The 54,793-nt window shown below is 68.9% G+C and carries 60 protein-coding genes (1 of these 60 cut by a window edge); 42 read left to right on the forward strand and 18 right to left on the reverse strand.

Annotation, left to right across the window (positions count from 1 at the left end; genetic code table 11):
* The 8 genes from cysD to AC1DYN_RS08785 form a co-directional block, all read left to right on the forward strand.
* Positions 1–910: sulfate adenylyltransferase subunit CysD (gene cysD / locus AC1DYN_RS08750; protein WP_477958733.1), on the forward strand; the 910-nt coding region annotated here is incomplete at its 5' end.
* On the forward strand, positions 910–2,202 hold the full coding sequence (locus AC1DYN_RS08755; protein ID WP_477958734.1) for a sulfate adenylyltransferase subunit 1: 1,293 nt from the start codon (positions 910–912) through the stop codon (positions 2,200–2,202). The genes cysD and AC1DYN_RS08755, both read left to right, overlap by 1 nt.
* Positions 2,203–2,218: 16 nt before the next feature.
* Positions 2,219–2,875: an adenylyl-sulfate kinase gene (gene cysC, locus AC1DYN_RS08760; protein WP_477958735.1), complete on the forward strand. Its 657-nt coding sequence runs from the start codon at positions 2,219–2,221 to the stop codon at positions 2,873–2,875.
* Positions 2,872–3,885, forward strand: a complete 1,014-nt coding sequence (locus AC1DYN_RS08765; RefSeq protein WP_477958736.1) for a hypothetical protein — start codon at positions 2,872–2,874, stop codon at positions 3,883–3,885. The genes cysC and AC1DYN_RS08765 overlap by 4 nt, the downstream gene beginning before the upstream one ends.
* The gene (locus AC1DYN_RS08770) at positions 3,882–4,973 is read left to right on the forward strand and encodes a sulfotransferase family protein (protein WP_477958737.1); all 1,092 of its coding nucleotides are present in this window, start codon (positions 3,882–3,884) and stop codon (positions 4,971–4,973) included. The genes AC1DYN_RS08765 and AC1DYN_RS08770 overlap by 4 nt, the downstream gene beginning before the upstream one ends.
* A 392-nt stretch (positions 4,974–5,365) precedes the next feature.
* Complete coding sequence (locus tag AC1DYN_RS08775) at positions 5,366–8,326, forward strand: di-heme oxidoredictase family protein (RefSeq protein ID WP_477958738.1); 2,961 nt, start codon at positions 5,366–5,368, stop codon at positions 8,324–8,326.
* A gap of 191 nt (positions 8,327–8,517) precedes the next feature.
* Complete coding sequence (locus AC1DYN_RS08780) at positions 8,518–9,735, forward strand: PAAR-like domain-containing protein (RefSeq protein WP_477958739.1); 1,218 nt, start codon at positions 8,518–8,520, stop codon at positions 9,733–9,735.
* Positions 9,736–9,756: 21 nt separating this feature from the next.
* Positions 9,757–10,650 (forward strand): Kelch repeat-containing protein, encoded by an 894-nt coding sequence (locus AC1DYN_RS08785; protein WP_477958740.1) that lies wholly within the window; start codon positions 9,757–9,759, stop codon positions 10,648–10,650.
* 205 nt (positions 10,651–10,855) lie between these two features.
* On the opposite strand, the gene AC1DYN_RS08790 is transcribed toward AC1DYN_RS08785, so the two are convergent.
* Positions 10,856–13,168 (reverse strand): TonB-dependent receptor, encoded by a 2,313-nt coding sequence (locus tag AC1DYN_RS08790; protein ID WP_477958741.1) that lies wholly within the window; start codon positions 13,166–13,168, stop codon positions 10,856–10,858.
* A 411-nt stretch (positions 13,169–13,579) separates the two neighbouring features.
* Between AC1DYN_RS08790 and AC1DYN_RS08795 the strand changes: the two genes are divergently transcribed.
* The 6 genes from AC1DYN_RS08795 to AC1DYN_RS08820 all read left to right on the forward strand — a co-directional run bounded on the left by AC1DYN_RS08795 (position 13,580) and on the right by AC1DYN_RS08820 (position 17,344).
* Complete coding sequence (locus tag AC1DYN_RS08795) at positions 13,580–14,572, forward strand: transglutaminase family protein (protein WP_477958742.1); 993 nt, start codon at positions 13,580–13,582, stop codon at positions 14,570–14,572.
* A gap of 25 nt (positions 14,573–14,597) precedes the next feature.
* Positions 14,598–15,176 carry a tlde1 domain-containing protein gene (locus AC1DYN_RS08800; protein ID WP_477958743.1) on the forward strand — a complete coding sequence of 193 codons (579 nt, stop codon included), beginning with the start codon at positions 14,598–14,600 and terminating at the stop codon, positions 15,174–15,176.
* Between the two features lie 2 nt (positions 15,177–15,178).
* A complete protein-coding gene (locus AC1DYN_RS08805; protein WP_477958744.1) occupies positions 15,179–15,691 on the forward strand; it encodes a hypothetical protein in 513 nt (170 codons plus the stop codon).
* Positions 15,692–16,132: 441 nt separating this feature from the next.
* Positions 16,133–16,555 carry a hypothetical protein gene (locus tag AC1DYN_RS08810; protein WP_477958745.1) on the forward strand — a complete coding sequence of 141 codons (423 nt, stop codon included), beginning with the start codon at positions 16,133–16,135 and terminating at the stop codon, positions 16,553–16,555.
* A 21-nt stretch (positions 16,556–16,576) separates the two neighbouring features.
* Entirely contained in the window at positions 16,577–17,035 is a 459-nt protein-coding gene (locus tag AC1DYN_RS08815; RefSeq protein WP_477958746.1) for an ankyrin repeat domain-containing protein, read from the forward strand.
* 3 nt (positions 17,036–17,038) lie between these two features.
* Entirely contained in the window at positions 17,039–17,344 is a 306-nt protein-coding gene (locus tag AC1DYN_RS08820; RefSeq protein WP_477958747.1) for a hypothetical protein, read from the forward strand.
* Here the strand turns inward: AC1DYN_RS08820 and AC1DYN_RS08825 are convergent.
* Genes AC1DYN_RS08825 through AC1DYN_RS08855 form a run of 7 tightly spaced genes read right to left on the reverse strand, consistent with a single transcriptional unit; the run spans position 17,325 to position 23,620 of the window.
* Positions 17,325–17,966, reverse strand: coding sequence for a response regulator (locus AC1DYN_RS08825; RefSeq protein WP_477958748.1), 642 nt, complete (start codon positions 17,964–17,966; stop codon positions 17,325–17,327). The two genes, AC1DYN_RS08820 and AC1DYN_RS08825, sit on opposite strands and share 20 nt — an antisense overlap.
* Positions 17,963–18,934, reverse strand: a complete 972-nt coding sequence (locus AC1DYN_RS08830) for a sensor histidine kinase (RefSeq protein ID WP_477958749.1) — start codon at positions 18,932–18,934, stop codon at positions 17,963–17,965. The genes AC1DYN_RS08825 and AC1DYN_RS08830 overlap by 4 nt, the downstream gene beginning before the upstream one ends.
* The gene (locus AC1DYN_RS08835; protein WP_477958750.1) at positions 18,921–19,889 is read right to left on the reverse strand and encodes a Bug family tripartite tricarboxylate transporter substrate binding protein; all 969 of its coding nucleotides are present in this window, start codon (positions 19,887–19,889) and stop codon (positions 18,921–18,923) included. The genes AC1DYN_RS08830 and AC1DYN_RS08835 overlap by 14 nt, the downstream gene beginning before the upstream one ends.
* On the reverse strand, positions 19,886–20,749 hold the full coding sequence (locus AC1DYN_RS08840; protein ID WP_477958751.1) for an ABC transporter permease: 864 nt from the start codon (positions 20,747–20,749) through the stop codon (positions 19,886–19,888). Before AC1DYN_RS08840 ends, AC1DYN_RS08835 begins: the two co-directional genes overlap by 4 nt.
* A 5-nt stretch (positions 20,750–20,754) precedes the next feature.
* Positions 20,755–21,918: an ABC transporter substrate-binding protein gene (locus AC1DYN_RS08845; RefSeq protein WP_477958752.1), complete on the reverse strand. Its 1,164-nt coding sequence runs from the start codon at positions 21,916–21,918 to the stop codon at positions 20,755–20,757.
* The gene (locus tag AC1DYN_RS08850; protein ID WP_477958753.1) at positions 21,915–22,880 is read right to left on the reverse strand and encodes a PQQ-dependent catabolism-associated beta-propeller protein; all 966 of its coding nucleotides are present in this window, start codon (positions 22,878–22,880) and stop codon (positions 21,915–21,917) included. The genes AC1DYN_RS08845 and AC1DYN_RS08850 overlap by 4 nt, the downstream gene beginning before the upstream one ends.
* A gap of 26 nt (positions 22,881–22,906) precedes the next feature.
* The gene (locus AC1DYN_RS08855; protein ID WP_477958809.1) at positions 22,907–23,620 is read right to left on the reverse strand and encodes an ABC transporter ATP-binding protein; all 714 of its coding nucleotides are present in this window, start codon (positions 23,618–23,620) and stop codon (positions 22,907–22,909) included.
* Positions 23,621–23,645: 25 nt separating this feature from the next.
* On the opposite strand from AC1DYN_RS08855, the gene AC1DYN_RS08860 reads away from it, so the two are divergent.
* From AC1DYN_RS08860 to AC1DYN_RS08895, 8 genes are all read left to right on the forward strand, one after another.
* Positions 23,646–23,948, forward strand: coding sequence for a hypothetical protein (locus AC1DYN_RS08860; RefSeq protein WP_477958754.1), 303 nt, complete (start codon positions 23,646–23,648; stop codon positions 23,946–23,948).
* Between the two features lie 109 nt (positions 23,949–24,057).
* On the forward strand, positions 24,058–25,830 hold the full coding sequence (xoxF, locus tag AC1DYN_RS08865) for a PQQ-dependent ethylene glycol dehydrogenase XoxF (RefSeq protein ID WP_477958755.1): 1,773 nt from the start codon (positions 24,058–24,060) through the stop codon (positions 25,828–25,830).
* A 104-nt stretch (positions 25,831–25,934) separates the two neighbouring features.
* Positions 25,935–26,318: a c-type cytochrome gene (locus tag AC1DYN_RS08870; protein WP_477958756.1), complete on the forward strand. Its 384-nt coding sequence runs from the start codon at positions 25,935–25,937 to the stop codon at positions 26,316–26,318.
* Positions 26,315–27,202, forward strand: coding sequence for a substrate-binding domain-containing protein (locus AC1DYN_RS08875; protein WP_477958757.1), 888 nt, complete (start codon positions 26,315–26,317; stop codon positions 27,200–27,202). The genes AC1DYN_RS08870 and AC1DYN_RS08875 overlap by 4 nt, the downstream gene beginning before the upstream one ends.
* Before the next feature lies 1 nt (position 27,203).
* A complete protein-coding gene (locus AC1DYN_RS08880) occupies positions 27,204–27,890 on the forward strand; it encodes a hypothetical protein (protein ID WP_477958758.1) in 687 nt (228 codons plus the stop codon).
* 10 nt (positions 27,891–27,900) lie between these two features.
* Positions 27,901–28,263, forward strand: a complete 363-nt coding sequence (locus AC1DYN_RS08885; protein WP_477958759.1) for a hypothetical protein — start codon at positions 27,901–27,903, stop codon at positions 28,261–28,263.
* Complete coding sequence (locus AC1DYN_RS08890; protein WP_477958760.1) at positions 28,239–29,225, forward strand: YncE family protein; 987 nt, start codon at positions 28,239–28,241, stop codon at positions 29,223–29,225. Before AC1DYN_RS08885 ends, AC1DYN_RS08890 begins: the two co-directional genes overlap by 25 nt.
* A 22-nt stretch (positions 29,226–29,247) precedes the next feature.
* Entirely contained in the window at positions 29,248–29,790 is a 543-nt protein-coding gene (locus AC1DYN_RS08895) for an SRPBCC family protein (protein WP_477958761.1), read from the forward strand.
* Here AC1DYN_RS08895 and pqqE read toward each other — a convergent pair.
* From pqqE to pqqA, 5 genes are all read right to left on the reverse strand, one after another.
* Entirely contained in the window at positions 29,765–30,901 is a 1,137-nt protein-coding gene (pqqE, locus tag AC1DYN_RS08900; protein WP_477958762.1) for a pyrroloquinoline quinone biosynthesis protein PqqE, read from the reverse strand. The two genes, AC1DYN_RS08895 and pqqE, sit on opposite strands and share 26 nt — an antisense overlap.
* A 3-nt stretch (positions 30,902–30,904) precedes the next feature.
* Positions 30,905–31,180, reverse strand: coding sequence for a pyrroloquinoline quinone biosynthesis peptide chaperone PqqD (gene pqqD / locus AC1DYN_RS08905; protein ID WP_477958763.1), 276 nt, complete (start codon positions 31,178–31,180; stop codon positions 30,905–30,907).
* Positions 31,177–31,935 (reverse strand): pyrroloquinoline-quinone synthase PqqC, encoded by a 759-nt coding sequence (gene pqqC, locus AC1DYN_RS08910; RefSeq protein ID WP_477958764.1) that lies wholly within the window; start codon positions 31,933–31,935, stop codon positions 31,177–31,179. The genes pqqD and pqqC overlap by 4 nt, the downstream gene beginning before the upstream one ends.
* Positions 31,936–31,937: 2 nt before the next feature.
* A complete protein-coding gene (gene pqqB, locus AC1DYN_RS08915) occupies positions 31,938–32,858 on the reverse strand; it encodes a pyrroloquinoline quinone biosynthesis protein PqqB (RefSeq protein ID WP_477958765.1) in 921 nt (306 codons plus the stop codon).
* 64 nt (positions 32,859–32,922) lie between these two features.
* Positions 32,923–32,997, reverse strand: coding sequence for a pyrroloquinoline quinone precursor peptide PqqA (gene pqqA / locus AC1DYN_RS08920; RefSeq protein WP_082000890.1), 75 nt, complete (start codon positions 32,995–32,997; stop codon positions 32,923–32,925).
* Between the two features lie 280 nt (positions 32,998–33,277).
* Between pqqA and AC1DYN_RS08925 the strand changes: the two genes are divergently transcribed.
* From AC1DYN_RS08925 to AC1DYN_RS08950, 6 genes are all read left to right on the forward strand, one after another.
* On the forward strand, positions 33,278–34,300 hold the full coding sequence (locus AC1DYN_RS08925; RefSeq protein ID WP_477958766.1) for an AAA family ATPase: 1,023 nt from the start codon (positions 33,278–33,280) through the stop codon (positions 34,298–34,300).
* Positions 34,301–34,507: 207 nt separating this feature from the next.
* Positions 34,508–35,362, forward strand: a complete 855-nt coding sequence (locus tag AC1DYN_RS08930; protein ID WP_477958767.1) for a DUF58 domain-containing protein — start codon at positions 34,508–34,510, stop codon at positions 35,360–35,362.
* Positions 35,355–36,254, forward strand: coding sequence for a hypothetical protein (locus AC1DYN_RS08935; RefSeq protein ID WP_477958768.1), 900 nt, complete (start codon positions 35,355–35,357; stop codon positions 36,252–36,254). Before AC1DYN_RS08930 ends, AC1DYN_RS08935 begins: the two co-directional genes overlap by 8 nt.
* The gene (locus AC1DYN_RS08940; RefSeq protein WP_477958769.1) at positions 36,251–37,303 is read left to right on the forward strand and encodes a vWA domain-containing protein; all 1,053 of its coding nucleotides are present in this window, start codon (positions 36,251–36,253) and stop codon (positions 37,301–37,303) included. The genes AC1DYN_RS08935 and AC1DYN_RS08940 overlap by 4 nt, the downstream gene beginning before the upstream one ends.
* The gene (locus AC1DYN_RS08945; protein ID WP_477958770.1) at positions 37,294–37,839 is read left to right on the forward strand and encodes an MxaK protein; all 546 of its coding nucleotides are present in this window, start codon (positions 37,294–37,296) and stop codon (positions 37,837–37,839) included. Before AC1DYN_RS08940 ends, AC1DYN_RS08945 begins: the two co-directional genes overlap by 10 nt.
* Positions 37,836–38,858 carry a vWA domain-containing protein gene (locus tag AC1DYN_RS08950; RefSeq protein WP_477958771.1) on the forward strand — a complete coding sequence of 341 codons (1,023 nt, stop codon included), beginning with the start codon at positions 37,836–37,838 and terminating at the stop codon, positions 38,856–38,858. The genes AC1DYN_RS08945 and AC1DYN_RS08950 overlap by 4 nt, the downstream gene beginning before the upstream one ends.
* Here AC1DYN_RS08950 and AC1DYN_RS08955 read toward each other — a convergent pair.
* The 3 genes from AC1DYN_RS08955 to AC1DYN_RS08965 all read right to left on the reverse strand — a co-directional run bounded on the left by AC1DYN_RS08955 (position 38,807) and on the right by AC1DYN_RS08965 (position 41,001).
* Positions 38,807–39,364, reverse strand: coding sequence for a flavodoxin family protein (locus AC1DYN_RS08955; protein WP_477958810.1), 558 nt, complete (start codon positions 39,362–39,364; stop codon positions 38,807–38,809). The two genes, AC1DYN_RS08950 and AC1DYN_RS08955, sit on opposite strands and share 52 nt — an antisense overlap.
* A 19-nt stretch (positions 39,365–39,383) precedes the next feature.
* On the reverse strand, positions 39,384–40,352 hold the full coding sequence (locus AC1DYN_RS08960) for a hypothetical protein (RefSeq protein ID WP_477958772.1): 969 nt from the start codon (positions 40,350–40,352) through the stop codon (positions 39,384–39,386).
* 148 nt (positions 40,353–40,500) lie between these two features.
* Positions 40,501–41,001 (reverse strand): DUF6932 family protein, encoded by a 501-nt coding sequence (locus AC1DYN_RS08965; RefSeq protein WP_477958773.1) that lies wholly within the window; start codon positions 40,999–41,001, stop codon positions 40,501–40,503.
* Between the two features lie 34 nt (positions 41,002–41,035).
* Here AC1DYN_RS08965 and AC1DYN_RS08970 point away from each other — a divergent pair, with 34 nt between their 5' ends.
* Positions 41,036–41,329, forward strand: coding sequence for a hypothetical protein (locus AC1DYN_RS08970; protein ID WP_477958774.1), 294 nt, complete (start codon positions 41,036–41,038; stop codon positions 41,327–41,329).
* Here AC1DYN_RS08970 and AC1DYN_RS08975 read toward each other — a convergent pair whose 3' ends face one another.
* Positions 41,330–42,070, reverse strand: coding sequence for a pentapeptide repeat-containing protein (locus AC1DYN_RS08975; RefSeq protein WP_477958775.1), 741 nt, complete (start codon positions 42,068–42,070; stop codon positions 41,330–41,332).
* 81 nt (positions 42,071–42,151) lie between these two features.
* Between AC1DYN_RS08975 and AC1DYN_RS08980 the strand changes: the two genes are divergently transcribed.
* The 8 genes from AC1DYN_RS08980 to fae all read left to right on the forward strand — a co-directional run bounded on the left by AC1DYN_RS08980 (position 42,152) and on the right by fae (position 49,189).
* A complete protein-coding gene (locus tag AC1DYN_RS08980) occupies positions 42,152–42,541 on the forward strand; it encodes a 4a-hydroxytetrahydrobiopterin dehydratase (protein WP_477958776.1) in 390 nt (129 codons plus the stop codon).
* 190 nt (positions 42,542–42,731) lie between these two features.
* Positions 42,732–43,730, forward strand: a complete 999-nt coding sequence (locus tag AC1DYN_RS08985) for a beta-ribofuranosylaminobenzene 5'-phosphate synthase family protein (protein WP_477958777.1) — start codon at positions 42,732–42,734, stop codon at positions 43,728–43,730.
* Positions 43,731–43,740: 10 nt separating this feature from the next.
* Entirely contained in the window at positions 43,741–44,664 is a 924-nt protein-coding gene (locus tag AC1DYN_RS08990; protein WP_477958778.1) for an NAD(P)-dependent methylenetetrahydromethanopterin dehydrogenase, read from the forward strand.
* On the forward strand, positions 44,661–45,812 hold the full coding sequence (locus AC1DYN_RS08995; protein WP_477958779.1) for an ATP-grasp domain-containing protein: 1,152 nt from the start codon (positions 44,661–44,663) through the stop codon (positions 45,810–45,812). The genes AC1DYN_RS08990 and AC1DYN_RS08995 overlap by 4 nt, the downstream gene beginning before the upstream one ends.
* On the forward strand, positions 45,809–46,792 hold the full coding sequence (gene mch, locus AC1DYN_RS09000; RefSeq protein WP_477958780.1) for a methenyltetrahydromethanopterin cyclohydrolase: 984 nt from the start codon (positions 45,809–45,811) through the stop codon (positions 46,790–46,792). The genes AC1DYN_RS08995 and mch overlap by 4 nt, the downstream gene beginning before the upstream one ends.
* Complete coding sequence (locus AC1DYN_RS09005) at positions 46,792–47,718, forward strand: ATP-grasp domain-containing protein (protein WP_477958781.1); 927 nt, start codon at positions 46,792–46,794, stop codon at positions 47,716–47,718. Before mch ends, AC1DYN_RS09005 begins: the two co-directional genes overlap by 1 nt.
* Positions 47,703–48,578: a triphosphoribosyl-dephospho-CoA synthase gene (locus AC1DYN_RS09010; RefSeq protein WP_477958782.1), complete on the forward strand. Its 876-nt coding sequence runs from the start codon at positions 47,703–47,705 to the stop codon at positions 48,576–48,578. Before AC1DYN_RS09005 ends, AC1DYN_RS09010 begins: the two co-directional genes overlap by 16 nt.
* Before the next feature lie 101 nt (positions 48,579–48,679).
* Complete coding sequence (fae, locus tag AC1DYN_RS09015) at positions 48,680–49,189, forward strand: formaldehyde-activating enzyme (RefSeq protein WP_477958783.1); 510 nt, start codon at positions 48,680–48,682, stop codon at positions 49,187–49,189.
* 27 nt (positions 49,190–49,216) lie between these two features.
* Here fae and AC1DYN_RS09020 read toward each other — a convergent pair whose 3' ends face one another.
* The gene (locus AC1DYN_RS09020) at positions 49,217–49,708 is read right to left on the reverse strand and encodes a dihydroneopterin aldolase (RefSeq protein ID WP_477958784.1); all 492 of its coding nucleotides are present in this window, start codon (positions 49,706–49,708) and stop codon (positions 49,217–49,219) included.
* 129 nt (positions 49,709–49,837) lie between these two features.
* On the opposite strand from AC1DYN_RS09020, the gene AC1DYN_RS09025 reads away from it, so the two are divergent.
* The 5 genes in view from AC1DYN_RS09025 to AC1DYN_RS09045 are tightly spaced (each overlapping or abutting the next) and all read left to right on the forward strand, a layout consistent with a single transcriptional unit that may run on beyond the window.
* The gene (locus AC1DYN_RS09025) at positions 49,838–51,892 is read left to right on the forward strand and encodes a sigma-54-dependent Fis family transcriptional regulator (RefSeq protein WP_477958785.1); all 2,055 of its coding nucleotides are present in this window, start codon (positions 49,838–49,840) and stop codon (positions 51,890–51,892) included.
* Positions 51,870–52,499, forward strand: a complete 630-nt coding sequence (locus tag AC1DYN_RS09030; protein ID WP_477958786.1) for a flavoprotein — start codon at positions 51,870–51,872, stop codon at positions 52,497–52,499. Before AC1DYN_RS09025 ends, AC1DYN_RS09030 begins: the two co-directional genes overlap by 23 nt.
* Complete coding sequence (locus AC1DYN_RS09035; protein WP_477958787.1) at positions 52,478–53,902, forward strand: DUF6513 domain-containing protein; 1,425 nt, start codon at positions 52,478–52,480, stop codon at positions 53,900–53,902. Before AC1DYN_RS09030 ends, AC1DYN_RS09035 begins: the two co-directional genes overlap by 22 nt.
* Positions 53,899–54,477 (forward strand): DUF447 domain-containing protein, encoded by a 579-nt coding sequence (locus AC1DYN_RS09040; RefSeq protein ID WP_477958788.1) that lies wholly within the window; start codon positions 53,899–53,901, stop codon positions 54,475–54,477. The genes AC1DYN_RS09035 and AC1DYN_RS09040 overlap by 4 nt, the downstream gene beginning before the upstream one ends.
* A protein-coding gene (locus AC1DYN_RS09045; protein ID WP_477958789.1) for a (5-formylfuran-3-yl)methyl phosphate synthase crosses the window boundary here: on the forward strand, positions 54,477–54,793 show its beginning. Its footprint extends 379 nt past the window's final position; 317 of the gene's 696 nt are visible here — the first part of the coding sequence; the start codon lies at positions 54,477–54,479; its stop codon lies beyond the right edge, outside the window. Before AC1DYN_RS09040 ends, AC1DYN_RS09045 begins: the two co-directional genes overlap by 1 nt.

Below are 54,793 nucleotides of genomic sequence, written 5' to 3' on the forward strand. Positions count from 1 at the left end.
CCACCTCGACTGGCTCGAGGAAGAAGCCATCTTCATCCTGCGCGAGACGGTGGCCGCGTTCGAGCGCCCTGCCCTGCTGTTCTCGGGCGGCAAGGACTCGTGCGTGGTGCTGCGCCTGGCCGAGAAGGCCTTCAAGAACAAGGACGCCAGTGGGCAGTTCAAGGGCCGCCTGCCGTTCCCGCTGCTGCACGTGGACACCGGCCACAACTTCCCGGAAGTGATCGAGTTCCGCGACCGCCGCGTCGCCGAGATGGGCGAGCGGCTGGTGGTGGGCCACCTCGAGGACTCGATCCAGCGCGGCACGGTGCGCCTGTCGCACCCGCTGGARTCGCGCAACGGCCACCAGACCGTCGCGCTGCTCGAAGCGATCGAGGAGCACCGCTTCGACGTGCTGATGGGCGGCGCGCGCCGCGACGAGGAGAAGGCCCGCGCGAAGGAGCGCATCTTCTCGCACCGCGACAGCTTCGGCCAATGGCAGCCGAAGGAGCAGCGCCCCGAGCTGTGGACGCTGTTCAACACCCGCATCAAGCCGGGCGAGCACATGCGCGCCTTCCCGATCAGCAACTGGACCGAGCTGGACGTGTGGCTGTACATCGCGCGCGAGAACATCCCGCTGCCCAGCCTGTACTTCGCGCACGAGCGCCAGGTGATCCGCCGCAAGGGCCTGCTGGTGCCGCTGACCGAGGTGACGCCGCCGCAAGCCGGCGAGCAGGTCGAGACCGCCGAGGTGCGCTTTCGCACCGTGGGCGACATGACCTGCACCTGCCCGGTCGAGAGCCCGGCAGCCAACGCGACCGAGATCGTCGCCGAGACGCTGAAGGTCACCGTCAGCGAACGCGGCGCGACCCGCATGGACGACCGCACCTCCGATGCGTCGATGGAGCGCCGCAAGAAGGAAGGTTATTTCTGATGAGCACGCCGCAACTTCAAGTCAAGGACCACCGCGCGCTGCGCTTTCTCACGGCCGGCAGCGTCGACGACGGCAAGAGCACGCTGATCGGGCGGCTGCTGTTCGACAGCCGCGCGATCCTGGCCGACCAGCTGGACACGCTCGAGAAGCGCGCCGCCGGGGCGCCGATCGACCTGTCGCTGCTCACCGACGGCCTGGAGGCCGAGCGCGAGCAAGGCATCACGATCGACGTGGCCTACCGCTACTTCGCGACCAAGCAGCGCAAGTTCATCATCGCCGACGCGCCCGGCCACGAGCAGTACACCCGCAACATGGTGACGGCCGCGGCCGGCAGCGATGCGGCGGTGGTGCTGGTCGACATCACCAAGCTCGACACGCAGGCGGTGCCGCTGCCGCTGCTGGCGCAGACGCGCCGCCACGCGCTGCTGGCCCACCTGCTGCGCGTGCCGAGCATCGTGTTCGCGGTCAACAAGCTGGACGCGGTGGCCGACCCGGCGCAGGCCTTCGCGGCCACCCAGGCGGCGCTGCTGGCGTTTGCGCAGCAGGCCGGCATCCAGGTGGCCGGCGTGATCCCGGTGTCGGCGCTGCGCGGCGACAACGTCACGCAGCCGCTGGCCGCCCCCTGGTACGACGGCCCGTCGCTGCTGCAGCTGCTGGAGGCCTTGCCGGCGCTGCAGGAGCGCAAGGACGGCGACCTGCTGATCCCGGTGCAGTACGTGGCGCGCGAAGGCGAAGGCACCGGCAACCAGCCGCGCACGCTGCACGGGCGCATCGCGCATGGCCGGGTGAAGGCCGGCGACACGGTGCAGCTGTTCCCGAGCGGGCAGCAGGCGGTGGTGGCCGAGGTGCGGCTGGCCGGCGAGGTGGTCGACGTGGTCGAGGCCGGGCAGTCGGCCGGCGTCGTGCTCGACCGCCAGCTCGACGTGTCGCGCGGCGACTGGATCGCCACGCCGGCCACCGTGCACGAGACGCAGCGCTTCAGCGCGACGCTGGCCTGGCTGGACACCGAACCTGCCGTGGTCGGCCGCAAGTACTGGGTGCGCCACGGCAACCGCTGGGTGCAGGCGCGCATCGCCGCGATCGAGAGCCGGCTGGACATCCACACGCTGGAGGCGATCGACGCGCACCAGCTGGCCGTCAACGAGATCGGCCACGTGATCATCGAGACGCAGCAGCCGCTGCCGGTGGAGTCGTACCAGTCGAACCGCGTCGGCGGCTCGCTGATCATCGTCGACCCGGCCAGCAACCGCACCAGCGGGGCATTGCTGGTCCATGAATGTTCGCCTTCCTGAGAGGCTTGCCCGTGCCATGACGCCTTCCACGCATTCTCTTGTCCGGCCCCGTCCCTGCAATGCCGACACCCACACTTGTCTCAACGTGGTGAAGCACCCCAGCCTGGTCTCGACGGCCGAGCGGCGCACCTTGCTCCGCCAGCAACCGGCGACGGTCTGGTTGACAGGCCTCAGCGGCGCAGGCAAATCCACCTTGGCCTATGCGGTGGAACGCCGGCTGCACGCCCAAGGGCAGTTGGGATTCGTGCTGGATGGCGACAACATCCGCCACCATCTCAGCAGCGATCTTGGCTTCTCGCCTTCAGATCGGCGCGAGAACATCCGGCGTGTCGCGGAAGTTGCCGCCTTGATGAACGACGCGGGGCTGATCGTGTTCACGGCGCTCATTTCGCCACGGCAAGAGGACAGGGAACAGGCGCGATCCATCATCGGCGACGCGAGGTTCATTGAAGTCCATGTCAGCACGGCGCTGGCCGTCTGCGAAGCGCGGGATCCGAAAGGGCTCTACGAAAAGGCTCGAACGGGAGCCATCCCCCATTTCACCGGCGTGTCGGCACCTTACGAGACCCCACCGTCTCCCGCGCTGCGCATCGACACGGACGTGTGCGGCCTCGACCAATCAGCGCAGAAGCTGATGGACTTTCTTGTCCGTCGCTGCGCCCTCGTGCCATGACATCGATCCGGCCATCCGCGTTGACGGACCGCACGGAAACCCTGCCGTCGGTGGACCTGTTCAATGGCGACGCCGACGGCATCTGCAGCCTGCACCAATTGCGCATGGCCGAACCGCGCACAGGGCGCCTCGTCAGTGGCGTCAAGCGCGATATCGACTTGCTCGGGAAGCTGGGCGACACGCATCCGCCCAGCGACATCACCGTGCTGGACGTCTCGTTCGACAGGAACGAAGCCGGCGTGCGCCGCGCACTGCAGGCAGGTGGGCGCGTACGCTACTTCGATCACCATTCGGCACGCAGCTTGTTCTGCCACCCGCGGCTGGAAAGCCATATCGACCCTTCCGCGGTTGTCTGCACATCGTTGCTGGTCGATCGCCACCTGGCCGGCCGCTTTCACGCGTGGGCCATCGCAGGCGCCTTCGGCGACAACCTGCTCGATGTCGCGCGCAGTCTTTCCGCGCAGCGCGGGCTCACCATGAACCAGACGGCGAGCCTCGAGCAGCTGGGGCAGCTCCTCAACTACAACGCCTACGGCGAGGCCATCGAAGACCTGCACTTCTCGCCGATCGACCTCTATCGAGCGGTGCACAACTTCGAGAGCCCATTCGGCTTCATCGCCGACGCAGACGAATATCGTCGCCTGGCCGCCGGCCGCGCCGACGACCAGCATCACCTCGAGACGCTCGCGCCCTATTGGCGAAGCATCGATGGCGATGTCTATCTGCTTCCGGAAACGGCATGGGCCCGGCGGCTTTCCGGAACGCTGGCGAACCGCCTCGCCCGCGAAGCGCCAGACAGGTCATTCGCGGTCCTCACGCGCCGTTCGGACGGTCACTTCCTGGTCAGCGTCCGCTCGCCTGCGCAGCGCAATTCGGCGGAAGCGTTGTGCCGTCTCTATCCAGGTGGCGGTGGACGGCATGCCGCCGCCGGCATCGATCGTTTGCCGGTGAGCGAACTGGAGCAGTTCATCGCCGACTTTTCAAACCACATCACAGGGAAGCCCTCATGACCCATCAGCCGCCCATCTCCACATCCAATCCGGGCCGCCCGCGCCCGCTTCTGATGGTGCCGCTGCGTCGGTGCGGAAGCCACGCGCTGAGACTCAGGCTGAATTTCAGTGAAGGCTTCTACTCGCCTTACCCCCTGCACATCGTCGATTTCATGCCGCTGCTGCCCCTCTATGGCGATTTGACCGAGGACCGCAACTACTTCCAGCTCGTCGTGGACGTCGTCGGCCTGCAGGCCGCAAGCATGGTGAAGTGGCCCGACGTGGCGTTCGACCCGGGCGAGATCTTCGACGCAATCAAGGCGGACAAGCGCAGCGTGCATCGCGTGGTGTGGGAGCTTCTCTTGCGCAGCGGCGAACGGCACCATGCGCGCGTCGTGATGGACAAATCGCTGGACAGCATCCACTACGCCACCGAGCTGATGGGGCTCTTTCCGGACATGTTGTTCCTGAACGTGGTGAGGGACCCGCGCGCCCAGGTGGCCTCGATGAACCGCGCGATCATCCATGACTTCGACAGCACGCTCAATGCGATGACGTGGGTCGCCGCCCATGATGCGGCCCAGCGTCTCGTCCAGGCCCATCCAGAGCGCGTCCTCACCATCCGGTACGAGGATTTCCTCGCTGACCAGGAGCTCGTCCTGCGTGGCATCTGCGACTTCATCGGGTTGGACTTCCTTCCGCAGATGCTCGACGTGGCGGCTTCCACCGAAGCACGGCAGATGTCGAAGTTGTCGGACCTGTGGTCATCCAACTGCTTCGGCCCCATCCCGGCCAACAGGGACAAGTTCAAGAGCCAGCTGGGCATCGACGAAATCGAGATCATCGAGACGGTGGCGGGAGAGCACATGCGCTCCTACGGTTATGAATTCATGACCGACGCGAATGCTCCCATTCCAGACGAGGCGGTCCTCGCCTCGCGCGCCCAGCGATCCGCCCTGGGTCGGGCGCAGGCATGGAGCCAGCTCAGCACCGCCAACTACCGCGACTTCGTTCTGCGACGGGTCAGGGCGGACCACCTGGCCTGCGTACGCGAACGCTTGAGCCTCGCGCACCCATCTCGGCTTGATGTCGCGACCGCCCCGACATGAGGCCGTGACCGCCGTGGCGCCTGAGCTGGGCGCCCCGCATGCCGCCTTGGACTGATATCGGTTCCACAGAATACCGAATGGCAGCTATCGCCGATCCCGATGGCACGGTGCAAACCCTGTCGATACCCCTGCAGACGCAAAGCCACAAACTGTTGTCCGGCACCTTCAGCGGTCAAGCTTGTATCCACTTGTTTCAGTCGCTGAAACCGCTTCCGCCCGGGCTTCCCTGACGCAGCGCCGCGCTCCGAGGGTCCCCGCAGTTCCTGCCAGGCGCTGTCAGATGGGCTGGCATCAAACCTGCGCATGTAGTCCCGTATGCACCCGGTGCTGAAGGTTCGTGAAAGTCCTTCAGCGCCACCCCAGCAAACGGACATGAGCAAGGACCTGCAAGCATGAAGCACACGATTCCCGAGGGCCAGAGCCGGTCGCGCGCCGCGTTGGCGCTGACCTCCCTCTTCCTGGCGGCTGCCGTCCTCAGCGGCTGCGGCGGCAAGGATTCGGATTCCGCCGCCGCGGCGCCGAGCCCGAGCGCCGATGCGCCCGCCCAGCCGCCCGTCGTGGGCGGCAATGACCCCAACCCTCCGGTCAACGAACCCGCACCGGCCCCGGCGCCCCCGTCGCTGCCGACCCCCGGCGCCCCGGCCGCGCCCGCGCCGACGCCCGCGCAGCAACTGCCCGCCGGCGTCGACATGAGCAAGCCCGGCGTGGCCGTCGTGCCGACCAAGGCCACCGCGTCGAGCGCCAACGGCGGCAACACCGCCGACAAGGCGATCGACGGCGTCGTCACCAACAACAGCCGTTGGGAAAGCTCGCAGAGCGACGACAACTGGATCCAGTTCGACTTCGGCGCCAAGACCCAGATCGGCTACATGAAGCTGGTGTGGGAGAACGCGTACGCCAAGGAATACACCATCCAGGTCTCCGATGACGGCCAGACCTGGTACCAGCTGCGCTACGTGGCCGACAGCAAGGGCGGCACGGAAGAGTTCTACAACCTGAACGCCAACGTCCGCTACGTCCGCGTCAACGGCGTCAAGCGCGCCACCAACTACGGCTACTCGGTCATCGAGGCGAGCTTCAAGTCGCCGGGCAGCGACAACACGCTGGGCTCCACGGTCGCCACCTCGTACATCCCGCACCCGGCCGACGGCTCCCAACTCGTCGCGCCGCCGGCCTCGAAGGCGCCGATCGAAACCGTGCAGTTCTCGCTGCCCGACGGCACCCTGGTCACCCGCTTCGGTTTCGTCGGCCGCCCGCGCCACGCCCGTGAGCGCGGCGAGGCCTGGAACGAAATCGGCTACGGCCCGAACGACACCGTCGATGCCAACGGCAACCCGCAGGACAAGGGCGGCGGCGTCTACCTGAACTTCGTCGCCAACTACTTCAAGAACCGCACCTGGGGCACCGAGTTCATCGACAACAGCAAGGTGGCCGGCGTCACCAAGCCGACGCTGGTCGTCAACCAGTACTTCCAGGAAGCCCAGCGCGGCGGCGGCCATTCGTTCTTCCGTCGCTTCGACAACGCCGGCGTCACCGACTACGGCTGGATGTCGCCCGGCGACCTGCTGGACGACACGACCTACACCGACGGCTTCGTCGACAAGACCTCGTGCCCGGTCGTGCCCAAGCCGCCGCAGACCGCGCTGCTGAAGCCGAACAGCGGCTACAACGGAGTCATCGGCGCCAATGACGGTTGCAGCGTGGTGCTCAGCGAGTACCCCGGCTACAACTCGCTGGTGCCGGACGCCAACGGCGTGATGGTGCCGAACGGCCCGCACGTCAACGGCCGTGCGCTGAAGTCCGGCGACGTGATGGAGTTCACCGGCTCGTTCTTCTCGTCGCGTGCGGCGATGGATGCCGTCGGCGACGCCGGCGCCTTCCGCTACTACACCAACGAAGTCACCTACGTGATGGGCGAGGGCCTGCGYCCCTGGTACGGCGTGCAGCCGCGCCTGATGAACGCGCCGATCCCGGAGTCGGCGCTGTCGGGCGGCATCGGATCGACCTCGTACGACTACTCGGACAACAGCCCGCTGATGTTCCAGCAGCCGCACAACCACATCGGCATGCAGAACATGCAGCGCTTCGTGGAAGGTCGCCGCTGGTTCCACACCAGCATGCAGACCGGCGACCACACCGAGAACGGCAACGACCGCAACCAGGCCGCGGTGGGCCTGCAAGGGCCGATGTTCAACCAGTCGACCTGCTTCGGCTGCCACATCAACAACGGCCGCAGCCTGGCGCCAACCGTCGTGAACCAGCGCATCGACACGATGGCGGTGCGCACGGCCGAGACGGACTCCAGCGGCCGCCAGGTGCCGCACTCGATGTACGGCCTGGGCGTGCAGATGAACGCCAAGCCGTCCACCGACGCCGTCAAGCGTGACTGGGGCACCGGCGTGCGCGTCGCGGGCTTCGAGCTCAAGACCGTGAAGCTGGCCGACGGCACCTCGGTCGAGCTGAGCAAGCCGAAGATCGCGTTCGACGGCCCGACCCCGACCGTGTTCTCGGTGCGCAGCGCCCAGCCGGTGATCGGCATGGGCCTGCTCGAAGCGATCCCGGATGCCGACATCATTGCGCGTGCCAAGGCCACCCCGGACGCCGACGGCGTCAAGGGCGTCGCGAACTACGTGTTCGATCCGGAAACCGGGGCCGTGCGCCTGGGCCGCTATGGCTGGAAGGCATCCAAGGTCAGCCTGCGCCACCAGGCCGCCGCGGCCGCTCTGCTGGACATGTCGGTCACGACGCCGCTGTTCCCGAACCGCGACTGCCTGTACGGCCCGGCCAAGTGCACCACCACCAACCGTGTCGACGCGGGCCTGACCGACGATGCGCTGACGCTGCTGGAGCGCTATGTCGCGCTGCTCGCGGTGCCGGCGCAGCGCAGCCTGGCCAGCGGCTTCCCGAAGGGCGTGTCGGCACTGTCGGCACTGAACGTGGATCCGGCCAAGGTCACGGCCGGCGCCAAGGTCTTCACCGACATCAAGTGCGGCAGCTGCCACACCGTCGAGATGAAGACCGGCAACACGCACGAGTTCGCCGAGGTGCGCAACCAGACGATCCGGCCGTACACCGACATGCTGCTGCATGACATGGGCCCGGACCTGGCCGACAACCTGACCGAAGGCCTGGCCACCGGCGGCATGTGGCGCACGTCGGCGCTGTGGGGCATCGGCTACACCGAGCTGGTCGCCAAGGGCATGAAGGTCGGCTACATGCACGACAGCCGCGCCCGCACCCTCACCGAGGCCATCATGTGGCACGGCGGTGAAGGCACGGCCAGCCGCGATCGCTTCGCGGCGCTGAGCAAGGCCGATCGGGACGCCATCCTGGCTTTCCTGAACTCGCTGTAAGGCGCTGAGTCCCTCGCAAACGCCGCCTTCGGGCGGCGTTTGTCATTGGGGATGTGACCATCCTCACTTCAGTCCACGGCGCCAGGGGTTTACCTTGCGGGTGCAGTGCGCACGCACGCCCGACCCAGGCCTGCGACCCGATCGACGCGAACCCGCTCCTTGCAGGTGCGCAACACAGACGCTGAGCTCGCATGGGGAAGCCGGTATTTGCCAACGGCATGGAGGTGTCGAGCAAGTCCATGGACGGCAAGTCGATCTGTGCCTTCCCGGACACATGCTTCACGCCGCCACTGACCCCCGCCACACCGCCGGGCGTGCCCGTGCCCTACCCGAACACCGGCCTGGCCTCGGACACGACCGACGGCTCCAGCACGGTCAAGGTCGGCGGGAAGGAGGTGATGCTCAAGAACAAGTCGTACTTCAAGCAAAGCACGGGCGACGAGGCCGGCTGCGCGCCCAAGAAGGGCGTCGTAACCAGCAAGATCAAGGGCAAGGTGTATTTCAATGCCTGGTCGATGAACGTGCAGATCGAAGGCGAAAACGTCGTACGGCACCTCGACCTGACCACGCACAACCATGCTTCGCAGCCTGGCAACTCGCCACCGATGACGCACATCGCCTCCCAGGCGCTCGCCAAGATCCCGGGTTGTGGCAAGGATGCCTCCGAGGTCGAGTCGAAGTGCACCGGCGACCCGGAGCCCGACCACTGCCCCGGCGCATTGGCGACGCCGGTCGAGGCCGGCCAGAAGAACTGGATTCGTGACCAGCTCGGCCGGCCCAAGCCGGCGCGTACCCCGACCACCCACCCAAGCGCCCCGGCCGCGATGAGCGGTCACGGGCCGCTGGCGCCGACCTCCGAAGCCGCGACCATGCAGGCAGGGGCCATGGCAGAGAAGGATGCGGACGCGAGCCCGTGCGCGAAAGCGATGCGCTGCCACCTGCGGCCCTTCAATGCCACGCCTGCCGATGGCAAATCCGGCTGCTGCCCCGGCCAGACGCCGCACCACATTCCGCCGAAGACCCTGCTGATCGGGGTCGTCGAGGGCTATGACGACAACACCGCCCTGTGCGTCTGCATGGAAGGGATGACACAGCACGCGGGCTCGCACGGCAAGAACCACCGGGCCATCGACTACCTGGCCGAGCGCGCCAAGAAGGCCGGCAAAATCGACGCCCAGAACAAGTGCTCGCTGGACACCTACAACGGCGTCTGCGCGGCGGCCGTCGCTGCACAATGCGGTTGCGAGGAGGACTGCATCAAGGCACAGCTGGACAAGTCGTTCACGCAGAAGCAGCGCGACACCCAGATCACGCACAAGCCGTCTTTCAGCAAACAGCCGATCGAAGGCTTCCAAGGCCAGCTGGACCAGAAGTTCCCGGTTCCGGTCAACCGGGGTACCACTCGCTGACGAAGAGAAAGCAACCGCACGATGGACCATCAGGAATCCACCTTTCTTGCCGGCTGCGCGCCGTTCCACGACTTGTGCTTCGTCGCGAAGCAACTCGACGAGCTGGCGGCGCAACAGGTCAACAATTCGACATTCCTCGTGCTGGACGGCGGCGCCTGGACCAAGTATCCGGAGTCGGTGGGCTGGCCCGCGGTGGCGGCGGCCACCATCAAGCCGCCGGGTCAGCGTCGGGCGCTCGTGTTCATCGGTGCGGACAAGGACGTGTGGGAGATCGACACCGAGACGCTGCAGCAGACGGACGGCGAGATGCGCGAAGCCCGGTTCGCGCTCGCATCCCTCGCGGCCATCGAAAACGTCGTCTTTGCCTGCGGCATGGGCCGCGAGGTGTTGCGGCGCGATGCGCCCGGGGTCTGGCAGCGCATCGGTCCGCCGTTGGGCGAGCACGAGCCCGGCATCATCGGCTTCGAAGACATGGCCGGCTTCTCCACGGGCGAGATGTATGCCGTCGGCTGGCAGGGGGAAATCTGGCTTTGCCATCAGGGCGCGTGGCATCGCATCGACAGTCCGGTATCCGCCAACTTGAACGCGGTGTGCTGCACCCCGGACGGCTGGGTCTATGCGGTGGGCGACGAGGGCACCGTGCTGCGCGGACGAGGCGAGGTCTGGTCGGTGCTCGACACCGGACGCCAGGAGAACCTGCAGGACGTCTGCTTTTTTGAGGGCAACGTCTTCGTTGCCAGCGACTTTCGCATCCTGTGCCTGGACGGTGACGCGCTGGTGCCGGACACCCGGTTCAGCGGCCCGGCCCGGCCCACCAGTTGCCTGCGGCTGTTGGCGGGCGAAGACGGCGTGATCTCGATGGGGCCCAAAGACCTGTATCTGTTTCGCGGCGGGCAGTGGGCTTCGTTGATCTGAGGACGAGTTCGTCGGCTTTCGTGGGCTGGCCCTACCTGTTCTGAAGGCGATGGAGCCCGATTGAACCTCTTGCTGGTCGAGGATGACGCGCTGCTGAAGACGGTAGGTGTGGCCGAGCCGTTGGCCGCAGCGCTTGCGCTCATTTCACCCTGAGCCGCGAATTGAGCTGGCCGCACTTGGCGGCCCATCTCGGGCCACCGAGGAGTCAGATCCCAGCCCCGCCGAAAGACACCCGCAGCCCAACCCACCCCGCCCGCGGCGCCCCCGGCGCCACGAACTGCTCGTTCCTCCAATCCGCCGGCGCCTGCACCGCCCCATTCGCAGCGAACCCATTCGTGCCGAGCAGCCCGCCCGTCGAATAGCGGCGATCGAACACGTTCGACACCTTGCCGAACACCTCCCACCCCGGCCGGAGTTTCCAGCTCGTGGTCAGGTCCAGCAAGGCAAACCCCGCCGTGCTGCCGCTGCCGAAGAAGTCCACGCCATCGGCCTGGTGGGCATTGTTCTCGTTGCCACGCACGTACTGCTTCGACTGCGCCCGCACTTGCGCACCGACGCTCCAGCTCGGCGTGGCCTGCAGGTCCACGCTGAGCTTGAGCGTGTGCGCCGGCAGGCCCGGAAGCCGGTTGCCCTTGCGCACCTCGATCTCGTCGTCGCCGGTGCAGGCCGCGCTGGTCTCGGCCGTGCTGTTGGATTCGGAGACCAGGCAGGCCGACGAGTCGAAAGTGGCGCGCAGCCAGCTGTACGACAGCGCCCAGTTCAGCGTGCCGGTCTGCTGCGACACGCCCAACTCCACGCCCTGGCGCACCGTGCGCCCGACGTTGCTGAAATACCCCGCCGACAACCCGTTGCTGATGAACAGCAGGTCGTCCCGGTTGATGGTGCGGAAGACCGACGCGTTCCACCGCAGCCCCTCCGCCAGCGAGCCGCGCACGCCCGCCTCCAGCGTCTGCGAGACCACCTGCTTCAGCGGCGGGTCCGACTGCAGCGCATTCGGCAGCACGCAGGCATGGGCCGGGTCCGAGCAGCCCAGCTCGATCGGGCTGGGCGCGCGGTTGCCCTGGCTCCAGCTGCCGTACGCGGTGAAGGTGGGCGTCACCTGCCAGGTCGCGCCGAGGGCCGGGTTGAACTTGCGGTAGCGGTCTTGCGCGTCCAGGCTGGTCGGCAGCCCCAGCTCGACGCGGCCGTCGTCCTCCGTGCTGACGCGCGTGTCGTTGTAGCGTCCCGAGACGGTGAGCTGCAGGTCGGTCCGCAGCGCGAACAGGTCGCTGAAGTAGACACTCGTGGTGCGGCTGCGACCGGAGACCTTCGCGTCGATCTCCGCGGCCTCGGTCGGAATCACTGCACGGCTCGCGTCGAGCATCCCCTCGGCCTCGCTCTGCTCGAAGTGGTTGCGCGAGCGGTCGTGCGACAGCCCGAAGGTGACGCGATGCGGCTGGGCATTCCAGGTCGCCTGCACCGCCAGGCCTTCGCTGTCGGTGCGCGTGCGGGTGCGGTTTTCGACGCCGGTTTCCTCGACCGCGGGCGGGTCGTAGTCGTCGTTCAGGTCGCCGTTCAACGTCGACGCGCGGTTGCGGCGCGCGTAGGCCGTCGCCGCCATCTCCCACTGCGGGCCCAGCTGGGCGGTGGTGTTGAAGGTCAGCAGTGTCGCCTCGTTGTCGGTCAGGTCGGGCCGGGTGTAGACCTGCTCGCGGCGCTGCGCCAGCATCGACTCGGGCAGCCCGCCGTTGCCGATCAGCTGGTTGTCGGCATGGCCCAGGCTCAGGTCCCACGAGAAGCCGCTGCTGCGCTGCCCACCCTTGACGAACAGCTGCCGCACGCGCGACGGCGACTCGTCGCGCCAGCCGTCTTCGTTCAGCGCACTGAAGGCCATGAAGAGATGCCCCGCCTCACCGAGCTTGCGGCCGTGGGTCAGCTCGGTGCTGATGCGGCCGAACGAGCCGCCTTCCACCTCGATCCCGGTGCCGGGGTGCGTATCGCCGCTCTTGGTCTGCATCGACAACGCACCGCCCAGCGTGTTCAGCCCGAACAGCGGATTGGAACCCGGCAGCAGCGTGATGTTGGCGATCGCGGCGCGCGGCAAGAGGTCCCAGTTGACGACGTCGCCGAAGGGTTCGTTGACCCGCACGCCGTCGAGGAACACCGACAGCCCCTGCGGCGTGCCGAGCAGCGGGCTGGCGGTGAAGCCGCGGTAGTTCACGTCCATCTGGTACGGGTTGCCCTGCACCTCGTTGACGTTGACGCTGGGCAGCTGCGTGCGCATGAACTCGGGCAGGTTCAGGCTTTGCAGCTGGCGCAGCCGACGGTCGGTGGCGGTCTGGACGTTGGACGGGATCTGGTCCTTGGGCACGCCGGTGCCCGGCACGGGCGTGGTCTGCACGACCTCGACCTCGGGCAGCACGACGACGGGCGGGGCCGCCGTCGGTGCCGAAGCCGGCGTCGAAGCTGATTGCGCGTAGGCGGCGGGCGAGAGGGCGGTCAATGCCAGCAGCGCAGCGTTCGCACGGGGGTGATGCATCTCGGGTCTCCGGTGGTGTGTCGTCCTTGTCTCGGAGTTGCGGGAGTCGTCCGGGTGGTGGGTGCCCCACGCTAACAAGCGGGGTCGATGCAGGCCAGGGAAAAATTCCCGGCAGCGCTGCTCGTTAACACCAAGGGCGATCTGTCCTGTCGGACCGGCCTTGACGATGCCTTCGTCCCGCGAGTAGATTGCGGGCACTTTCGGCGCCTCACTGGGCGCAACCTCAGCGGCACGCTCGCCACACGGCCGGCACAGCCCGTCAGCGCAAGTTCTTTGCGCGCTGCATCCACGATGTATCAGCGCTTGCGGTGCCACCGACTCGAGTCGGTGCACGGCGAGGTTCATGGCGTGCGCCCGGCTGGCGCGTGCGCTCCAACGTGCGGAAAGATCATGAAGACTCTCTCACTCTGTATGGCTGCGATGCTGCTCGGTTGCGCAGCGGCGTTCGCACAGAACGCGCCCCTGCCGAAGCCCGTGGCTTTCACGGCGAACTTTCAATCGATCAAGGCAGAACTCGAGAAACCGGATGAGGTGTTCGACCTCGGCGATTTCACTCTCTCCCTGCAACGAATGCTCGACCCGAGCATCGACATCCCCGCCAACCTGAAGCGAATCGATGCCATGGTGGGGGAGGTCAAGGTGACGTTCCCCGTCATGGCGAACAGCAGGGTGAAGGTGGAGGCCCTGAAGAAGTACCTGTACGTGGCAGGCCCGTGGAACGGCAACCGCCCTTTCCAGTACGACCTCGACGACCCTCTGGGTCAGAACATTCGCAACAAGCTCCTGTCCAGCTATCTCGACAGCCACAAGGGGAACTGCGTTTCGATGCCGAGCCTGTTCGTCGTCCTCGGTCAAAGGATCGGCCTGGACGTGACGCTCACGACCGTACCCACGCACGTCTTCGTCAAGTACCGCGACGAGAGTGGGCAGTTCTACAACATCGAGACGACAAGCGGCGGCGGATTCGCTCGCGATGTCTGGATGCGACAGCTCTACGAGATGACCGACCTGTCCTTGAAAACCGGCATCTACATGCGGCCGCTTTCAAAGAAGGAGGCAGCGGTCCAGGTGGTCGACACCTTGCTCGAGTTCTATGCAGCGAACGGCGTCATGCAACCTCGCGTGGACCTGGCACTGCTCTCGCTGCGCCACGCGCCGAGACACGTCAACGGCATGTTGCACCTCGCAGCAGCCTACGGTTTGATGGCCGAGGTCTCCTACATGTTCGACTACAACAGCCCCGACCCACGGATGACATTGAAGGAGCGGCTCAAGTACCAGGACTTGATGCGAGAGGCCATGGAATGGGATCAACGTGCCCAGTCGCCCGGTTGGCGCCCCAGCAGCCCGGAAGCCGAGTCCGCCTATCTCAGGCGGATCGAGGACACCAAGAAGTCTTTGTAGACAACAGCAACCTGGAGAACAGAAGATGTCCAATCGAATCGACCTCAAGCCTTGGGTGATCATGCTTACCCTGACATCTCTGCATGAAGGCGCGGCGGCGCACTACACGCAGCCAGATCCCATCGGCCTTGCCGGAGGTATCAACTCATACGCATACGTCGGCGGAAACCCGATCACCCGGATTGATCCCGCGGGACTCGAGTGGGTCTATGTCCAATCAACCGGCCAGATGTATTACCAACCCACAGCCAATCTCGGAGGTGGCCCCCCGCAGCCAATCGGCGGGCCCATGTACGCCGGCCATGGTGCAGGAGTGAACAACCCTGCGCTCGATCTCATTCCGTCAGTGGGTCCATTGCCGGCCGGCACCTACACCATCGGCCAACAACAAAACAATGTCACAGGGTCCGGTTTGAGTTTGCCCGGCTCGATGCGTCTCACCCCGGACGCGAGCAACTGGATGCATGGTCGATCCGGTTTCCTCATCCACGGCGACAACAGCGCCGGGATTCAATCAGCATCCGAGGGATGCATCATTCAACCCAGAAGCATTCGAGATCTGATGGGCGCAAGCCAGGATCGCGCGCTTCGTGTCGTTCCATAGCCATGCGCGCACTTTCCGGTCTCGTTGTTGGGTTGTTGCTGGCCAGCGTTGCGTTCGCCATTGACGATCGCGCCATGGAGGTGCCGGCAGGCGGGCAGGTCATCGTCGAGAGAACTCACGCCAGTCAATCGGTACGCGCGGTGATCGCCACGGCAGCGATATCAGGAACGACGGAATCACGCGACGTTTCGGCGCTCGTCGAGCGAGAGTGCACACCACGGGACAGCCCATGCAGCCTCGTCACGGGACTTGAAATTGCCGTGAATGGTCGACAACTCGTTGTTCCCCGATCGTCCTTCCGTGGCCTCGGCAACGTTCGAACTGCCGCGCTGATCCCGAAGCGGGAGTCCTTCCATCTTGTCCTTCGCGGAGGGGACGGAGCAGAAGGATTTGTTGCAACCATCGTGTTCGATCGGGATCGCGTACTCAAACGCATGCTTGCCAGCAGCTTGGCCCCGAAGGACGCACTCGAGGAGACGACCTATCGGATTCAGAAAGAGTCATTCGATCAGTAGGGCAGGCCCTTGCATTCCAAGACGATCATCGGATCAGCGCTTCTGATGGCGGGGCTAGACGCCCCGTGTCATGCAGCGCCAAGCCACCAGTGCGGTTCGGCCCCGCCTCCTCTGACCGCGGCGGTCAACGCGAGCCACGGCTCGTTCGTCTTCATCTTTCCGCGCCAATTGAAGGAAGACAATACAGGTTGTCAGACCCTGTGGAATGCGCGGGGAGAGGTCGTCTTCGTCTTGACGTTCAAGCGCGGTCTAGTCACTTCTTATGAGGAGTTCCCGAGGTCCGGGGGGCTTGGTCTCTCTTGCGCGTACCGAGGCAGAAAGCTTCGCACGGCTTCTGATGAATGCCCCTCGTACGACGAGATCGCCTCGCGCTTCAAGACATTGCCCGAGGAAGAAGAGCCCCAAGTCCCTGCGAATGTCGACCCTAGAAGAAACTGAGACATGAAAGCCGTACTGGCTGCGCTGCTGGCGCCGATGAGTGCGCCACTGCTGTACGTTCTCGCCACATTCGCGTGGTCCGGTTACCGCGCTTCAGGTCCAGGGCATGCAGGAAAGTTGGTAGACGAGTTCCTGTTTGCCCTGCTGCCGCCGAGCTACTTTCTGAGCCTTGGCATCGGAACACCTGTCGTGCTGGTGCTTCAGCGAGTACAGCGCCTGACCATGTGGCGATGTGTCGCGGTCGCGGCGCTGATCGGCGCGACCCTCGGTCTGTGCGCGACCTTCTCGTTCTTCGGTCCGCCCGAGAACCACATGCCGCCGTCGGCCCGACTTGCGCTGTCCGTTCTCGGCGCGCTGGCCGCAACGATCATCGCCCTGGTGTTCTGCGGCGTCGCCGGGATGCCGGTCAGACGCCGCGGACTCTGACAACGTTTGATTCCCGCTGAGATGATCAAGCTTTCAACTCGACTCATCCCGACATTGCTGTCGTGGGTTGTCATCACGGCCTGTTCACCTCAGCAACCCAACGATCTTGTATGGGCAGCTTCGAGCGGCAACCTCCCGCGTGTGAAGGAAATGATTTCGCAGAAGGTGAATGTCAATGCACGCGCGTTCGACGACGGTCAAACCGCGTTGATCGCTGCGGCTCGCAATGGCAGGCAGGACATCGTGGAGTTTCTGGTCGCCAACGGTGCAGATGTCAATCTGAAGGATGCCGCGGGAACCCCGTTGTACTGGGCCGCCTTCGAGGGCCAGACCACCGCCTACAACTACTTTCGCGCTCATGGTGGACGACTCAACACTGACGAAGCAGCGCTTGCTCATCTGCTGCGCGTGTTGAACGAGAAGGGGTTGCCTGAGCTTGCCATGGCCGTCAAGACAGCTTCGGCCCAAGAGAAAGGCTGAAGCATGAAGGTCACTCCGCAGAACATCTACCGATGGACCACCATCGCGTGGCTCGCAGGCATGAGCGTCCATCTCATGGGATTCATCCTGCAGCACCGCCATCGGTTGCCGACGGATGAGGTCTACGCACAATTCCTGTCTTTTCAGATCGCAGATCGCGAGCTTTTCCTTCACCTTTCTCCCTTATTGGATTGGCGGATTGCTTCTCGCTCTTCTCATCGAGTTCGTGATATTCAAACGCAAAGCGCATTGAGGGCTGCGGGGCAGCAGCCGCTGCTTCCGATGCGCCCTAAGCCCCCGCCGTGCTGATCACCTGATGCCGTATCGCCAGGTGCACCAGCGCCGCAGAGGTGGCCACGCCGAGCTTGTCCTTCACCACCGTCTGCAAGTTGGCAACCGTCTTCGGGCTCAGCTTCAGCAGCTCGGCGCACGCGCCCGCCGAGTGGCCTTGCGCCAGCAGCCGGAACACTTCGAACTCGCGCGCGCTCAGCTCGGCGAGCCGGTCGGCCTCGTCGTGCGGGTCGCGTTCGAGCAGCGTGGGCGACAACTCTCGGCCCAGGTAGCGGCGCCCGGCATGCAGCTCGCGCACCGCGTCGACCAGGCATTCGGGCGGGCTCGCCTTGGTGAGAAACCCCCTCGCGCCGGCCTGCAGCGCGCGCCGCACCAGCACCGCTGCGTCGTGCATGCTGAACACCAGCAGCCGCGCCCGCGCGTCGTGCAGCAGCACGCGGCGCAACAGCTCCAGCCCGCCGCCGGCCGGCATCGCCAGGTCGGTGACCAGCACGTCGGGCCGCAGCGCGATGAAGGCCGCACAGGCCTCGTCGGCGTCGCCGGCCTCGGCGATCACCTGGATGTCGCCCGCCTGGTCAAGCAGCCGCAGGTAGCCGCTGCGCACCACCGGGTGGTCGTCGGCCAGCAGAACGCGGATCATGCGGGCACCTCTTCAGGCAACGCGGCTGCACGCCATCCGGCCGGCATCGGCACGCGCAGCACCAGCTGCACCCCGGCACCCGGCGACGCGCGCACCTCCAGCTCGCCGCCCAGCGCCGCGGCACGCTCGGTGGCGCCCAGCAGGCCAAGGCCACGGGTCACGGCGGCCAGGTCCATGCCCTGACCGTCGTCCTCGACGCTGAGCTGCAGCTCGCCCTGCACGCTGTGGCCCAGCTTCACGTGCACGGTACTGGCGCGCGCATGCCGCATCAMGTTGGTCAGGGCCTCCTGCGTCACGCGGTAGAGCGCGATGTCGATGGCGTCACCGAGCTCGCACGGCAAGGCCTCGTGGTGGAAGATGCAAGCCACGCCGCTGCGCTCTTCCCACGCCTCGCACAGCTCCTGCAGCGCGGCGACCAGGCCCAGCTCGTCGAGGTTGGCCGGGCGCAGCCGGCGCAGCATGCCGCGCACCGCCTGGTAGAGCTGCTGCGCCGCGCGGTCGGCCCGCTCGACGGACGCCAGCGTGGCCGCCCGGTCGGCCGCGCCGCACAGGCGGATCAACGCGGTTTCGGCGCGCACCGCGGCGCAGCCCTGGCCCAGCTCGTCGTGCAGCTCGCGGGCCAGCGCCAGGCGCTCGCCCTCCTGCAGCGCGATCAGCTGGCGTGCCAGCTCGCGGTTGTGCATCAGCAGCTCGCGCGCCTGCGCTTCGGCCTGCTCGCGCAGCGCCAGCTGCGCGCGGGCATCCTGTGCGCGGCGCAGCGCGTACCAGGCCAGCCCGCCGGCCAGCACCGTCAGGCTGAAGGGCAGCTCGTCGGCCTGCCAGTGCTCGCGCGGCACGGCCCAGCGCTGCACGAGCTCGCCCAGTTCGAAGAAGGACGCCATGCCGTAGCTCGCCAGCGTGGCCAGCACGACGACGCAAGCGTCGCCCAGCGAGCGACGGCGCCGCGTGCGCAGCTCAGATGCCGCCACGCGACAGGCCCATGCGTTCGACGATGAGCCCCTCCTTGATGAACTGCTGGCGGCAGACCTCGGCGTACTCTGCCGTGCCGAGGTAGTCGATCTGCTGGTCGTACTTGGCCAGTTCCTGGATGAACAGCGGGTCGAACATCGCCTTCTTGAACGCGTCGTGCAGGGTCGTCACCACCTCGGCCGGCAGCCCGCGCGGCCCCCCCAGCCCGTAGGGCGACATCGCGACGATGTCGTAGCCCAGTTCGCGCAGCGTCGGCACCTGCGGCCAGCGCTTCGAGCGCTGCGCCGCGAAGGTGGCCAGCAGGCGCAGCCGGCCCGAATCGACGAAGGGCCCGAAACCGGTGGAGTTGACGCCGGCCATCACCTGGCCGGAATCGATCGCGATCATCTGCTCCGAGGTGCCCTTGTAGGGCACGTGGATGTACTTCAGGCCGCGCGCGGTGAACAGTTCCTCCAGCACCACGTGCGGCGTGGTGCCGACGCCGTTGGTCGCGATGGTCAGGCGCCCGGGGTTCTTGCGCGCGTAGGCGAACAGGTCGTCGAGCTTGCGCAGCTTGCTGGCCGCGCTGACCAGCACGCCGAAGGTGACGCCGGAGACCTGGAGGATCGGCGTCACGTCGCGGATCGGGTCCCACAGCACCTTCTGCGTGTGCACCGCGCGGAAGATCGGCTGCGGCAGCTGCGCGATCGTGTAGCCATCGGGCTCGGCCTGCTGCAGCACCGGCATGGCCAGCGTGCCGCCGGCGCCGCCGCGGTTCTCGGTGACGACCGGCTGGCCCAGGTGGTGCGAGGCCAGCTCGGCCAGCAGGCGCAGCGAGATGTCGGTCGCGCCGCCGGCCGGCCACGGGATCCACAGCGTGACCGGGCGCGACGGGTACGGCGACTGCCCATGCGCCAGCGGCCACGCGCTGAGCGCAGCGGCAGCACCGACGAACCCGCGTCGCGTGACGGTCATGCGGGCGGCCCTCCGCGCTTCGTCAAACCACCGAAGCCGCGCTGCGGGTCATAGCCCCAGCACGCCACGACGAAGAACACGACCAGGCAGCCCAGCACCACCCACGGCGCCACGCCCGGGTCCTTGCCGTACAGCGCGAAGCGGATCCACTCCACCGCGTGCGTGAACGGGTTGAAGCGCGCCGCCTGGTACACCCATTCGGCGCCCGACTCCTGCAGCTTCCACAGCGGGTAGAGCGCGGTGGACAGGAAGTACATCGGGAAGATCACGAAGTTCATCGTGCCGGCGAAGTTCTCCAGCTGCTTGATGTGCACCGACAGCAGCAGGCCCAGCGCGCCCAGCATCAGCGCGCCGCACACCAGCGCCAGCAGCGCGTGCAGCCCGGCCCACGAGAACAGCGGCAACTCGGTGCCCAGCAGCATCGCCACCACCACGAAGGCCAGCGCCTGCAGCACCGACAGCAGCGCGGTCGCGCACAGCTTGCAGAACAGCAGCCACGAGCGCGGCAGCGGCGCCGTCAGCAGCAGCCGCATCAGGCCCATCTCGCGGTCGTACACCATCGCCAGCGACGACTGCATGCCGTTGAACAGCAGCACCATGCCGACCAGGCCCGGTGCGATGTAGACGTCGTACGGGATGTAGGTGTCGTAAGGCTCGACGATGGCGACGCCGAACACGTTGCGGAAGCCGGCCGCGAACACCGCCAGCCACAGCAGCGGGCGCACCAGGGCCGACACCAGCCGGCCGGTCTGCTGCGAGAACTTGAACAGCTCGCGCACGACGATGGCCTGCAGCGCTTGCAATGCATGCGCGATGCCGTGGCGCGCCGCCGGCTCGGCCTCGACCACGGGAGGAGTCACGGGTTTCACCGCGTCGCTTTGCATAGCTTCTCCGGTGCATCGGCCCCCAGCGTGTCGAGAACCTCCGTCGGGTGCAGCAGGCCCTCGATCGGCGCTTGCGAGATCACGCCCTGCCCGTCGGTCAGCAGCATCGACTGGCGCAGCTGCCCGTCCCACGGACGGAAGCTCAGGCTGCCGCCCTTCGACCCGTCGACCGGCGTCGTCGCCAGCGCCTTCGCCCATGCGGCGTTCGGCCCCTTGGGCTCGGCAGTGGCGATCGCGACCAAGGCCTTGCCGCCCATCCACGCCGCCCAGTCGTGGTCGGTCATCGGGCGCTTCGCCGCCTTGGCAAAGCGGCGCGACACCTGCGGCGCGCCGTAACGCTCGAACTGCGCATGCCAGGCCAGCGCCACCAGACCGGCATCGCCGACCACCGGCCGCGGCAGCGCGACGCGGTAGGGCAGGCTGCGCGCGAACTCGCCGTCGCTGTCGACCACCCACACCGCGTCGTAGGCGGTGCCGCCGGTCAGCAGCAAGGGGTTCGCCAAGTCGCGCTCGCGCGGGTCGGCCGACAGCTTGTACGGCTTGCTGGCCACCACCTGCAGCCCGTAGCGCTTGATCGAGGCCTGGGCCGTCGCGGCACGCAACTGGTCCTGCGGCGTGTTGCCGACCAGCAGCAGCAGCTTGCTCCATTTGCGCGACACCAGCGTCTGCGCCAGCGCGTCGGCGCGCATGCGCTCGCTGGGGATCAGGTGGAACAGGCGCGCGCGGCAGTCCTGCTGGCGCAGCCGGTCGGCGCTGTCGCCCAGGTTCAGCACCGGCAGCTTCACCGCGTCGGCCACGGCCAGCGTGGCGTCGCTGCCCAGGTCGGTCAGCAGCACCGCCGCGCCGGCCTTCTCGGCCGCCTGCGCGGCCGCGCGCGCAGCCTCCGGCGTCGCGGCGTTCACCACGTTCAGCGCCACCGCTGCGCCGGCCGCGTCGAGCTCGAACCTGCCTTCGTCCAACGCCACCTGCAGCCCGTCGGTGGCCGGACCGCCGGTGTGGCCGAGGTAGGCACGCTCCAGGCGCGTGCGCTCCAGCCGCGGGTCGTCGGCCGGCACGATCAGCGTCGCCTTCAGCGTCGCAGCCGTCGAGACAGTGGCAGCGCAGGACATCAGCGTCACCAAGCCGCAGGCAAGGCCGCGTGTCATTCGACGATGGCCACGCCGTAAGGCACGCGACCGACCGGGATGCTCTTGATCGCCTTGGCGCCCGCCACGTCGACCACCGTCACGTCGTCGCTGAGCCCGTTGACAACGAACAGCCGCGCCTCGGCCTTGTCGAGCGCGACGTTCCAGGCCCGCTTGCCCACCAGCACCAGGTTCGTCGTCTTGCGGCTGGCCACGTCGACGAAGGCCACGTGGTTGGCCTTGCCCAGCGCGACGAAGGCGCGCTTGCCGTCGCGCGACATCAGGATGCCGACCGGCGTGATGTCGGTCGCGCGCGCGCCCTTCACCTCCAGCTTGACGGTGTCGGTGACGGTGTGCGTCGCCGTCGCGATGATGCTGATGCTCGCGCCCAGCTCGTTGGTCACCCACAGCTCCCTGCCGTCCGGCGTCAGCGCCATGCGGCGCGGGCGCTTGCCGACCTTCACGTTGCCGGTGATCCTGGCCGTCGCGACGTCGATCACGTGGACCAGACTCGCGACCTCGGAGGTCACGTACAGCGTCCGGCCGTCGGCGCTGACCTTCACGCCCTCGGGCTCCTGGCCGACCTTGATCGACTGCAGCTTCCTGCCGCTGGTGGCCTCGACGAAGCTGGTCTCGGCGGCGTCCTCGTTCGACACGTAGATGGTCTTGCCGTCGGGCGAGATGTCGAAGGCCTCCGGCTCGTCGCCCAGCGGAACGCGGCGCAGCGACTTGCCGGTGGCCGGGTCGATCACGTCGGCCGCGTTGGCGTCGGTGCAGGCCACCATGATCTTGCGGTCGGGCGTGATCTGGATGTGCCGGCCGCGCTTGCAGGTGGGCACGGTGCCCTTCACCGTCAGCGTCGCCAGGTCGATCATCGTCAGCGCATCGTCCTTCTCGCTCGACACGTAGGCCGTGCCCTGCGCCGATGCGGCGGTGCAGCACGCGATCAGCGCCAATGCCGCGCCCCGTTTCTTGAAGCCCATGCTCGTGTGTCTCCTGCTTGTCGTCATCAGCCGGTGCGGGCGATGAAGCCCGCCTCCAGCGTGGGTTCGCCCAGCGCGCGCGTGACCTCGGCCGGCGAGCCGTCGGCCAGCAGCGCGCCCTTGTGCAGCACCAGCACCCGGTCGGCCGCCACCGCCTCCTCGACCCAGTGGGTCGCCCAGAGCACGCACACGCCGCGCTCCTGCACGTCGCTGCGCAGGGCGGCCAGCAGGTCCTGGCGCGACTTGGGGTCGAGGCCGACCGTGGCCTCGTCCATCAGCATCACCGACGGGTGGTGCAGGCCGGCGCGCACCAGCTCGACCTTGCGCCGGTTGCCGCCCGACAGCTCGCGCACCTTGCGGTCGAGCTCGCCGGCCAGCCCCAGCCGCGCGCAGCCGGCGGCAATGCGCTCGCGCGCCAGCCGGCGCGGCAGGCCGTGCAGGTCGGCCTGGAACAGCAGGTTGCGCCGCACGCTCAGGTCCAGGTCGAGCGAGATCTGCTGGAACACGACGCCGATCTGGCGCAGGGCCGACGCGGCGGCGCTGCGCAGCGAATGGCCGGCCACCTCGACCTCGCCCTCGTCGGCCGCGAACAGGCCCGTCAGCAGCTGGAACAGCGTGGACTTGCCGGCGCCGTTGGGGCCGAGCAGCGCCACGAACTGTCCCGGCGCCAGCGCCAGCGACAGCGACTGCAGGGCCGTGCGCTCGCCATAGCGCTTGGTCAGGGCGGTGGTCCGCAGCATCGTCGAGGGGTGCGTGGCGAGGGTCATGAAGAAGGAACACAGCAATCCGCGGGCCCGCCGCATGCTGCAGCGCAACGACGGCGCGCCCCCGGGCGCTGGTCCATCGGCGTCACGCGGCGGCGCGCCGCTGAAACACTCTGTGCCGAACGTGGTTGACACGAATTCGGCGCAAGGTGTCAGCGCGATTTCAATTCCGGAACACCGCCGTCTCGACCCCGGAGCGAAACCTGGGTTTTCCCTCTTCGGGCAATCCCTGGACGGCGGACAGGCGCAGAACTTGCGGTTAAGCGCACGCCGAGTTCTGTGGGTCGCTGGGTTTGGTGGGTAAGTGGATCTTGGATGGTTCATCGCGACCGGACTCTGCTCACTTCATAAAACAGGAGACTTCGATGCGAAATTCCGGTCAATCAAGGTGGCGCATCTGGCGTCATTTGGGCATGGTGTTGCTTGCTCTGCCGCCGTTGGCATTGGCCAATGCAGACGTCGAGAAGAACATCGCCAACTCCAAGAACTGGGCGATGCAGGCTGGTGACATGTACAACCAGCGCTACAGCAAGCTCAACCAGATCAACACCGGCAACGTCGGCAAGCTGCAGGTCGCGTGGACCTTCTCCACCGGCGTGCTGCGCGGCCACGAAGGCTCGCCGCTGGTGATCGACGGCACCATGTACCTGCACTCGCCGTTCCCGAACAAGGTCTTCGCGGTCGACCTCGACACCCAGAAGATCCTCTGGAAGTACGAGCCCAAGCAGGACCCGGCGGTGATCCCGCAGATGTGCTGCGACACGGTGAACCGCGGCCTGGCCTATGCCGAAGGCAAGATCATCCTGCAGCAGGCCGACAGCACGCTGCTCGCGCTCGACTCCAAGACCGGCAAGGTCATCTGGAGCGTGAAGAACGGCGACCCGAAGCTGGGGGCGGTGAACACCAATGCGCCGCACATCTTCAAGGACAAGGTCTTCACCGGCATCAGCGGCGGCGAGTGGGGCGTGCGCGGCTTCATCGCGGCCTACAACCTGAAGGACGGCAAGCTCGCCTGGAAGGGCTACAGCGTCGGCCCCGACGCCGAGATGCTGATCGACCCCGACAAGACCATGACCTGGACCAACGGTGCGATGGCGCCGGTGGGCAAGGACTCGTCGGTCAAGACCTGGAAGGGCGACCAGTGGAAGACCGGCGGCGGCACCACCTGGGGCTGGTACAGCTACGACAAGGCGCTGAACCTGATGTACTACGGTACCGGCAATCCGTCGACCTGGAACCCGGCGCAACGCCCGGGCGACAACAAGTGGTCGATGACGATCTTCGCGCGTGACGTCGACACCGGCATGGCCAAGTGGGTCTACCAGATGACGCCGTACGACGAATGGGACTTCGACGGCATCAACGAGATGATCCTGGCCGACATCGACGTCAAGGGCAAGGCGACCAAGGCCTTGGTGCACTTCGACCGCAACGGCTTCGCCTACACGATGGACCGCGTGACGGGCGCGCTGCTGGTGGCCGAGAAGTACGACCCGCAGGTCAACTGGGCCACGCACGTCGACATGAAGACCGGGCGCCCGCAGGTGGTCGCGAAGTACTCGACCGCGCAGGGCGGACCTGACGTCAACACCAAGGGCATCTGCCCGGCGGCGCTGGGCAGCAAGGACCAGCAGCCCGCGGCCTACGACCCGGAGACCAAGCTCTTCTACGTGCCGACCAACCACGTCTGCATGGACTACGAGCCGTTCAAGGTCGAGTACACCGCCGGCCAGCCGTACGTCGGCGCGACGCTGTCGATGTTCCCGGCCCCGGGCAGCCACGGCGGCATGGGCAACTACATCACCTGGAATGCCGGCACCGGCAAGATCGTGCAGAGCCATGCCGAGAAGTTCTCGGTCTGGAGCGGCGCGCTCAACACCGCCGGCGGCATCAGCTGCTACGGCACGCTCGAGGGCTACCTGAAGTGCGTGGACAAGAAGGACATCAACAAGGAGCTCTTCAAGTTCAAGACGCCTTCCGGGATCATCGGCAACGTGTTCAGCTATGAGCACAAGGGCAAGCAGTACATCGGCGTGTTCTCGGGCATCGGCGGCTGGGCCGGCATCGGCATGGCGGCAGGCCTCGAGAAGGACCAGGATGGCCTGGGTGCCGTCGGAGGCTACAAGGAACTGGCGCAGTACACGGAACTGGGCGGTTCGTTGACGGTGTTTGCCCTGCCGAACTGATCGGCATCGGAAGAATCCAAGAACGAAGAACAGTCGAGACAACCTGGGCACAGGGACGGCACCCCGGGGGATGCCGTCCCGCCCCCTTGATGGCGGATGGTTCAATGAAATTGAAGCAGTCTTTCCTTGCCGTGCTGGCGTGCCTGACCGTGAGCGCGCTGGCCGACGACAAGCCCTATACCGTGGTCGACGGCTACAAGGTCGACGCCAAGACCATGGAAGGCTTCCGGACCTGGCGCGCGGCCGCATGCGACCGCTGCCACGGTGCCAACCAGGAAGGCCTGGTCGGGCCCTCGCTGATCAACAGCCTGAAGACCCTGAGCCAGGACGAGTTCGTCAAGACCGTCACCGAAGGCCGCCTGCCCAAGGGCATGCCCAGCTTCGGCGAGAGCCCGCAGGTCAAGGAACACATCAACGACCTGTATGCCTACCTGAAGGGCCGTTCCGACGGCGCCATCACGCGCGCCAAGGTCGAACCCAACAAATGAACAACGCCCGCACGTCCGCGGCGGTCCTGGCGCTGGCCTGCGCCGCCGCCTGCCCGCCTGCCGGCGCGCAAGACCCGGACAAGCCGCCGCCGCGCCAGGCGCTGCGCGTGTGCCAGGACCCGAACAACCTGCCGTTCTCCAACCTCGCGGGCGCGGGCATCGAGAACCGCATCGCCGAGGTCTTCGGCAAGGCGCTCGGGCTGCCGGTGGAGTACTACTCGTTCCCGCAGCGCATGGCCTTCATCCGCAACACCTTGCGCTACAAGCTGCCGGGGCAGGACTACCCGTGCGACATCGTGATGGGCGTGCCGGTGGGCTACGACCAGGTGTCGGCGACCAAGCCGTACTACCGCTCCACCTACGCACTCGTCTTCCCGCAGGGCAAGGGCCTGGACCAGGTGAAGTCCGGCGACGACTTCCTGAAGCTCGACCCGGCCCGGCTGGGCAAGCTGCGCATCGGCATCTACGACCGCTCGCCGGCCTCGGACTGGCTCAACCTGCACCGGCTGGTCGACCGCGGCGTGCCGTATCCGATCATGAACGCCGACCCGCAGCAGTACCCCGGCGAGATCATCGAGAAGGACCTCGCGGCCGGCAAGATCGACGCCGCCATCGTGTGGGGCCCGATCGCCGGCTACTTCGCGCAGCGCGTCAAGTCGCCCCAGCTGGTGGTGGTGCCGCTGAAATCCGAACCCGGCGTGCGCTTCGACTACGAGATGGCGATGGGCGTGCGCTACGGCGAGCGCGAATGGAAGCAGAAGATCGAGGGCCTGATCGACTCGCAGCAGGCGGCGATCCAGGCCATCCTGAAGGACTACGGCGTGCCGGTCGTCGACGAATCCTTTTCCTACAAGGATCCGGCCGCTGCCAAGCCGGCTCGCTGAGGTGAACACCGTTTCGCTCTGGGCCACCCTGGCGTTGCTGCTGCCGGCGACCGGCTTTGCGGCCCAGGATTTCTCGGCGGCGGAGCAGGCCATCTTCATGGCCGACCAGCTCGCCAACGTGCAGCCGCCCTCGACGCTGCGCTACACCTTCCGCAAGGCCGGCAGCCTGGAAGCCGGCTTCGACGACGCCGTGGTGCTGTCGTTCAGCAAGCAGGCCGACGGCAGCTGCTGCGCGTCGACCGGCGAGTTCCTGAGCGGCCCGCGCCGGCTGGCGCTGCCCGACATCGAGAACGCGAAGGCCAACCCGGTGATCCTGTACTTCCTGGAGCACGACATCCGCGAGATGCGCCGGCTCACGCAGGGCCCGGAGAACTACTTCCGCAAGCGCATCCGCATGACGGTCTACCAGGGCGCGACGGTGGCGCCGGCCTCGTACCGCTACAGGGGCAAGACCGTCGCGGGCCGCGAGGTCTCGTTCAAGCCCTACCTGGACGACCCGAACCGCTACCGCTACGAGAAGCTGGCCGGCAAGGAATACCGTTTCCTGCTGTCGGATGCGGTGCCGGGCGGCGTGCTGGGCATCCGCACGCGCATCGCCGCGGCGGCGGCCGACGCGCCGCCGCTGATGACCGAAGACTTGATGATCGAGGGCGCCGAGCCCCTCGCCCCTGCCACCCGCACGCCGTGAGGCCCACGCCATGACCCCCCTGCATCGACTGCTGTGCCTGTCCGCGCTGCCCTGGCTGCTGGCCCCGGGGGTCGCGGCGGCGAACGACTTCCCGACCTCGGAGCGCGTGATCTACGTGCAGGAGTGCATGCGCACGCACCCCGGGCCGCACTTCGAGATGATCAACAAGTGCTCGTGCGCCGTCGACGCGATGGCCAGCGAGGTGCCGTACGACGACTACGTCGGCATGATCACCGTGGTCAACGCGATGTCCATCGGCGGCGAGCGCGGCGGCGCGCTGCGCGACAACGAATCCGTCAAGCCGCAGATCAAGCGCTACCGCGACCTGGAGACCAAGGTCCACAAGGCGTGCTTCATCAACGACGCCAGGTAGCCGCGGCGGCGCTGCTGGCGGCGGGCCTCGCGTCCGGCTGCCTGGCCGCGCCCTTCGCCTACATCACCAACCAGGGCACCCACGACGTGTCGGTGATCGACCTCGCCTCGCAGCAGGTGGTGGCCACGGTGGCGGTGGGCCGTTCGCCGGCCGGCGTGGTGGCCGCCTCGCGCGCGGGCCGGGTGTTCGTCTCCAACCCGGACAGCCGCGACATCTCGGTCATCGACATGCGCGCGCAGCGTGTCGTCGGCACGCTGGCGGCCGGCGACGGCCCGGTGGGCATCGACGCCTCGCCCGACGGCACGCGGCTGTTCGCGGCCGACTGGTATGCCAACCGGCTGCTGGTGTTCGATGCGGCCGGCAGCGGTGCGCAGCAGGCGCCGCTGGCACGCATCGCGGTGGGCCGCGCGCCGGCCGGCGTGGCGGCGCGCGCCGACAACGACACCGTCTACGTGGCAGAGCGCGACGACGACAGCGTCGCCGTGGTCGGCGTGCGCGAACGCCGCGTGCTGGCGCGCGTGACGGTGGGCAGCCACCCGTTCGCGCTGCTGTTCGACGCGGCGCGCGAGCGGCTCTACGCGCTCAACGTGCAGAGCGACGACGTGTCGGTGATCGACACCCGCGACGTCCGCGCGCCGCGCTTGATTGCCACGGTGAAGGTCGGCAAGGCGCCCTACGGTGCCGCGCTCGCATTGGGCGGCGCGCTGCTGTACGTGACCAACCAGCACGACGACAGCGTCAGCGTGATCGATGCCGGCACGCTGCAGGTGCTGCGCACGCTGGACGGTTTCGGCTACCCCGAAGGCGTCGCGTCGCACGGCGACAAGGTCTATGTCGTGAACTGGATGGACGACCGGGTCAGCGTGCTCGACGCCGCCAGCGGTCGGGCCTTGCACCAGATCGACACCGGCAAGAACAGCCGCGGCTTCGGCGCCTTCATCGGCGCGCCCCTGCCCCCCTGATTGCACCCACGAAGGAAGACCCATGCCCATGACACTGCCTGGCCGCTGGCTCGTGCCGCTGGCCGCGATCGCGATGCTCGGCGTCGTGCCGCTGACCGAGGGCCACGGCCCGACGCGGCAGAAGGTGGTCGAGAAGATCACCATCGACGCCCCCGCCGCGGCAGTGTGGGGGCGCATCAGGAACTTCGACGCGCTGAAGGACTGGCATCCGGCCATCGCCGAGAGCCCGGCCTCGCAGGGCAACACGGTGGGCTCGGTGCGTTCGCTGAAGCTGAAGGGCGGCGGCGAGCTGACCGAGACGCTGGAGGGCTGGGACGACGCGGCGATGAAGTACAGCTACCGCGCGAAGGACGGCGGCGCGCTGCCGGTGACGAACTACACCTCGACGATCACCGTCACCGCCAGCGGCAACCAGGCGGTCGTCGAATGGCGCGGCGCGTTCTACCGCGGCTACCCGCAGAACGACCCGCCGCCCGACCGCAACGACGACGCCGCGGTGAAGGCCATCACCGGCGTCTACCAGAGCGGGCTGGCGAACCTCAAGACGTTGGCGGAAGCGCACTGAGGCGCCGCGAGTTGGCCGGGTCGCGGAACACCAGCGGGTGTTCCACCACGGCCTTCAGGTTGACCGTGGCGGCGCGCTCGACCGCCGCCTGCACCAGGTGATGCTGCGGGCTCTTGCTGCACACCGGGTCGGCCGCCGCCGGGTCGTGCGCCAGCATGTACGCCTGGCAGCGGCAGCCGCCCAGGTCCACCTCGCGCTGGTCGCAGCTGGCGCACGGCTCCTTCATCCAGCCGGTGCCGCGGTAGCGGTTGAAGCCTTCGGAGTCGAACCAGATGTCGCGCAGGCTGTGCTCGCGCACGTTCGGGAAGGCGAGGCCGGGCAGCATCTTCGCGGTGTGGCAGGGCAAGGCGGTGCCGTCGGGCGCGACGGTCAGGAACATGCTGCCCCAGCCGTTGACGCACTTCTTCGCCTTGCCCTCGTGGTAATCGGGCGCGACGAAGAACAGGCGCATGCGGTCGCCCAGGCGCTCGCGCCATTCGTCGGTGACGCGCTCGGCATGGCGCAGCTGCTCGTGCGTGGGCAGCAGCTGGTCGCGGTTAAGGAAGGCCCACGAGTAGTACTGCGTGTTGGCCAGTTCCAGGTACTCGGCGCCGAGCTCGGCCGCCATGCCGATGATGCGGTCGATGTGGTCGATGTTCAGGCGGTGGATCACCACGTTCATCACCATCGGCCAGCCGTTGGCCTTGATGATCTGCGCCACCTTGTTCTTCAGGCCGAAGGTCTTGGTGTGCGACAGGAAGTCGTTCATCTCGCGCGTCGAGTCCTGGAACGACAGCTGCACGTGGTCCAGCCCCGCGGCCTTCAACGCCGCGGCGCGCGCCTCGGTGAGGCCGACGCCGGACGTGAGCAGGTTGGTGTAGTAGCCCAGGCGGTGCGCCTCGGCGACGATCAGCTCCAGGTCGTCGCGCAGCAGCGGCTCGCCGCCCGACAGCCCGCACTGCACCGCGCCGAGCTCGCGGCCCTGGCGCAGCACGCGCAGCCAGCCCTCGGTGTCGAGTTCGTCCTCCTGGCGCGCGAAGTCGACCGGGTTGTAGCAGAAGACGCAGTGCAGCGGGCAGCGGTAGGTCAGCTCGGCCAGCAGCCACAAGGGGGGTCCAGGTGTCGGGGCCATCGCTCAGTCCCAGGCCAGCCAGCGCTGCTTCGCGGCCAGCTCGACGAAAGCCAGCACATCCGGCTCCAGGCCCTTCGCCGAGAACGCCTGCTCCAGGTCTTCGACGATGGCGGCAACGCTGCGCCGGCCGTCGCAGCGCTTCATGATCTCGCCGGCACTGCCGTTCAGCTTGACCATGCCCTCGGGATAGAGCAGCACGTGACAGTCCTGCACCGGCTCCCATTGCAGGCGGAAGCCGGGGCCGACGCGCGGCTGGGTCGTGGTCGACAACGCGCTCATGCGGTGACCCCATACCGCGTGGCCATCGCATCGTTCATCGCCCACAGGATGTCCAGCTTGAACTGCAGCACCTCCAGCGCCCGCTCCTGCAGCGGCCGCGTCGTGAAGTGATCCAGCGTGATCGCCAGCCCCTGTTCGACGTCGCGCCGCGCCTGGCCGAGCCGGTTGCGAAAGTAGCTCAGCCCCTCGGGCTCGATCCAGCCATAGTGCTCCGGCCAGGTGGCCAGGCGCTGCTTGTGGATCTCGGGCGCGAACAGCTCGGTCAGCGACGAGCACACCGCCTCCTGCCACGGGGCGCGGCGCGCGAAGTCGACGTACGCATCGACGGCGAAGCGCACCGCCGGCACCACGTGGCGCATGTCCTGCACTTCCTCGCGGCCCAGCCCGACGGCCTGGGCCAGCCGCAGCCAGGCCTCGATGCCGCCGGCATCCTTCACGCCGCCGAGCTCGAAGCCGTCGTGGTCGAGGATGCGCTGCACCCAGCCGCGGCGCACGGCAGCGTCGGGGCAGTTCGACAGCAGCGCCGCGTCCTTCAGCGGGATCGCGATCTGGTAGTAGAAGCGGTTCGCCACCCAGCCGCGCACCTGCTCGGGCGTGGCCCGGCCGGTGTTCAGCATCAGGTTGAACGGGTGGTGGATGTGGTACGACTTGCCGCGCTCGCGCAACTGCGCCTCGAACTCGGCGCGGGTCCAGGCAGGCGGGCCCGCGTCGGCGGGGTGGCGGCTTTCCTTCAGCATGTCGGCGCGCAGCGTCATGGCTAGATCTCGATCGTCATGCCGTCCTCGCAGACCTCGATGCCGGCGCGCTGCAGTTCGGCGCGCGGGCCCGAGTCCTCGTCGAGGATCGGGTTGGTGTTGTTGATGTGGATCAGCAGGCGCCGCGTGTGCGCCGGCAGCCGGCCCAGCCACTCGACCATGCCGCCCGCGCCCGACTGCGGCAGGTGGCCGATGTCGCGCGCCGATTTCTGGCCCAGGCCGAGCGTCTTCATCTCGTCGTCGGTCCAGAAGGTGCCGTCGACCATCACGACGTCGGCGCTGGCCATCGCATCGAACACCGGCGGCGTGATCGCGCCGAGGCCCGGCGCATAGAACACGCTCTTGCGCCGCGCCGTGTCGATCAGCGTCATGCCGATGTTGTCGCCCGGCACCGGCGCGTCGCGGTGCGGCGAGTACGGCGCGGCCTTGCTGGAAAGCGGCAGCGCCTTGAAGGCCAGGCCGGGCACGCCGCGCACGCTGAACGGCGCGCCGTCGAGCGCGATGCGGTGGCGCTGCACGCCGCAGAAGTGCGACAGCACGCGCAGCACCGGGTTGCCCTGCGTCAGGTCTTCCTCGACCGGGTCGGTGCACCACAGCGGCAGCGGCGAGGTTCGCTCGCGCAGCATGAAGAGTCCGGTGGCATGGTCGATCTGCCCGTCCATCAGCACGACGCCGGCGATGGCCGTGTCGCGCACCGCGCGCGCCGGCTGCAGCGCCGGGTGGCTGCGGATCTGCTCGAGGATGTCGGGCGAGGCGTTGAACAGCACGCCGTCGATCGCGCCGTCGGGCCGCACGAAGATCGACGACTGCGTGCGCGGCTTGGCGCGCACGCGGCCCAGGCGCACGCCGTCGCAGTTGGCACAGTTGCAGTTCCACTGCGGGAAACCGCCGCCGGCGGCCGAACCCAGGACGGTGATGCGCATGGTGGGAGTGTTGGAGCCGGCACCCGGGGGTGGCCCACGTGCCGGCGGGAACGAAGCGCCGCGATCAGCGGGCCGCGACGTACATCGTGATTTCGAAGCCGAAGCGGAAATCAGTAGCGGTCGGTGTTTGCCATTGCATGAAGAATCTCCTGTCGTGGACTCACAGCGCCGGTCGGCGGCTGCGGGGGCCTCTGGGTCCCGTTCTGCATGGTGGCCCGGCGCGCGCCATCGCTCCAGTCGGGTGATCATGAATCCGGACTGGCGATTTTCATGAATCGCCGCAGCAGGGGATTGCGGGCTTGCCTCTTGCTTCCCAGCCGCGGGCGCAGGCCACGTGTGCCCGGCCCGTCCCAGGGCTGACGCAGACTGTCCCGCGGCCGGCGCGCCACCCGAACTGCGTCGAACCACATGGAGACGGCATGGACCGAAACGACGCGCTGCTGAGCGACTGGCGCGAACGCGCGCTGGCCCTCGAGGCCGAGGTGGGCAAGGCGGTGATCGGGCAGGCGCGGGTGATCCGGCTGGTCAACATGGCGGTGTTCGCGCGCGGCCACGTGCTGCTGCAGGGCGACGTGGGCGTCGGCAAGACGACGCTGCTGCGCGCCTTCGCGCAGGTGCTGGGCGGCGCGTTCGCGCGCACCGAGGGCACGATCGACCTGATGCCCAACGACCTCGTCTACTACACCTACATCAGCGCCGAGGGCCGGCCGGCCGTCGAGCCGGGTCCGTTGATCCGGCACGGCGAAGACCTGGCCATCTTCTTCTTCAACGAGATCAACCGCGCGCGCCCCCAGGTGCATTCGCTGCTGCTGCGCGTGATGGCCGAGCGCAGCGTGTCGGCCTTCAACCGCGAGTTCCGCTTCCCGCACCTGGTGGTCTTCGCCGACCGCAACCGCGTCGAGCGCGAGGAGACCTTCGAGATCTCGTCGGCCGCGCGCGACCGCTTCATGATGGAGGTCACCATCGATGCGCCGGCCAGCGACACCGACCGGCGCGCGCTGATGTTCAACCCGCGCTTCCACGACACCGACCGGCTGCTCGAGGAACTGCCGGCGGCGATGCTGAACCACCAGGCGCTGAACGAGGTGGCCGAGGCGATCCAGCGCAGCGTGCAGGCGTCGGCGGCACTGCAGGACTATGCGCTCGGGCTGTGGCGCGCCACCGCGGTGCCGGCGGAGTACGGCGTCAAGGTGCCGGGGCTGGACGTCGCGCAGCTGATGCTGGCCGGCGCCAGCCCGCGCGGCATGAGCTACCTGCTGCGCGCCGCGCGTGTCGCGGCCTGGCTGGAGGGGCGCGGCTTCGTGACCCCCGAGGACGTGCAGCGCGTGTTCGTCGAGACCATCGCGCACCGGCTGTGCTACCAGCCGGTGTACGAGATGCGGCGGCAGGAGATCTCGGGGCCGTTGATGGGCGGGATCCTGGCCTGCGTGGCGGCACCGTGAGGACATCATGTTCTTCGAACACCCACCCGCCCAGTCATGTAGCCCGGATGCCAATCCGGGGTTTGCTGTGCCGGCGCGAGCAAAGGCGCGTGCGGGGAGGCTGGGGCGCGCCTTTGCCGAACCAGCGTCTCTTTGCGGAGATCCCGGATTGGCATCCGGGCTACGGGTTTGAGCTACGCCGGCAAAGGGTTCGCTGGTGCCTGACCCATGACCCAACCCACGCCCACCCCCGAGATCCACTACCGCATCGGCCGTGCGGCGCTCGGCCATTTTCCGGGCCACCACCGCAGCCGGCGCGGCGACAGCGGCTTCGAGTTCCGCGGCCATGCGTCGCTGCTCGACGCACCCGACCCGCGCCGCCTCGACCTGCATGCGAGCCTGCGCGATCCCTTCGGCCAGTGGTCGGTGCGCGTCTACAGCCAGCGCAAGTCCATCCCGGTCGCGGTGGTGGCCGACCTGTCGGCCTCGATGGGTTTCGAAGGCGCGCAGCACAAGCTCGGCGTGCTGGCGGACTTCGTCGACAGCCTCGCATGGTCGGCCTGGCGCACCGGCGACAGCTTCGGCTTCGTCGCCTGCGACGACCAGGTGCGCGCCGACCTGATGCTGCCGCAGAGCCGCTCGCGCGCCGCGGCCGGCGAGCTGACGCGGGCGCTGCGCAACCTGCAACCCGGCGGCCGGTCGGCACACGGCCTGCACCTGGCCCATCGCCACCTGCCGCAGCGCCGTGCGCTGGTCTTCCTGCTGTCGGACTTCCACTGGCCGGTGGACGAGGTGCCCGCCGTGCTCGCGAGCCTGGCCCACCACGACCTGGTGCCGGTGGTGTTGTGGGACCCGCAGGAGTTCAGCCTCAGCGCCGCGCGCGGCCTGGCCCGGGTGCTCGACCCCGAAAGCGGCCGCCAGCGACTGGTGTGGTGGCGGCCCGCGCTGCGCGAGCAATGGCGCGTGCAGCAGGCGCAGCGGCACGACGCCCTGCTGCAGGCGTTCCGCGCGCAACGGCTGAGCCCCTTGTTCGTCGAAGGCGCCTTCGATGCCGACGCGGTGACGCGGCACTTCCATGCGTGAGCTGCTGCTGGCCGGGGTGCTGATCGCCGGCAGCGGCCCCGCGCCCGCCGCCGGCACGCTGCGCGCCACCACCGTCGAGCCGCGCGCCTTCGGCTACCACGTGGGCGATCTGGTCGAGCGCGACGTCATCGTCCACGTGCCGGACGGCTTCGTGCTCGACGATGCCTCGCTGCCGCGCCCGGGCGCGCGCGGCAAGCTGCTGGAGCTGCAGGCCGTGTCGCGCAGCGACAGCTCCGAAGCCGGCGGCACCCGGCTCGCGCTGCACCTGCGCTACCAGGTGTTCATCGCGCCGCCCGAGGTCCGCACGCTGGAGATCGCTCCGTTCTCGCTGTCCTTCAAGGGCGACGGGCGCGAGCAGACGCTGCGCGTCGATGCCTGGCCGGTGACGGTGTCGCCGCTGGTGCCGGTCGAGGTCTCGCCGCGCCAGGGCCTGGGCGAGCTGCGGCCCGACCTGCCGCCGCCGCAGATGGACACCCGGCCCGCGCAGCGCCGCCTGCTGGCGTATGGCGTGCTGCTGCTGCTGTGCCTCGCGTACCTCGCGCAGGTGTACCTGGCCCTGCCCTGGTGGTCGCGGCGCAGGCGGCCGTTCGCGACCGCGTGGCGCCGGCTGAGCCAGGTGCCGGCAGATGCGCCCGCGCCCGAGTGGCGGGCCGCGTTCCAGCGCGTGCACGAGGCGCTGAACCAGACCGCCGGCGAGGTGGTGTTCGAGCACGGCGTCGACCGCTTCATCGCGGCGCAGCCGCGCTATGCCGGGCTGCGCACCGAGCTGCTCGCCTTCTTCCGGCAGTCGCGCCGCGAGTTCTTCGCCGACAGCCCGCCCGCGGCCGGCGACGGACGCTGGCTGCTCGAGTTCTGCCGCAGGTGCCGCGATGCCGAGCGGGGGGCCGCGTGATCCACTTCGACCACCCCTGGCTGCTGTGCCTGCTGCCGCTGGCGCTGCTGCCCTGGTGGGGGCGCGCCGAGCATCCGCTGCGCAACGCCTGGGTCGCGCTGATGCCGCGCGACCGCGCCTCCGACGCGTTGCAGCGCGTGCTGAAAGGCGCCGCCATGCTCTCCCTCGCGCTGCTGGTGCTGGCGATGGCCGGCGCCTACCGCCCTGAGTACACGGTGGAGCGCGTCGGCCAGGGTGCCGAGATCGTCGTGGTGCTCGACCGCAGCCGCAGCATGGACCAGGGCTTCGCCGGTGCCCGCCTCGCGGCCGGCACGGCCAGGCCGCGCGGCACCGGGCCCGAGGCGCTCGACTACTACATGAGCCTGTCGCCCGGCCGCTCGCGCGATGCCAAGGGCAAGGTCGCGCGCCGGCTGCTGTCGCAGTTCGCCGCCGGCCGGCCCGACGACCGCTTCGGCATGGTGGTGTTCAGCACACTGCCGATGCGCGTGCTCGAGTTCACGCAGAAGAACGAGGTGGTGCAGGCGGCCATCGCCGCCGGCGAGATCGGGCGCGGCCTGTCGGAGACCAACATCGGCCTGGCGCTGCTGGAGGCGCTGTCGTTCTTCGACGACCGCCCCTACACCGGCTCGCGCATCGTGATGCTGGTGTCCGACGGCGGCGACCACCTCGACCCGGCGACGCAGGAGCGCATCGCCTTCGCGGCGCGCAAGCAGCGCACGGCCATCAACTGGTTCTACCTGCGGTCGGCCAACAGCCCCGGGCTGAACGCCGAAGCCGGCGACCCGCTCGGCGCGGCCGACACGGTGCCCGAGCACCAGCTGCACCGCTTCTTCCAGTCGCTGGGCACGCCGTACCGCGCCTACGAGGCCGACGACGACAAGTCCCTGCAGGCCGCCATCGACGACATGGGCCGGCTGGAGAACCTGCCCATCACCTACCTCGACAGCGTGCCGCGGCGTGAGCTGTCGCCCTATGCCCACGCCGCCGCGCTGCTGTGCGTGCTGCTGTTGCTGGGGGCGCAGTGGCTGGAGATCAAGCGATGGGCATGACGACGCAGCGGCGAACGCGCCTCGTGATCGCGGTGCTGGCCGTCGCGGCGCTGGCGGCGCTGGCCGATGGCGTGCACCTGTGGCGCCTGCAACGGTGGAATGCGGCCATTGCCGCCCAGCCGCCGGTGGCCGCGGGCAGCGCGGCGCCGGCCGAGCTGCAATTCGCGCTGGCCCATGCGCAGGCCGCCAGCGGTGCCGCCGACGAGGCCTTGAAGCACTACCGCGCCTTGCAGGGCGATTCGGCGCTCGGCCAGGCGGCGCGCTACAACAGCGCGAACCTGCTGGTGCGCCAGGCCATCGGCGTGCGCAACTCCACGCAGCCGGGCCTGGCGATCCCGCTGCTGGAACTGGCCAAGGAAAGCTACCGCGAGGTGCTGCGCCACGACCCCGGGCAATGGGACGCGCGCTACAACCTCGAGCGCGCGCAGCGCCTGCTGCCCGATCCCGACGACTCGTTGGCCGAGCCCGCTGACGGCCGGCGCGACGCCGAGCGCGCCGTCACGACGATGCGCGGCTATTCGCCGGGCCTGCCATGAAGGCGCTGCTCGAGTGGATGCTCGCGTCGTGGTGCGGCTGGCGCGAGCGTTGGCTGCTGGCCCTGGCGGCGCTGGCGCTGGCGGCGACCTTCGCGGACCCGGGCGTGCGCCTCGAGCGCCGGCTGTTCGAACACGTGGTGGTGCTCGACATCACGCAGAGCATGAACGTGACCGACCAGGTGCTGGCCGGCAAGCCCGCGTCGCGCCTCGCGTTCGCGAAGGACGCGCTGCGCCGGGGCCTGCTCGACCTGCCCTGCGGTTCCAAGGTGGGCTGGGCGGTGTTCACCGAGTACCGCTCGTTCCTGCTGCTGGCACCGGTGGAGGTGTGCGCCAACCTGGGCGAGCTGCGCGCCACGCTCGCGCGCATCGACGGCCGCATGGCCTGGTCGGGCAACAGCGAGGTGTCCAAGGGCTTGCACAGCGGCCTGGTCATCGCGAAGGACCTGCCCGGCAAGCCGTCGCTGGTGTTCATCACCGACGGGCAGGAGGCGCCGCCGCTGAACCCGCGCTACCGGCCGGCCTTCGACGACAAGCCGGGCGAGGTGCCGGGGCTGATCGTCGGCGTCGGCGAGCTGATGCCATCGCCGATCCCGAAGACCGACCCGCTGGGCCGGCCGCTCGGCGTCTGGCGGGCCGATGAGGTGATGCAGACGGACCTGCGCAGCCAGGGCCGCGGCGCGAGCGTCGGCGGCGAGAAGCTGGCGGACGATGGCGCCGGCGCGCCGGTGCCGGGCCTGGGCGCCACGCCGGGGCGCGAGCACCTGTCGGCCTTGCGCGAAGGCTACCTGCGCCTGCTCGCGAGCGAGCGCGGCCTGCGCTTCCATCGATTGCAGACGGCGCAGGGCCTGTCCGAGGAACTGACCTCGCCGGCGCTCGCGAAACCGGTGGTGGCGCGCGCGGACGCGCGGGTCGCGCTGGCGGCGCTGGCCTTCGTGCTGCTGCTGGCGCGCAGCGCATGGCCGCTGCTTCAGGGCCGGAAGAAGCCTTCGGCCGCGGCGATGGCCTCGGCATCGGACTGAACCGCCTCGGGCGGGCCGCCCTTGCCCCACAGCACGCCGGCCATGGGCATGGACAGGAAATCGGCACACAGCCGAGTGGAATCGATCATGGGCTGCGCCTTCAGCCGGTTGCCGCTCGTCGTCACGAGGTGCAGGCGCTTCTGCGCCATCTCGGCCTTGAACGGCAGGCCCTCGATGCGCATCCAAGCGCTCCAGTGGTCGAGGTAGGTCTTCAGCGTGCTCGGGAAGCTGTACCAGTAGACGGGGGCCACCAGGACCAGGTCGGTGCAGGCCATCGTCGCGTCGAGCAGCGTGCGCAGGCCGCCCTCGGGCCATGGGTAGGTGCCGGCGGTGTGGCGCAGGTCGGTGAAGGGCTGCATCGACAGCTGCGCCAGGTGCAGCCAGGTCTGCGCGGTGCCGGCGGGCAGGCCGGCGGCGGCGCGGCGGGCCAGCCATTCGGTGTTGCCGAGGTGGCCGGGCTCGCGGGTGGAGGCGACGATGAAGAGGAAGTGGGACACGGCCGGGATTTGCGCGGATCGTCCCACTCTAGATCGGCCGTTGGCCCGCTCGTTGCGGCCAACCCGATGGGGCCTCGATCGTCTCGATCGCTTGCAGGGCAAACGTCTTGCGCGGCGGTCGGTTGCGCAATCGCATCTCACGGACCTTGACCCGAGCACGAACGTGGCGGTGCAGCAGGATGACACCATCCTCCAGCAGGCGCTCCATCGCTTCGCGCGACACCGTCCCGACGACCACACTGTCGTCGGCATGGACGCGCAGTTCGAAGCGAAGCGAGTATTCGGCCCAACCGATGATCTCGCCCTGCAAGGTTTCGATGCGATCCTCGATGGACAAGGCCTCGACACGTTGCCGCGCGCGCCGCACGCCGTCCGATGTCAACTCGAAATCCCGCTCGCCCTCGACAACCCGCAGGCTCGCGCCTTCGTCATCGAGCAACTTGAAGAACTCCTTCAGTGCGCCGAGCTGGCGGTTGTCCACGCGGGCCGAGGCTTCGTCGAACAGGGCATCGTCTGCCGCAGCCATGCGCGACAAGGTATCGGCCACCTCATCGACCACCTCTTTGAGGACCGCATCGCCGTGAACCGGCTCATCGGCTTGCAACACGAAGCCGAACGAGCCGCGGACGACATCGGTGACAAGAAGTTGCGTGTCCTCGCTCATGGGAACCCTGCCCCGGGACGACAGCGGGCCTGTTTCTGCAGCGGCGTAGCGCTGGCTCACGAGCTTCTGGAACTGCCCGACGGCCTGCGTCCCGAAGGCGGCCTTGATCCCCTGCGAGCCGATCACCGGTCGGCCGCCGAAGAACAAGGCCACCCCGGCGGGTGCATCCAGGACGGCCTGTGACAACCTGTCCAGCTCGTGTTCGAGGCGTGCGACGCGCTGGGCAAACTGACGCTCGGCGATGGGGTCATCGTGCGCCCGGCCATCGGCGAGCAGTTGGCGTGCCTGCGCCAGGTCCGCCTGCAAGAATTGCTTCTCAAGCTGAGCCAACATCGGGGCCTCCTTGGGACATCAGCGAATCCAGCATCGTACGGGCACTCTCATCATCGGAATCCAGGGGCAACTGCAGCAAGCCCTTCCACAGGGCATCGCCGCGGCGGTGCGAGTACAGGCCATACCAGTATCGCGTTTGCGTGACGAGTCACTCGGGTGAGGTGGTCAGGTTGACGATGCTCGTGTCGCAGTGAAAGTTCTTCTTGCACAGTTCTTGAATGAAGAGATCGGGCCGGGAGTCCATCATCGCGTTGATGCCTGCCTTGTCCATCCCCGCGGGCGGGTAGGAAAACGTCACCAGGTCAATGTCTGCGGGCGCGCGCCCTTCTCGGGCTTCCACATCCTCGACAAAGCTTCCGTCGAGCCATTGAAACCCCCGCACAAAACCCAGGCCTCGCAACTCGGTGCGGTAGCGCAGCAAGCCGTCGAGGACGACCCGCCGCTGGGTACTGACGGCAAAGCGTTGCGCCAGCTGGCTCGCACTCACGGGATACGGCGAACTGCGTGCACTTGTGAGCCGATCACCCTCGAAAGGAGGGAGCACGTGAGAATGGTTGAACGCGGGAATCACGGGGAGACAGCATAGCGGCAACGAATGAAACGCACGCAGTGTTCCATGAAGTCGGGTTGAAGCACGGCGCGTCGACACTGGCCTCCCACCCGAACCCGACCTGGAGATCCCGATGTCCCGCCACTTTGCCCGCCACCTGTCCTGCTTCGCGCTCGTGCTGGGTGCCTTGATCGGATCGCCGGTCAAGGCCCAGAACAGCGACGCGGTCGTCGTCAACGACTACGACGTGTTCGTGGACCCGGCCACCGCCTTCGCCTTCATCAAGCTGCCGGCGGGCTGGAAGTTCATCGGCAAGCTGGATCCCGCGCAGCTGCGCAACCTGCCGCCGGGAACGCTGACCTCGCTGCTGCCGCCGGACGAGGACGCGGCGAAGCTGGCGGCGAATTCGACGAAGCGCAAGGGTTGACTACAGGCCCTTGGCGCGGCCTTTCACGTTGGTGAGCACGATGCCGTCGAGCACGGCATCGGTGAAATCCGCGCCCGTGACATCCGCGCCGCTCAAGTCGGCCCCTGCCATCTTCGCGTTGAAGAAGTTCACGCCGCGCAGGTTGGCGTTGACGAGCTTCGCGAACGACATCATCGATCGGTTGAGGTCCGCCCCCTCCAGGTCGGCCTCGCTGAGGTCGGCGCCCGACAGGTCGGTGCGCATCTGCCCCATGCCCTGGTTCTTGATGTTGACGCCCAGGTTGGTCTTGACCAGCTTCGCGCGCCGCAGGTTCACACCCGGAAAGTCGGCAATGATGCGCGCCCCGCTCAGGTCGGCCCCCGCGAAGCTGGGCGGCGTCTTCACCTCGCCCCCCAGCACCACCACGCTGAGCATGCTGCTGCCCACCAGCGTGGCGCCGCTGAAGTCGGTGCCCATCAGCCATGCGCCGTTCAGGTTGACGCGTGTCAGGTCGGCGCCGTTGAGCTTGCTCAGCACGAGCTTCGACGCAAAGAGGCTGGCCCCCGCCAGCCGCGCCTGCCGGAAATCGATGCGGCTCAGGTCCAGGTCGGACAGGTCGTGCCCCGACAGGTCGGCCGGCCCCTGCGCCGCGGCCAGCCGCTCGCGCACCTGCTCGACGCTGAGCTGCGCAGCCCCCGCGCGCCGGCTGCCGATGCCCAGCAGCGCGGACGCGATCGCGACGTTCCAGACCCTTCTGCGCACAGTGTTTGCTCCGGTGGAGGGATGATGCTGGGCGGTGCCGCGCAAAAGATCAAGGCCGTCAACCCTGCCGAGGAGACCGACATGACGCAATGGCGCAAGAAGACTCCCGACGAAACCTATTCGACCGACGAGGTCGAGGCCCGCCTGAAGGCCGAGCTGCCCAAGTGGTACCTCGAAGACGGCTGGATCCGCCGCAAGTACAAGACCGGCGGCTGGAAGGGCACGCTGATGGTGGTGAACACCGTCGGCCACCTGGCCGAAGCCGCCTGGCACCACCCCGACCTCACGGTCTCGTTCGCCTTCGTCACCGTCAAGCTGATGAACCACGCGGCCAAGGGCATCACCGACAAGGACTTCGCGCTCGCCGCGAAGATCGAGGAGGTGGTGATGTGGCAGCCCGGAGCCGTGGAAGGTTCGCCGCTCGAAGGCACGCCCGATGACCCGCGCTTCAAGTACATCAAGTATGAATAGTGACCCCCACGTCACTGCGTTCCTGCCCCCCGAGGGGGCGCAGCCGCCTTGGGGCGGCCCGGCGGCGGCTGAGGGCGCGCCCAGGACACTGTGTCACCCGGCCGGGACAGGCGCGGGCCGGCGCACGCCCTTGCGAGCCGTTTTTCCGGGGTAAACCCCAGCGGAACGGGGATTGCTTGGTCAGTCCCCGATGCCTGTCACCGCCACCGATCACCACCGCGTGCTGAAGCTGCGCGCGCCTGGCCGCCTGCACCTCGGGTTCCTCGACCCGGCGGGCACGCTGGGCCGCCGCTTCGGCAGCCTGGGGCTGGTGATCGACGGCATCGCGACCGAGATCGAACTGGGGGCCGCATCGGCCGACGAGCTGGTGGCGGTCGACGCCGCCGCGCAGGCCGAAATCGACCGCGCCGGGCGCTACCTGCAGGTGCTGCGCGAGCACACCGGGCTGCGCACGCCGCTGCGCCTGCAACTGTCGCGCATGCTGCCGCCGCATGCCGGCTTCGGCTCGGGCACGCAGCTCGCGCTGGCGATCGGCCGCGCCTTCGCGCACTGGCACGGCTTGACGATCGCGAGCGCGACGCTCGCGCACTGGCTGGCGCGCGGGCTGCGCTCGGGCATCGGCATCGCCGGCTTCGACCAGGGTGGCCTGCTGGTCGATGGCGGGCCCGGTGCCGACGGCATGCCGGCGCCGCTGTTGTCGCGCATCGCCTTCCCGGCAGCCTGGCGCGTGCTGGTGGTGCAGGACGAGCGCCACCGCGGCCTCTCGGGCCCGCAGGAAAAGCAGGCCATCGCGACGCTCGAACCGCTGCCGCAGGCCTTGTCGGCCGACATCTGCCACCAGGTGCTGATGCGCGTGCTGCCCGGCGCGGCCGGCAACGAGTTCGCGCCGTTCGCGGCCGGCATCAACCGCGTGCAGCAGTTGCTCGGCGAGCACTTCGCGCCGGCGCAAGGCGGCGCCTACACCAGCGCGGCGGTGGGCCGCATCGTGCAGGCCGTCGACGGCGCGGCCATCGGCCAGAGCTCGTGGGGGCCGACCGGATTCGCGATCCTGCCGTCGCAGGCCGCCGCCGACGCGGCGCTGCAGGCGCTGCGGGCCGGCCGCCTGCTCGAGCCCGGCCTCGCGGTGAGCATCGTCGCCGGCCTCAACCGCGGGGCGGTGCTCAGCGAGCACGCCTGCGTCCCCTTCTAGAAAACACGCCATGGAACGCCCCTACATCCTCCACCTCTTCACGCCCGGCAAGCAGGCGAGCCCGTTCGACGTCAACATGGCGGCCGATGCCGGCTACCAGGTGATCGTGCCGTACTGCGAGGTCGGTCTCGACGACGTCACCGCGCTGACGCAGGATGCGATCTTCTCGCGCGGCCCCAAGGGCGTCGCGCGCACCGGCCTCTTCATCGGCGGGCGCAACGCGATGCTCGCGGCCGACATGCTGGAGCGCGCCCGGGCCTCGATGGTCAAGCCCTTCGTCGTGTCGGCGATGGCCGACCCGAGCGGCGCCTACACGACGGCCGCCGCCATGGTCGCCTGCACCGAGGCGGCCCTGCAGAAGAAGCACGGCCTGGGCCTCGCCGGGCAGCGCGTGGTGGTGCTCGGCGGGCTGGGCCCGGTGGGCCGCATCGCCGGCGTGATCGCGGCACAGGCGGGGGCGCTGGTGACGCTTTCCAGCCGCAGCGGGACGGCCGCCGCCGAAGCAGGCGCGCAGGAAACAGCCACGCGCTTCCAGGTCACGATGCATGGCGTGTCGGGGGCCGACCACGCCGCGGTGCGCGCGTCGCTCGCCGAGACCGACGTGGTGCTGGCCTGCGCCGCGGCCGGCGTGCAGGTGGTCTCGGCCGAGGACCTGAAGCATGCCCGCCGGCTCAAGGTGGCGGCCGACGTCAACGCGGTGCCGCCCGAGGGCATCTCCGGCGTCGGCGTGATGGACGACGGCCAGCCGCTCGCCGGCAGCACGGCGGTGGGCATCGGCGCGCTGGCGGTGGGCAACGTGAAGTACCAGACGCAGCACCGCCTGCTGGTGCAGATGCGCGAATCCGACAAGAAGGCGCTGGTGCTCGGCTTCCCGGAGGCGTTCGCCACCGCGCGGGCGTTCCTCGCGGAGCGCGCGGCCGGCGGCACGGCTTGAAGCGGCCGGTGATCGCGGTGGCGGCGCTGTCCGCCCGCATGATGGCCGAGGCCGCGGTGCGCGACGGCTTCGACGTGGTCGCGCTCGACCTGTTCGGCGATGCCGACACGCGCCGCGCCGCGTCGCACTGGATGAGCCTGGGCGAGCCCGCCACGCTCGCGATCGACGACGCGTGCACGCTGTCGGCGCTGCGCGAACTGGCGCGGCGCGGCGACGTCGGCGGCTGGGTCGCCGGCAGCGGCTTCGAGGGGCGGCCGCGCCTGCTGGCCGAAGCCGCGCAGCTGCTGCCGCTGCTCGGCACGCCGGTGTCGGCGGTGTGCCGCGTGCGCGACCCGGGCCTCTTCTTCGGCTTCCTCGCCTCGCAGGGCATCGCCCACCCCGCCGTGCGGCTGGGTGCGCTGTCGCGCACGCTGCCGGACGACGGCACGCGCTGGCTGGCCAAGGACGCGCTGGGCAGCGGCGGCTGGCACGTGAGCCGCGCCACGCCGCAGCGCGTGGCCGACATGCCGGCCCAGCACTACCTGCAGCAGGAAGCGCCGGGCGTGCCGATGTCGGCCACCTTCGTCGCCAATGGCCGGCGCGCGGTGCTGCTCGGCTTCAACGAGATCACGGTGCGCCGCTTCGGCGCGCGGCCGTTCGTCTTCTGCGGCGTCGTGGGGCCGGTGGCGCTCGGCGGTCGTGCGGCGGCGCGCGCGCTCGCCGCCGTCGACGCATTGACCGCCGGCTTCGAGCTGCGCGGGCTGTGCAGCCTCGACTTCATGCGCGACGGCGACGACATCGCGGTGCTCGAAGTCAACCCGCGGCCTCCGGCCAGCCTGGCCCTGTACGGCGACGGCGTGATGGCGGCGCACCTGAAGGCCTGCCGGGACGGCGAACTGCCGCAACCGCGCGTCGGCCCGCAGCGCGTCGAGGGCATCGAGATCGTGTTTGCGCGCCACGCCGGCCGGGTCGATGATGCGCTGGCGCGGCGGCTCGCCGCCTGGCCCGGCGCCCACGACCTGCCCTGCGCCGGCACGCGCCATGCGGCCGGCGACCCGCTGTGCAGCCTGGGCCGCAGCGGCGCCGATGCCGATGCGGTGCGCGCGGCACTGCACCAGGCGCGCGAGGCCTTGCTGGACACCCTCGACACACCGGAGACAGCGCCATGACCACCCCCCTCCTGAGCGTCAACACGCGGGCGCGCCCGCTGGTCGAGCGCCTGCTTGCCGATGCCGACGCGCTGCAGGTGGCGGTGCGCCGCGACGAACGCGGCGTGTGCATCGTTGACGCCGGCATCGAGGCGCGCGGCAGCATCGCCGCCGGCCTGCGGGTCGGCCAGATCTGCATGGGCGGGCTGGGGCATGTGGCCCTGCATGCCGGTTCGCTGCACGGTTGGCCCACCTGGGTCGAGGTGCGCAGCTCGCAGCCGGTGCTGGCCTGCCTGGGCAGCCAGTACGCCGGCTGGAGCCTGTCGGCGACGAAGGAAGAGACCGGCGGCAAGAAGTTCTTCTCGCTCGGCTCCGGCCCGGCGCGCGCGCTGGCCGCCAAGGAAGACCTGTTCAAGGAGCTGGGCTACCGCGACCGCGCCGACTGCGGCGTGTTGGTGATGGAGGTCGACCGCCCGCCGCCGCCGGTGATCGTCGACAAGCTGCTGCACGACTGCGGGCTGCAACCCGACGGCTTGACGATCGTGCTGACGCCGACCACCAGCCTGGCCGGCACGACGCAGATCGTCGCGCGCGTGCTGGAGACGGCCTTGCACAAGGCGCACACGCTGGGCTTCGCGCTCGACCACATCGTCGAGGGCGTCGCCACCGCGCCGCTGCCGTCGCCGACGCCCGACGGCGTGCAGGCGATGGGCCGCACCAACGACGCCATCCTCTACGGAGGCCAGGTGCACCTGAGCGTGCGCGGCGACGACGCGGCCGCGCTGGCGCTGGCGCGGCACCTGCCGTCCACCCACTCGCGCGACCATGGCCGCTCGTTCGCCGACATCTTCAAGGAGGCCGGCTACGACTTCTACAAGATCGATGCCGGGCTGTTTGCGCCGGCCGAGGTGTGGGTCAGCAACCTCGACAGCGGCCACACCTGGCATGGCGGCGCGCTGAACATGACGCTGCTGCGGCAGCTCTGGCTGCAGGAGGCGTGATGCGCATCGCGATCATGACCGACGAGGTCGGGTGGCACACGCGCCAGTTGCAGGCCGCCCTGCGGGCACGCGGTGCGGTGGGCCGCTGCATCGACCTCGCCGATTGCCACATCGACACCACGCTGGCGTGGCACGGCCTGGCGCTGCCCGGCTTCGGCCGCGGGCTGCCGGATGCGGTGCTGGTGCGCGGCATCGCCGGCGGCAGCTTCGAGCAGGTCACCAAGCGGCTGGGCGTGCTGCATGCGCTGCGCGAGCTGGGCGTGCCGGTCTACAACGATGCGCGCGCCATCGAGCGCAGCGTCGACAAGTCGATGACCAGCCTGCTGCTGCATGCGGCCGGCGTGCCGACGCCCCCCACCTGGGCCACCGAATCGCAGGCGCACGCACAGCGCATCGCGGTGCGCGAAGGCGCAGCCGGCCATGCGCTGGTGCTCAAGCCGCTGTTCGGCTCGCAGGGCAAGGGCCTGCAGCTGGTCGGCGACGTGGACGGCGTGCACCACGCGCTGCCGGCGCTCGGCCAGGGCTTCGGCTCGCTCGCCTACCTGCAGCGCTTCGTGCCCGCGTCCACCACGCCCGGCTTCGACTGGCGCGTGCTGGTGGTGGGGGGCAGCGCGATCACCGCGATGCGCCGCGTCAGCGAGCACTGGATCCACAACGTCGCGCAGGGCGCGCGCTGCGAAGCGGCCGAGCTGACGCCCGACCTGGCGCAACTGGCAGAACGATCGGCCCAGGCGCTGGACATGGACTACGCCGGCGTCGACCTGATCCCGTCGGCGCAAGGCACGCAGGTGATCGAGGTCAATGGCGTGGCGGCGTGGCAGGGCCTGCAGCGCGTGACGGGGTTCAACATCGCGCATGCCATCGTCGACGACCTGCTGGACCGCAAGTGCGCGGTGGGCGACGCCGCCGAATGGCTGCGCGCGTGATCGACCGCCTGGAGCGTGCGAAGGCGAGCTTCCTGTGCGCCTGCACGCTCGACGTGGCCGTGCGCAAGCCGGGCAACGTGAGCCTGCATTCCGCCGGCCACCGCATGCAGGCCTCGATGTTCATCGACAGTGCCGTTGCAGCGGCCGAGCCGCTGTTCGGCAGGGGGACGGGCGTCGGCGAGCGCATCGAAGCTGCCGTCCAGGCCAGCTGGTCGGTGGCGCACTGCAACACCAACCTGGGCATCCTGCTGCTGTGCGCACCGGTGGCGGTGGCGGTGGAACGGCAGCCCGAGGCCACGACGCCGCGAGCGCTGCGCGAAGCCATCGCCGAGGTGCTGGCGGGCCTGGGCCTCGCCGATGCCGAGCACGCCTACCGCGCCATCGCCCGCGCCAACCCCGGTGGCCTGGGGGATGCGCCGGCCGAGGACGTGCGCAGTGCGCCGAGCGTCGACCTGCGCGCCGCGATGGCCTTGTCGGCCGGCCATGACCTGATTGCACGGCAGTACCGGGACGGCTATGCCGACCTGTTCGACATCGCGCTGCCCGCCCTGGGCCCGGGCTTTGCATGCCCGCAGGCCGCCGCCTGCGTCTCGCCCGACGCGTCCACGACAGCGGCGGTGCAGCGGCTCTACATCGCGCTGCTGGGCAGCTTTGCCGATTCACACATTGTTCGCAAACACGGCGGGGCCGTGGCACAGACTGTCATGGCCTCGGCGCAGGCCTGGCGCGGCGTCGACGGCCTGGATGCGTCGCCGGCCTTCGCCGCCTGGGACGAATCGCTGAAGGCACGGGGCATCAACCCCGGTACCAGCGCCGATTTGACGGTGGCGACGCTGATGATCGCCGGCCTCCTCGGGTGATCCGCGCGCGATGGCACGGAACGTGATAACAGCCCTGAAGCACTGGCGCCTTGCCAGTGTCGGGACCTTCCCCACAAACGCATACAGGAGATGACACAGCCATGGCCAAGATCGATCGCATGATGGTCGGGGAGTCGCTCGTCGGAGAGGGCAATGAAGTTGCCCACATCGACCTGCTCATCGGGCCGCGCGGCAGCCCCGTCGAAGCCGCATTCGCCAACGCGCTGACCAACAACAAGGACGGCTTCACGTCGCTGCTGGCCGTGGTCGCGCCGAACCTGCTGACCAAGCCTGCCACCGTGATGTTCAACAAGGTCACGATCAAGGGCGCCAAGCAGGCCGTCCAGATGTTCGGGCCGGCGCAGCGCGCCGTGGCCATGGCCGTGGCCGACTGCGTCGAGGACGGCACGATCCCGGCGGCGGAAGCGGACAACCTGTTCGTCTGCGTCGGCGTCTTCATCCACTGGCTGGCCGAGGACGACAAGAAGATCCAGGACTTCAACTACCGCGCCGTCAAGGAGTCGATCAAGCGCGCCGTCGCCGGCTCGCCGACCGCGGCCGAGGTGGTGGCGAAGAAGGGCTCGACGCCGCACCCGTTCGCGGCAGGTTGAGCTTGGTAGCCCGGATGCCCATCCGGGCTACGAGGGCACCAGGCCCGAGCCGAGCAGTTGCACGACGGTGGCCGAACGGCCGGCCGCCGACACCGGGCTCGCGATGCGCTCGATCTGCACGCCGACCGCCGCCACGTCGGCGAACTTGTGCGGCTTGACGATCTTCACGCGCACCCAGCTCGCGCCGAACTCGCCGAGCAGGATGTCGGCGACCGTCTCGGCCAGCGCCTCCAGCAGCTTCAGACGGTGCTCGGCCAGCAGGCGCAGCAGGCGTTCGCGCACCACGCTGTAGTCGATGGTGTCGACGATGCGGTCGGTGTCGCAGGCGCGCGCCCGCGGCAGGCCGGCGTGCACGTCGATCACCAGCGGCTGCGGCCGGTGGAGTTCGGACTCGTGGATGCCGATGACCGTTTCGCCGGTGAGGCCTTCGATGAAGATCAGGTCGAGCGGCGCCGTCGGATGCAGATCGGGATCGGCGGCGGCGCTCGCGACGCTGGGTTGTCGGCTGGGAATGGTCATCGTGTCTCCGGGGTTGTTTCCGGGGCCGGTCGCAAAAAGCAGGCCACGGGGCAGACTCCTCGTTTCACCGGGTATGCAGGGCGCGGGATCGCCCCAGAATCAGGCTCCTGCGGTATTAGGGGGAAGCACATGACGCTGGTGTTGCGGACGGGCGACGATCGACATGCCGAGCATGTGATGGACGTGGTGCGAAGCGGCCTCCACGAATCGGCGAACGACGTGGTGACGCAGTCCTGGAGCCGTTGCCTCAACGAATACCGGCTTCACCCCGACAAGGCACGCGAGCCGGCCGTCATCAGCCGCGCCGCGCTCGAGGAGCGGCGCGAACGCCAGGCCGACGTGATCGACTGCGCACGCTACGAGATGACCACGCTGTACCAGCAGCTCGGCGATGCCGACTCGGCGGTGGTGCTGACCGACATCGACGGCGTGATCGTGCACATGGTGGCGTCCACCGAGTTCGCCGCCGAGATGGGCCCGCTCGGCCTGCGCCCCGGCGGCATGTGGAGCGAGACCGAGGCCGGCACCAACGGCATGGGCACCTGCCTGGCGGCCGCGGCGCCGATCTCGGTGCGCCGCGAGGACCACTTCTTCACGCAGTTCACGCAGCTCACCTGTTCGGCGGTGCCGGTGTACGACCCGTCGGGCCACATCGCCGCGGTGCTCGACGTCAGCAGCCGCTCCAGCCTGATGCAGCAGCACCTGCTGGTGCTGCTGGGCATGACGGCGCGCATGATCGAGAACCGGCTGATCGACCGGCGCTTCCGCAGCGCGCATCCGCTGCACTTCCACAGCCGGCCCGAGTTCGTCTACACGCTGCACGAGGGCAAGCTCGCCGTCGGCGACGACGGGCGCATCCTCGCGGCCAACCGCAGCGCGCTGTTCCAGCTGGGGCTGCAATCGGTCGACGAGATCCGCTCGCGCCACATCGAAGACCTGTTCCAGACCTCGCTCGAAGACATGCTGCAGCGCAGCACGCAATCGTCGTTCCACCCGATCGTGACCTTCCGCGCCAACGCGGCGCTGCGCTTCTTCGCGGTGGCACGGCGCCCGGCCACCGAATCGGACGCACCGGTGCACGCGCTGTCGGCACCCGTGGCCGGCACGCCCGCGGCGACGGTGGCGCGCCTTGCCCCGCGCACGCCGGTGGCATCGCGCCCGTCGGCGCAGTCGCCGACCTTCAAGGACGCGCGCCTGGCGGCCCACCTCGAGACCGCGCGCCGCGTGATCGCGCGCCAGACGCCGGTGCTGCTGTGCGGCGAGACCGGCTCCGGCAAGGAGGTGTTCGCGCGCGCGGTGCACGAGGCCAGCCCACATGCCGGCGGTGCCTTCGTCGCGATCAACTGCGCGAGCCTGCCCGAGACGCTGATCGAATCCGAGCTGTTCGGCTACCGCGCCGGTGCCTTCACCGGCGCGCAGCGCACCGGCCGGCGCGGCAAGATCCTGCAGGCCGACGGCGGCACGCTGTTCCTCGACGAGATCGCCGACATGCCGCTGGACCTGCAGGCGCGGCTGCTGCGCGTGCTGGACGAGCGCCAGGTCACGCCGCTGGGCACCGAGGAGACGCACGCGGTGGACTTCCAGCTCATCAGCGCCAGCCACCAGCGGTTGCCGGATCTCGTGCGCGAGGGGCGCTTCCGCGAAGACCTGTACTACCGCCTGTCGGGCATCGAGCTGCTGCTGCCGGCGCTGCGCGAGCGCAGCGACAAGCGCGAGCTGATCCATGGCGTGCTCGAGGCCGAAGGCGGCCGCGGCACCACGCTCAGCGCGGCGGCCGAGCGCCTGCTGATGGACTACGCCTGGCCGGGCAACATCCGCCAGCTGCGCCATGTGCTGCGCACGGCGGCGGCGCTGGCCGATGGCGAGACCATCCAGTGCACACACCTGCCGGGCTTGCACGACGGCAGCGGCGCAGCGGCCGTGCCGCAGGTGGCGGCCGGCCTGCCGCCACCCGCGCTGGTGGCCCCTGCGGCAGCGCTGCCCACCGCGCCTGCCGCGGCCGAGACCCCGGTGATGCCCTTCAAGCTGAACCCGATCCAGGCCAACGAACGGCAGGTGCTGCTGCAGATGCTGGAGCAGCACCGCTGGAACGTCAGCAACGTCGCCAAGGCGCTCGATGTCAGCCGCAACACCCTCTACCGCAAGCTCCACAAGCTCCACATTGAAATCTCGCACCCCGAGTGATGCGCTGCCGCTGCACGGCGAGGACGATGACCCACCGGTCGACGCCACGCCGCGCTCGCGCTTTGCCTGGTGCATCACCGGCTCGGGCCACTTCCTGGACGAATCGCTCGCGCTGGCCGCGCGGCTGCCGTCGTGCGACCTGTTCCTGTCGGCCGCGGGCGAGGAGGTGCTGTCCATCTACAAGATGCCGCTCGACGAGCTGAAGACGCGCTTTCGCATCTTTCGCGACAAGACCGCGAGCGGCGTGCCGGTGGGCATGCTCTACGACGACGTGTACCACACGGTGGTGCTGGCCCCGGCCACCAGCAACACGGTGGCCAAGTGCGCCTTCGGCTTCAGCGACACGCTGCCGACCAACATGTTCGCGCAGGCCGGCAAGCTGGGCATCCCGGGCATCGTGTTTGCATGCGACACCGAACCGGTGGTGGTGACGAAGTCGCCGCACGACTGGGTGACGCTGCGCCCGCGGCGCATCGAACTGGACAACGTGGACCGCCTGCGCGACATCGACTTCTGCCATGTGGTGTGCTCCCCCGCCGAACTGGAGGCCGCGCTCGATGCGCGCCTGAAAGAGCTCGCCCTCGCATGGAACACATCGTCTTCCTGACCGGCCACCTGGCCCGGCCCAGCCTGGAGCGGGTGCTGGACGGCATCGAGCAGGCGCCCTTCACCTGGGAGGTGCGCGACCTCGGCCTGCAGGTGGCCGCGCTGATGACGGCCGAGATGATCGCGCGCCGCGTGCCCGGCCCGGTGCAGGCCGACCGCATCCTGGTGCCGGGCCGCTGCCGCGGCGACCTCGAGGCGCTGACGCAGCACTACGGCATCCCGGTGCAGCGCGGGCCCGAGGAGCTGAAGGACCTGCCGCGCTTCTTCAACCGCGCGGCCAAGCCGATGGACCTGGGCGAGTACGAGGTGGCGATCTTTGCCGAGATCGTCGATGCGCCGAAGCTGTCGGTGGACGGCATCGTCGAACGGGCGCGCGCGTTGCGCGCCGACGGCGCCGACGTGATCGACCTCGGCAGCCTGCCGGCCACGCGCTTCGACCACCTGGCCGACAGCGTGCGGGCGCTGAAGGCCGAGGGCTTCTCGGTGAGCGTGGATTCGAACGATGCGCAGGAGCTGCTGCGCGGCGGCCGGGCCGGCGCCGACTACCTGCTGAGCCTGACGCTGGACACGCTGTGGGTGGCCGGCGAGGTGGATGCGGTGCCGGTGCTGATCCCGCGCACGCCGGCCGACGAAGCGTCGCTGTACGAAGCCATCGAGCAGATGCAGAGGATGGGCAAGCCGTATTTCGCCGACTCGATCCTCGACCCGATCCCGTTCGGGCTGACGGCATCGATCGTGCGCTACCACCGGCTGCGCGAGCGCTTTCCGGACGCGCCGATCATGATGGGCATCGGCAACGTGACCGAGCTGACCGAGGCCGACACCAGCGGCATCAACGCGCTGCTGTTCGGCATCGCCGCCGAGCTGGACGTGGCGGCGGTGCTGACCACGCAGGTGAGCCAGCATGCGCGCCGCGCGGTGCGCGAGGCCGACTGGGCGCGCCGCATCATGCATGCCGCGGCCCGCCATGGCAGCCTGCCGAAGGGCATCAACGATGCGCTGATGACGGTGCATGCGAAGCACCCGTTCCCCGACACGCCGCAGGAGATCGCCGAGACGGCGGCGCTGGTGCGCGACCCGAACTTCCGCGTGCAGGTGTCGCCGCTTGGGCTGCATGTCTACAACCGCGACGGCCTGCGGCTGGGGCAAGGGGCCTTCGAGCTGTGGCCGCAGTTGAAGCTGGAGCACGACGCCGCGCACGCGTTCTACATGGGCGTGGAGCTGGCGCATGCCGAGATCGCGTGGAAGCTGGGCAAGCGCTACGTCCAGGACCAGCCGCTCGATTGGGGCGTGGCCGTCGAGACGCGCGCGCAGGACCTGGGCAGCTGGTGCGCGCCGGGGACGACGATGGTCACGGGCCAGGCGAGAAATGCGGACAAAAGCGCGAAAGAGAGCGCCGGATGAACGACGTGATCTACGAGACGGTGGTGACCACGGTGTCGGCCGACGGCGTGCCGCACGTGGCGCCGATGGGCGTGCGCTACCAGGACGCGCGGGTGGTGCTGATGCCGTTCAAGCCGTCGGCCACGCACGACAACATCGTCGCCACCGGGCATGCGGTGTTGAACCTGTTGACCGACACGCGCGTGTTTGCAGGTTGCGTGACCGGGCGCAAGCAGTGGCCGCTGGTGGCGGCGCAGAAGATCCCGGGCCAGCGGCTGGCGAATGCGCTGAGCCACGTGGAGCTGGCGCTGGCCGAGCGCCGCGACGACGTGCAGCGGCCGGTGCTGCTGATGGCACGGGTGCACGAGGTGGTGCACGCGCCCTTCATCGGCTTCAACCGCGCGCAAGCGGCGGTGATCGAAGGGGCGGTGCTGGTCAGCCGCTTGCACATGCTGCCGCCGGAGAAGGTCGACACCGAGATGGCGTACCTGCAGATCGCGATCGACAAGACGGCCGGTGCCGAAGAGCACGAGGCCTGGGGCTGGCTGCGCGCGGCGGTGCAGCGGCATCGCTCGGGTGAGAAGGAGGCGCGGTGATGCGGCTGCTGGTCAGCGTTCGCAGCCCGGCCGAGGCCTTGCTGGCGGCCGAGGGTGGCGCGGATTTCATCGACCTGAAGGAGCCGCGCGACGGGGCCTTGGGCGGGCTGCCGGTGGCAACTGTCCGCGCCATCGTGCGGGTGCTGCGCGAGCGCGGCATCGTGTTGCCGGTCAGCGCGACCATCGGTGACGTGGGCATGCACGAGGCGGACCTCATCGCCGCCCGCGTGGAGGCTGTGGGGGCTTGCGGGGCCGACTACGTGAAGGTCGGCATCGAGCGCTCGCCGCAGGCCGCGGCGGTGCTCGACATGCTGGC

The organism is Rhizobacter sp. P2_D12 (assembly GCF_056404395.1).

Bases quoted from the DNA above. Each gene is read 5' to 3' on its own strand.
- AC1DYN_RS08790 (WP_477958741.1), bottom strand. From the start codon at position 13,168: ATGCATCACCCCCGTGCGAACGCTGCGCTGCTGGCATTGACCGCCCTC.
- AC1DYN_RS08860 (WP_477958754.1), top strand. From the start codon at position 23,646: ATGAAGAAGGAACACAGCAATCCGCGGGCCCGCCGCATGCTGCAGCGC.
- mch (WP_477958780.1), top strand. From the start codon at position 45,809: ATGACCACCCCCCTCCTGAGCGTCAACACGCGGGCGCGCCCGCTGGTC.
- AC1DYN_RS08800 (WP_477958743.1), top strand. From the start codon at position 14,598: ATGTCCAATCGAATCGACCTCAAGCCTTGGGTGATCATGCTTACCCTG.
- AC1DYN_RS09020 (WP_477958784.1), bottom strand. From the start codon at position 49,708: ATGACCATTCCCAGCCGACAACCCAGCGTCGCGAGCGCCGCCGCCGAT.
- AC1DYN_RS08985 (WP_477958777.1), top strand. From the start codon at position 42,732: ATGCCTGTCACCGCCACCGATCACCACCGCGTGCTGAAGCTGCGCGCG.
- AC1DYN_RS08925 (WP_477958766.1), top strand. From the start codon at position 33,278: ATGGACCGAAACGACGCGCTGCTGAGCGACTGGCGCGAACGCGCGCTG.
- AC1DYN_RS08780 (WP_477958739.1), top strand. From the start codon at position 8,518: ATGGGGAAGCCGGTATTTGCCAACGGCATGGAGGTGTCGAGCAAGTCC.
- AC1DYN_RS08885 (WP_477958759.1), top strand. From the start codon at position 27,901: ATGACCCCCCTGCATCGACTGCTGTGCCTGTCCGCGCTGCCCTGGCTG.
- AC1DYN_RS09035 (WP_477958787.1), top strand. From the start codon at position 52,478: ATGGAACACATCGTCTTCCTGACCGGCCACCTGGCCCGGCCCAGCCTG.
- AC1DYN_RS08980 (WP_477958776.1), top strand. From the start codon at position 42,152: ATGACGCAATGGCGCAAGAAGACTCCCGACGAAACCTATTCGACCGAC.
- AC1DYN_RS08755 (WP_477958734.1), top strand. From the start codon at position 910: ATGAGCACGCCGCAACTTCAAGTCAAGGACCACCGCGCGCTGCGCTTT.
- AC1DYN_RS08805 (WP_477958744.1), top strand. From the start codon at position 15,179: ATGCGCGCACTTTCCGGTCTCGTTGTTGGGTTGTTGCTGGCCAGCGTT.
- fae (WP_477958783.1), top strand. From the start codon at position 48,680: ATGGCCAAGATCGATCGCATGATGGTCGGGGAGTCGCTCGTCGGAGAG.
- pqqE (WP_477958762.1), bottom strand. From the start codon at position 30,901: ATGGCCCCGACACCTGGACCCCCCTTGTGGCTGCTGGCCGAGCTGACC.
- pqqD (WP_477958763.1), bottom strand. From the start codon at position 31,180: ATGAGCGCGTTGTCGACCACGACCCAGCCGCGCGTCGGCCCCGGCTTC.
- AC1DYN_RS08935 (WP_477958768.1), top strand. From the start codon at position 35,355: ATGCGTGAGCTGCTGCTGGCCGGGGTGCTGATCGCCGGCAGCGGCCCC.
- AC1DYN_RS08795 (WP_477958742.1), top strand. From the start codon at position 13,580: ATGGCTGCGATGCTGCTCGGTTGCGCAGCGGCGTTCGCACAGAACGCG.
- AC1DYN_RS08835 (WP_477958750.1), bottom strand. From the start codon at position 19,889: ATGACCGTCACGCGACGCGGGTTCGTCGGTGCTGCCGCTGCGCTCAGC.
- AC1DYN_RS08930 (WP_477958767.1), top strand. From the start codon at position 34,508: ATGACCCAACCCACGCCCACCCCCGAGATCCACTACCGCATCGGCCGT.
- pqqB (WP_477958765.1), bottom strand. From the start codon at position 32,858: ATGCGCATCACCGTCCTGGGTTCGGCCGCCGGCGGCGGTTTCCCGCAG.
- AC1DYN_RS09005 (WP_477958781.1), top strand. From the start codon at position 46,792: ATGCGCATCGCGATCATGACCGACGAGGTCGGGTGGCACACGCGCCAG.
- AC1DYN_RS09025 (WP_477958785.1), top strand. From the start codon at position 49,838: ATGACGCTGGTGTTGCGGACGGGCGACGATCGACATGCCGAGCATGTG.
- AC1DYN_RS08990 (WP_477958778.1), top strand. From the start codon at position 43,741: ATGGAACGCCCCTACATCCTCCACCTCTTCACGCCCGGCAAGCAGGCG.
- AC1DYN_RS08895 (WP_477958761.1), top strand. From the start codon at position 29,248: ATGCCCATGACACTGCCTGGCCGCTGGCTCGTGCCGCTGGCCGCGATC.
- AC1DYN_RS08870 (WP_477958756.1), top strand. From the start codon at position 25,935: ATGAAATTGAAGCAGTCTTTCCTTGCCGTGCTGGCGTGCCTGACCGTG.
- pqqC (WP_477958764.1), bottom strand. From the start codon at position 31,935: ATGACGCTGCGCGCCGACATGCTGAAGGAAAGCCGCCACCCCGCCGAC.
- AC1DYN_RS08825 (WP_477958748.1), bottom strand. From the start codon at position 17,966: ATGATCCGCGTTCTGCTGGCCGACGACCACCCGGTGGTGCGCAGCGGC.
- AC1DYN_RS09010 (WP_477958782.1), top strand. From the start codon at position 47,703: ATGGCTGCGCGCGTGATCGACCGCCTGGAGCGTGCGAAGGCGAGCTTC.
- AC1DYN_RS08960 (WP_477958772.1), bottom strand. From the start codon at position 40,352: ATGTTGGCTCAGCTTGAGAAGCAATTCTTGCAGGCGGACCTGGCGCAG.
- AC1DYN_RS08820 (WP_477958747.1), top strand. From the start codon at position 17,039: ATGAAGGTCACTCCGCAGAACATCTACCGATGGACCACCATCGCGTGG.
- xoxF (WP_477958755.1), top strand. From the start codon at position 24,058: ATGGTGTTGCTTGCTCTGCCGCCGTTGGCATTGGCCAATGCAGACGTC.
- AC1DYN_RS08950 (WP_477958771.1), top strand. From the start codon at position 37,836: ATGAAGGCGCTGCTCGAGTGGATGCTCGCGTCGTGGTGCGGCTGGCGC.
- cysC (WP_477958735.1), top strand. From the start codon at position 2,219: ATGACGCCTTCCACGCATTCTCTTGTCCGGCCCCGTCCCTGCAATGCC.
- AC1DYN_RS08765 (WP_477958736.1), top strand. From the start codon at position 2,872: ATGACATCGATCCGGCCATCCGCGTTGACGGACCGCACGGAAACCCTG.
- AC1DYN_RS08875 (WP_477958757.1), top strand. From the start codon at position 26,315: ATGAACAACGCCCGCACGTCCGCGGCGGTCCTGGCGCTGGCCTGCGCC.
- AC1DYN_RS08785 (WP_477958740.1), top strand. From the start codon at position 9,757: ATGGACCATCAGGAATCCACCTTTCTTGCCGGCTGCGCGCCGTTCCAC.
- AC1DYN_RS08850 (WP_477958753.1), bottom strand. From the start codon at position 22,880: ATGGGCTTCAAGAAACGGGGCGCGGCATTGGCGCTGATCGCGTGCTGC.
- AC1DYN_RS08855 (WP_477958809.1), bottom strand. From the start codon at position 23,620: ATGCTGCGGACCACCGCCCTGACCAAGCGCTATGGCGAGCGCACGGCC.
- AC1DYN_RS08970 (WP_477958774.1), top strand. From the start codon at position 41,036: ATGTCCCGCCACTTTGCCCGCCACCTGTCCTGCTTCGCGCTCGTGCTG.
- AC1DYN_RS08815 (WP_477958746.1), top strand. From the start codon at position 16,577: ATGATCAAGCTTTCAACTCGACTCATCCCGACATTGCTGTCGTGGGTT.
- AC1DYN_RS08810 (WP_477958745.1), top strand. From the start codon at position 16,133: ATGAAAGCCGTACTGGCTGCGCTGCTGGCGCCGATGAGTGCGCCACTG.
- AC1DYN_RS08770 (WP_477958737.1), top strand. From the start codon at position 3,882: ATGACCCATCAGCCGCCCATCTCCACATCCAATCCGGGCCGCCCGCGC.
- AC1DYN_RS08945 (WP_477958770.1), top strand. From the start codon at position 37,294: ATGGGCATGACGACGCAGCGGCGAACGCGCCTCGTGATCGCGGTGCTG.
- AC1DYN_RS08845 (WP_477958752.1), bottom strand. From the start codon at position 21,918: ATGACACGCGGCCTTGCCTGCGGCTTGGTGACGCTGATGTCCTGCGCT.
- AC1DYN_RS09040 (WP_477958788.1), top strand. From the start codon at position 53,899: ATGAACGACGTGATCTACGAGACGGTGGTGACCACGGTGTCGGCCGAC.